Source organism: Sinorhizobium garamanticum, assembly GCF_029892065.1.
GTDB classification, from domain to species: domain Bacteria; phylum Pseudomonadota; class Alphaproteobacteria; order Rhizobiales; family Rhizobiaceae; genus Sinorhizobium; species Sinorhizobium garamanticum.
This window is the reverse complement of record NZ_CP120375.1, coordinates 57,672-115,342: the sequence shown is the minus strand read 5'-3', so window position 1 is coordinate 115,342 and position 57,671 is coordinate 57,672. Positions and strand designations below refer to the sequence as shown.

Below are 57,671 nucleotides of genomic sequence, written 5' to 3'. Positions count from 1 at the left end.
TCTTGCGACCAGCTTTATGGCTGCCAGGAAGTTGCGCGGGTCTTTATCATATCTGGTTGCGATGCCCCGGAACTGTTTGAGTTTGTTGAAGAAGCGCTCGATCAGATTGCGTTGGCGGTAGACCCATGCGCTGAAAGGGAAGCTTTCCTTGCGTTTTGCCGGAACATTGGCCCAGGCCCGTTTATCTTTGCCCAAGTCTCGCAAGGCATTGGTGTCGTAGGCGCGGTCAGCAAGGAGGATCGCGCCTTCGCGCACGTCCTGCAGCATCGGCTCTGCCATCCGATTGTCGTGGGCTTGCCCTGCTGTCAGATCAAGGCTGATCGGTCTGCCGTCGGCGTCGACGACCGCGTGGATTTTGGTCGTCAGACCGCCGCGGGAACGTCCCATGCAGCCATCGTCTCGATCCCCCTTTTTCCCGTGGCCGCATGCTGATGAACGCGGACACAGGAACTGTCGATCATGACGATGTTGCCGTCGAAGGCCTTTGCGATCTCACGCAAGACATGATCCCAAACATCCGCTTTCCTCCATCGCACGAAGCGGTTGTAGCAGGTGGTGTAAGGCCCATATCGCTCCGGTACGTCCGCCCAAGGCGAGCCTGTGCGGAACCGCCACAAAATGCCGTTGATCACCCGCCGGTCATCGACCCGCGGCACGCCGCGACTCTTGTTCGGCGTAGGGGCTGAATAATCGCCCACTCGAAATCGGTCAGGTCGAAACGATGGCGAGTCAATGAGGCCTCCAAATCAAAGCCTCATTGAATCATCATCTTAGCGATCAAGAAACCCAGTTTATGAGTTTGCGGCCTAGAACACCCGGTAGGGCAGGGGAATGCCCCTTCCAGCGCATATCCAGCCTGCGGTCGGAGAAAGCGTCCTCCTCGAACATGATCCGCTTGCGCTCGTAGGGCTGTCGTTATCTACTGCCCTTGCAAGATGCCACTGTCGATCCGTAGGTCTCGACCGCGGGGATAGTCGAGCACCAGTATCTTCCCGGTCGTGGGAGCAAAGCCGCGTTCAGGAGCTTCAGCACACACCCTCGCTTCGATCGCGTGTCCTGTCGACACGATATCCGGCTGCGAAAATCTAAGCTCGTGGCCTCCCGAGACATAGAGCTGTTCGGCAACAATATCGATGCCAGTGATCATTTCGGTGACGGGATGCTCCACCTGCAGGCGCGCGTTCATCTCGAGAACATAGAACTCTCCTTCATCAACGATGAATTCCACAGTGCCTGCGTTTCGATAGTTAGCGGCTCGAGCGATACCCACGGCAGTTTCACAGATTCTCTCGCGCAACCCCAGGGGAAGCGTTGACGCGGGCGCCTCCTCAATGACCTTCTGAAATCTGCGCTGGATCGAGCATTCCCGCTCGAACAAATGAATGATGTTCCTGAAGGAATCGCCAAGCACCTGCACTTCGATATGCCGCGGCTTTTCGATATATCGTTCGATGTAGAGCCGACCATCCCCGAAGTAGCGCTGCGCCTCACTGCGTGCCTGCGCAATGGTGGGTTCCAAGGTATCGAGGTCGCGGACGATCCGCATGCCCTTGCCGCCGCCGCCAGCCGATGCTTTTACCAGCAGGGGCGCTCCAATGGATCGCGCCCTCTGGATGAACGATCCCGGGTCATCTTCTTCGATCGCCGAAGGCACGACCGGAAATCCGTTCCGCTGAACAAAGTTGCGGGCCTTGTCGCCCATCAATTGGGTGCTCTCGGGAGTGGGCCCGACGAAGGCGAACCCAGACTCGACGACCGTCCTCGCGAACTGCGCATTTTCTGAAAGGAATCCATATCCTGGGTGTATCGCCCCGACGCTCGCCTCGCGGGCGGCAGCGATGATTTGTGCGGTATCAAGATAGGTCGCGACTGGCGTGCGACCGCTTACGGCAATCGCAATGTCGGCCATTGAGACGGCCGGCGCTTCGGCATCGAGATCGTGGTAGACAATTGCGGAGCGCAGTTTGAGCTCGCGCAGGGTCTTGATGACACGCACGGCAATCTCGCCTCTATTGGCGATCAGAACTGTATCGAAGGGTAATTTTCGCATTCACCTATTTTTCTCGTTAGAGCAGGGATCAGCATTCCCTTTTTTCGCGGGCGCCTGGTACTGCGCTCAATCTCCCGTATCAGTGGCCGCAAATCTCCCATGGATGAGTGGAGTCAAAATTGATCCTGCGTTGTCTAGCGTCCTCGTGGTCGTTGCTCTTATGGCCGAAATAGCGGGATCCCCAGCAAACCGGAGCCGGCCGGTGACGGTTGAGGACCTGCAGTGCCTCGTTAGCGTTCGCAACGAAACCCACTTGGAGGCGCCATATTGCGCTTGGCTGAATGCCTCAATGATGGGCAGGTGGACGGCAGAGACGGAGCGTGCCTGTTTCATGGATGGCATCTCGCATGCCCTTTTCACTTGAGCCTGTCTGCGTGACGTTCTCTCGATCGGTGTGACACACGAGGCATCGAAAGCGAGTCGAATGTCAGTTCCTCCACCGGCCTGCCGGGCCTATGCTGCGAGGCGATGATCGTCGATGACGCCGGCAAGGAGTTGCCTGCGGGAACCCTAGGCGAGATCGCAGTGCGCGGCCCGAATGTGTTCTGTGAATATTGGGGCGATCAACAAGCGAACCGCGAAGCACTGCGCGACGGCTGGTATCGCACTGGCGACATCGGGCAACGCGATGCCGACGGCCACTATTGGGTCCGCGATCGCAAAAAGAACCTCATTATTTCCGGCGGCGAAAACATCTATCCAGCCGAAGTCGAGCGTGTGCTCGGGGAGCACCCCGATGTCGAGGAATGCGCCGTTGTCGGTCGGGCAGACCCGCACTGGGGCGAAGTGCCGGTCGCCTATGTGGCCAGGCGGGCAGGGGCACGGATCGAAGCGGAAGCACTGGCAGCGCATGTGCAGTCGCAGGTCGCGCGCTTCAAGGTCCCGCGAGAGTTCATTTTCAAGAGCGAATTGCCGCGAACAGCGTTGGGCAAGATTCAGCACTCGATTTTGAGAGAGCTTGAAGCGCGATTGAGCGAGGAAGAAGGCAGCAAATGAAGATCGGGACGTCAAGGGAACCGGGCTTCCTTTCCGGTTGCCAGTGGACTGCCATTCAACATGCGCCAAACCGTGTGCTGAAGGATGAGCAACGGCAGTTCGCAAAAGCTTGCCGGACTGCTCGACCGCATCCAGGACGCGGGCGAGGGCTTCCAGCGGTGGAAAACGACGAGCAGGCTGTCGGAACAAAAGGCTTCCGGATCGATCGAGCAATGATTTGAGCCTTGGCCGAGAAGATGGTCTTCGACTCGCTAGGGATTTTGCCGCCAATGTAAATCTTCCGATCATCATCAGGGGTGACGACCTTGATGAGGCTGACCAGGTGCCCCGAGTCAAAGCCGACGCCCGCGATTATGTCACCAAACCCTTCGGGTCGAAAAGGCTCTTGTAGAGACAATGACCCTCAGTTCATGTTGAGTAGGGGAGATATTCGCTGGCCGCACGTCACGGTGCCGGGCCGAACGGCGTTTGAAGGTACAGGGCTGCAGCGGGATCGCAGTCCACGTTTTTCGAGGTAGGAACACAATGAAATCACCATGAAAATTTCTTGCTCGATTGTCGTCGCGGCGGCGACCGACGAAAGTGCAAGAGAGTTCGATTGCGCATGACGCTGATCCCGAGGCTATCGAAAGCGAAGCGGAAAACAAGTCGGCACTTCCGGCCGACAATCCAACAGAAGCTTCCAGCACACCTGATCACGATGCAGATGGCCCCGTTGATCAAGTGTCGAGGTTGGCGGGTAAGCCGACTCGCGATCCCAATCTCACGCAGGCAATCAGCCAACCGATTGACATTCAAGAGGCTAGAACCCCTGCGCCCAGTGAAACCAATCACTCGCGTGCCGACGCGAAGGCGTTGGGGCCGAAAAGCGAGAAAAGCAAAAAGCCCCAAGGAACACCGCGGATCAAGCCCCGAGAATGTCCGAAGAGAGCCCGCACCCGGGTATTGCGCGAAGCGCTGTCGCCACAAACGAAGCGCAAAGCGTACAACCCTCGTCTTCCGGGGATCCTTTCTTCAACGAAGTGGCAATCCTCGACGAGGAAATCAAAGAGCTGCGACGACGGCTGGCTCAAAAACTTGATCTGCAAAACGCGCAGCTAAAGAGATGCTTGAGCGTTTCGATGTGTCGTAAGCTCGACGTCAACTGGCGCTGGACACCACATCTCACAATTCGATAATTCCGAGGCTCGCTGCTTTTATCGCGGCGACCGTTCTGCTAGTGACATCTAGTTTTCGCAATACCTTCTTTATGTGGAAATTCACTGTGTTCTCGGAAATTCCCAGAATAACACCTATATCCCAAGATGATTTCCCTCTTGCTGCCCACAGAATACACTCTTGCTCTCTTAGAGAAAGGTTGAGAGCTTTCTCTATGCAGCGCGAATTCACGACCCGCGCGGCTCTCAGATGGAAATGTAACGCGGCAAGTTGCAAGTAGGTAATTGTTTTATTTTGCAGTTCTCGGCAGGAGGGTCGAGCAAAGCTCATGATGGCGAAGCCGACGCCGGGGCCGTGCAATGGAATACTGACGCCCGACTTTAAACCGAACGTTGCGGCATCGTCGAAAAAGCGCCGTTCCACTTCCGTCGTGCTTACGTCATTGTACGCCTCGCTCCATCGAAAGGCGCCCAACTCTTTTCGGCTCTTTTTGATGATGGGATCAATCCTGTCATAACCCATCTGGACATAATGTTCCTGCCATTCATCAGGATACCTCATTAGCGCCGGAGCCCGTCGGACCGACTTCAGAATCTGGTCGGCTGAATGAGAACTATAGGCAATCCACGGGCATTCATGCTGAAGGGCAAAAGCCGATAACAGGTCGAACAGTTGCTCGGATCGAGCAACACCATCAGTCTGCTCCAGAAATCGGCCGAGTTCGACGGAAAACGCCTCCTTGGCTGGTTCTTGGGAAGGCATCGACGGGACCAACCAGAGCTGATCGGACATTCTACCTCCTCGCTCTCGAACTTGAGAGAACGCAGTCATCCGCGGGCGTTCCGTAGCCTCTCCTCCGCAGCCAATTGTCATTGAAGCGCAAGCTGCGACTGCCAGAGACTGCGGCTTTGTGCATCGTCGCCCGTAGGCAGCGTCGCCAAACAGTAACGACGCGAATCGAGCAACCTGCGGTTCCTGTGAACCGCGTTCAAGGACTTTCAAAGGTCGTGCCAATCTTGCAAAAGAACACCAGAAATCGGTTCTGCATCTTAATCAATGACTTAATGGAGGTCGCAGCTAGAGTCAGGTCGACATCACGATGTTGCAGACTCGACAAACCCGCCACAAGGCAGCCATCAGATGTTGGTCCCGGATGGTGCAATCTTTTGGATAGATTCGCATGGACAAATTCTTACACGGAAGCCCCACGACGACCGAGGCGATCCGCCGGCCACCAATCCAAAACAGCTTAGTGTGCTGAAGTTCTGCAAAGTCTCTGAGAGGGGCGGTCATGGCAGACTGGTGATATTCGCGTCACCTGATTCCCTCACGAGGAACGGCACCACAACCAGGATCGAAGATAAGACCACCGCCGCAGCGAAAGACATTCTGCTTGCGAAGCCCGATGAACTGCGAGCGGTGATCCGCGCGGTGCTGCAGGAGGTTCTTGAGGAGAATGGACGAGGCCCTGGGGCGAAAGGGCGAGCGGACGCCAGAGCGGCTCGGCCATCCCCCTGATCAAGGAAAGCGATGGCGGCCGGCGAATCATTTGGACATATAACATCGAACATGCCTGCGCCAAGGGCGATGTCGAATACCGAACGAAAAAGAACAATCAAGTGGCCACGGTCAAACGCTACTATTACGACCGCCATGATCAATTGCGTCATCACCTCGCCGACTGCCTCTCAGCCACAACTTTTCTCGCCGCCTCAAGACCCTCAAGGCCTCACGCCCTGAAGATCGCTTCGCACAAGATCAACAAAGCTTACAGTCTGGTATTCACAATCTTCGTAAACGTCGAACTTCGCCTCCCCTCATCCAGGATCTGAGATCATGGTTTGGTCAGAGGCGAGAGCGCCTGTTTTGGCGGTCAAGCGGTTTGCCATGGTTTTTCGTCCCGGATCATGGCCTTGAGGATTGTGAGCAGTTTGCGCATGATTGCGACGACGGCGACGATCTTGGCCTTTCCGGCGGCGACTAGGCGATCGCGGAGTGTCTTGAGGGTAAGGGTTGTGGCGGATGGCGACGAGGGCGGCCATGAACAGCGCCGCTCTCACGGATCCGCGGCCGCCGCCGATAAAGCTCTTGTCGCGCCACTTGCCCGACTGACGGATGAAGGGTGCCACCCCTGCAAGCGCGGCGATCTGACGGCGGTCGAGGCTGCCGAGTTCGGGCAGTTCGGCGAGCAGGATTCTCGCCACCGCCGGTCCCATGCCGGGCATGGAGATGAGCAGCTTCTCGCTGACCTGCCACAGCGGCGACTTGCGGATGTGGCCGTCCATGTCGGCGTCGATTGCTTGCAACTCGCGGTTCAGCGCGGCAAGCAGCCGCCTGATGCTCTTGAGGGCCTGACGGCTGCTCGCCGTGCGCAGACGGTTCTGCTCGGCCATGATTATCTGGACGATGTGGCGCCGACGCGCGACGAGGTCGGCCAGCGCGCGGATCGTCGCGGCGGGCAACGACCGCAACTGCGGTCGCACGGCGTTGACGTAGGCCGCGATCACCGCCGCGCCGATCGGATCGGTCTTGGCACGCTTACCGAGCGTGTCGGCGAAGGCGCGCACGTGCGCCGAATTGACCACGACCACCGGCAGACCCGCCGCTGCTAGCGCCGCCACCGCCACCCGCTCGAGGCCGCCCGTGGCCTCCAGCGCGATCCGCTCCGGTGAAACCCGGGAGAGCCTTTCCCGCAGTTCGGCAATGCCGGTATCATCATTGCCAACCCGGAAGCGCTCGCCTCTTGGCAGCATATGCACGTCCAACCAGTCCTGCGAAACGTCGGCCCCTACGGAGGTCGCGTCCATTTTCCCCATCCTTGCCCCCAATCGGGCTTCGCTTGCGGCCCTGGCGACTGTTCGGCTTTCATGGAACGGCGGACGAAAGACGCCCAGCTCTGCCACTGGCTTCGTGTCCCAAGGGGGCTTCGGTCTCCCGTCGGCCACAGCATCCGCGAGCATAGCGGATCCGGCTAATGAGAAGTTACAAGTAGCTATCGTCGCCATTGCTAATCGTCATCAATCGTTTGGCAACATCGTCCCGCCGCTCGACACCTTCCGGCGCGAAATCACCGCGCCGTCAGCCCCGGCTGCATGGACCTGGATCGTTCTCTTCGCCAAATCCTGGCCGCTGATGCCAATCTTGTCCATGAACACTTCCCCCTTTCATGGTTCCAACGCAACCATTCTGGCACATCGATGCGGTCGAGTGGGGGCATCCACCCCATCGCCTACAAATCTTGCGCCGTTCTGTGCCACTCTACAAACTACCTGATCTGGCAGTGGACCGATTAGCGGAGTGGGCACACTTTATGCAGGACTCGCGACTTAAGCGGTTCAACCACGGAAGTATGATCCTGAAGTATGACTCAGGCAGGTGGAACGATAGTGCTGGTCAGTTAACCAAGCGAGAAATTGTATCGCCAATACGTCGAGTCTTTCTTATTCGGAGAGCATCATGTTTGTACGCAGTCTGCAAGATGTTGAAGTCAGCGACCACTTCGTTGAGTGGGGTAGTGGTACAAGCCATCGGCTACTGACAGAAAGAGACCGAATGGGCTTTTCCGTCTGTCACACAGTAGTACGTGCCGAGACCGTCTCTCTGCTTCAATACCGAAACCACCTGGAGGCATGCTATTGCATTGGAGGCTCGGGAGAGGTCGAGGACATGCACGGCAACGTTTTTCCAATTCGCAAAGGTGTCATATACGTGCTCGACAAGCATGACAGGCATTTTTTGCGTGGAGGTAGGAACGAGGACCTTGTTCTCGTCAGCATTTTCAACCCGCCGCTCAAGGGCACTGAGCGTCATGTTCTCTGTGGCGAGTCCGCCTCGAGTTATTGAAGACGAGGCCCGGGGACTTCGTTGGAACTCGCGCCAAAACTTAGGCCATGTGCCAATTTGAAAGCGGCTTCGTTGGTCAAGCATTTATCTGCAGCCTCATTGGGATAAGCAAAGTGAAACAAGAAGGCACTGAATATCTATTGAACTCGTCGCAGGAACGAATGTGCTTTCTGGATGCGATGGATCCGCGGCGGAAGGATCTCAACATATGCTGTGCAGTCGAATTGGCGGCTCACATGTCAACGCGACAACTGCAGGAACGGCTGACATCCATTTTGCGTCGCCACACGTTACTGAATACGCAACTTGTTCGCCGCAACGGGCACTATTCCTGGATCCATCAGACGGGCGCAGAGTGCCTGAAAGAGGCTGTTCTGCCCGAGATAAACTGCGCATCCATGCAGCAACTTACCACGTGCTATCAAGACTTTATAAGTCTGCCTTCCCATTTAGTTTCGCACTACCCTTGGCGGATGCAACTTGTTCAGTGCCAAGGTAAGACCTATTTGTTCTGTCTGTTTCACCATGTCATCTGCGATGGAGACCGGTCGTTACTTCTATTCCTAGAAAGTCTGTCCGATCAGATGAAGTTGGAAAACGGCCGAGCATCGTTTGTCGACCGGTTCTCTGCTACCCCCGCGACGGAAGGCGACTGGGAAGCTGTGGCACGTCTAGCAGAGGACATTGTTGATTTAGGTGATCTGCGCGGACGATTCCGCCTTGTAGGAGACATTCGACCAACCGTTAGCGAGCTCGACATCGCACCAGATGAGCAATTTTGGCACCGAGCCGAAACCGAAGCAGTTCTGTTAGGTGCGCTCCAATTCGCAACCGCAAATTTGCTAGACGATGAACAGATTATCGTAGCGATACCCCATGATTGTGTCCCGGACGGCTGCGCGGAATTCGGCTATTTCGGGAATCCTGGACTGGCTTTGGTGCCACCATCAACGGAATATGGCTCTTTGGACAATGTCGGTAAAGTTCCTGAATGGGCAAGAGCACAGGCGGCGCTAGCAGCTCGGATTGCTCGCGTTCCCTATCAAGATATTGCCGCCTCGACAGTATTCGCGGAATTGCGTCGGACTGAAAATCTGTTCGATATTCTCTTAGTGCGACGTAAGATCTTTAGTTTTTGCAGCGCGTCGGTAATGCGTGTGTTCGAACCAGCACCATCGCCCACCCCATATCTTTTGGTCATCAATTTTTGGTTCGATGCGTCGGACCGACTGATCTGCCGGTTGGAATCCGCCAATGGTCTGATAAACCAAAGTTCTATTGATTACTTGGCTCGGCGAATCAAAACGTACCTATTGCAAATGCCGCGATCGGAAGCCCGCCCGAAAGGTGTCGATGAGTTCGTTAAACCCAGCATCAATGCGCCGCCTTTTTTTCTAAACGCACTGCGTCAGCAAGCCAAAGACAACCCCGAACGTGAGGCAATCCTCGACGGCCAAGGCACCAGCTATTCTTATTCCTTTATCGTATGCATTGCTGACGAACTGGCAGAGCATATAAAAGCGCGAGTGGCTGTCAATCCAACGATCGCGTATGCCGGTCCGCGCGAGCCAAAGGAAATCGCGGCGCTCATTGGAGTGAACATGGCAGGTGGGTGTTTTCTTCGGATGGATGAAGGGGACAGCCATTTGCATCCAGAACAATTGGAGCAGACGAGTGTCAGCGCAATTCTAGTCACGGAAGAGGTTTTCCAAAGATCTAATTTGCCAAGAGGATTTGCGCCTTGCGAAACACCGGTCGCAGGTTTTCGTCTCCTAGTCGGGGCACAAGAGCAGCCACAGTCTGCGGCCCCACAGCTTGACGCATATGTAGTCATGACTTCGGGATCCACCGGAAATCCAAAAGCAATTCGGTTTCCTGCTGCACAGTTGGACCGATTAGTGAAATGGCATCTGGAGTGTCTACCTCAGGCACGTCGGATGGGCCAACTGTCGTCGCTTATGCACGATGTGGCATATCACGAGATCTATGCAACACTGGCCGGGGGGCGAACACTTGTGTTCGCAGAGTCGAAATTGAGGCGGAGCGCTACCGAGCTAGCGTCTTTCTTGAATAGAATGGAGTTGGATAGGATATACCTCCCAACCGTTTTGTTGGAAGGAGTGGCTAGGGCAGCATTGGAACAGAACCTTCCTTGTCGAGACCTGCGGATGGTGATTGTCGCAGGTGCGCCGTTGGAGATAAGTGAGAATATCAAGCGCTGGTTTGCTACTACGGGTGCGATGCTTCTCAATCATTACGGTATGTCAGAAACCCAAGACATAACGGCGCATTTGCTAGGAAGTCAGCCCAATGCGTGGCCAGCCCACCCGCCGGTCGGGCGACCGATCGCCGGAACCAAAGTCTCTGTACAGGGCTCCCGAAACGAGCCGCTTCCGGCGGGCATGGTTGGCAGTCTCGCGGTTCAGTTTCCGATTGACTCAACGGACGGATTCTCAGCTCCGATGGTGACGGGCGATGTCGGTTTTATACACGAGGACGGCAATATCTATTTGGTGGGGCGCAGCGATAGAATAGTTAAAGTGCGTGGCAACCGGATTTCCTTAGGTGCCGTAGAATCAGTACTCCGTCAGAGAGAAGACATTGCTGACGCTGCTGCGATCTCGCCGCGTTCGACGACCATTGGGCAAGAGCCCATAGCCTTTTTTTCGGCTGAGCCAAACTATCCGGCGCTCCGGCCAGAGGATTTAGTCGATTACATCATCTCCAAACTCGGGCGCCAATTTCGGTGCCGAGTCCTTAACTTGCCTGAGTTACCGCGACTAAAAAACGGGAAGATAGACTATCCCTCACTCGAACGTCGCGCTGCTGAGATAGAGATTGGTGACTTCTCTTCGTCCACCTTAGTCGGGGAAGCTACACTTCATAACATGAAGGTAGCCGGGGCGATTCGCAAGCTCGCACCCGACGCAAAGTTCACACCGAATAGTCGGTTCAGCGATATTGGTTTCGATTCTTTGGGGCTAATTGCGCTTGAGGTGGAGCTATCGGGAACTTTTCCAGGTCTGACAGTGGCTGACTTTTATCGCTTTCCTACGGTTGCCTCCTTGGAGAATCACTTTAAGAGCGCAAAGATCCCAGCGAACCATGATGCGCTTCCTCCTGCGCGGTTCGCGGGGCGTTACGAGCATGTCAGCGTTGTTGGAATGGCTTGTCGTTTCCCAGGGGCGGTCTCGACGGAGGCGTTGTGGGAGAACCTGGCGAGCGGGCACTGCCTAATCACAAGGGATGATGATTCCGCAGCCGAAAAGGAATTGGAGGAAGGACGCAACTTCTTTGTTCCAAGCTTCGGCCGACTTGAGAACGTGAATTCGTTTGATTACGAGTTCTTCGGGCTCTCTCCGGCAGAAGCCTATAGAATGGATCCGCAGATACGGATTTTCCTCGAGTTATGTTGGTCTGCGCTTGAGCATTCCGGTGATGCGAACTTTGGGAATGATACTCGCGTCGGGCTCTTCGCAGGTGCCGGTTTGAGCACATATTTAATTAATGAACTTGAGCCCTTGCGCAAGAGCACGACCAATGTCTGTTTTCGCGAGGACAACACGCTACAGGAACGTCTTGGCAACGACCGAAACTACTTGACCTCGACGGTTTCTTACCGTCTTGGCCTCACCGGCCCTAGCATCGTGATCCAGGCGGCGTGTGCCACCTCCCTTGCGGCAATTCATTATGCCAGAAAGGCGCTGCTAGACGATGAATGCGATATTGCACTGGCTGGCGGCATTTCGGTGATTTGGCCTCAGCCTATAGGTTACGACTATGTTGAAGGATCTGTCCGGAGCCCGCACGGTGTTTGTCGCCCCTTCGATGCTGCAGCAGATGGAACTGTGTTTAGTAACGGTGGGGGCCTCGTTGTACTTAAAAGGAATAAAGATTCTATAAGTGACGGCAATACAGTTTACGCAAACATTGTCGGCGGCGCCATCAACCACGATGGTGATCGTAGGATGAACTTTGCCGCGCCAAGCCCTATGGGGCAAGCTGAGGTAATCACTCAGGCATTGCGTAGCGCCAACTTGGGACCCGATGCGTTGGCTTTTGTCGAAGCGCACGGGACTGGTACGGTTGTTGGAGACGCTATTGAATGGAGTTCGATTGAGCAGAGTCTCAAGAAATCCAAACGGAATTCACCGTGCTTGGTCGGCTCTGTTAAGGGCAACCTCGGCCATCTTGATGAAGCCGCGGGCGTGGCTGGGTTCATCAAGGCTTGCTTGAGTTTGCATCACTCTGTCTTTCCAGGAACCTGCCATTTCCAAGAACTGAATCCGCGGTTATCCCCGAATGAAAACATGCAAGTGACGAGCCAATCGGAGCCGCTTGCTATTTCTAATTCGCTGTTTGGTGGTGTGAGCGCCTTCGGAATGGGGGGCACAAATTCCCATATAGTCTTGCAACGGGTAGAAGATCAAAGGAGACGCTGATATGTCACCGATAGGTCAAATCCTTCCGGTATCAGCAAAGTCGGCTCTGGCGTTTCAGGCCACAGCGGGTGCGCTGGTAGAGTTCCTTTCGTCTGGCGTAAATTTGAGGGAGGCTGACCTGGTTGAGACGTTGTCGCGTGGACGGCGCCATTTCAGCCCATCGCGAGGCGTAATCTGCCAAAATAGAAGTAGTTATAGTGTTCACTATGGCGAACCGATTAAGAGAGTTCCCTATGGAAAAAGTTCGGAAAATCTTGTCTGGACATTTCCGGGGCAGGGAATGCGATTTGATTGGGAAAGTATAGCCGATCTTAATGGTTTCAAAGTATTTCAGGATCGCTTCAACGACATTCTCGACGGATTACGGTTCCGCTTGGGCGATTGTCTTTTTACTGAGAAGATTGGCGCGTTCCTTGGGAAAGCGGACTATAGTCATTTGTGTTCTAACGAGCGCGGTACTATTCATGATCAGGCCTTGGTCTTTGCTGTCGAGCTTTCACTCAGCGCTTTGTGGCTGTCATTTGGATTTCAACCCGTAGCTCTAGTTGGGCATAGCGTCGGTGAGATCGCCGCAGCGGTGTCTGCTAGTGTACTGACTCTGGACGAGGCACTAGATCTAATCGTCGTCCGCTCGGTAGAAATGGAACGGGTGCCCGGAAAAGGCTTTATGTGCCAGGTGGACGCCGATGCAGAGTCATTGCAGGCTCCACTGCAAGAGTTCGGGCTAGAAGTTGCGTGCAAGAACTGCCCTGATCGAGCGGTCGTCGGAGGTCCGGACACTGCCTACGAAGTTCTGGAGAAGTATTGTGAGGAAAACGGATTGAGGCACCACCGCCTCGAGGTCGCGAATGCCTTTCACACTGAGATTATGGCACCGGCAGCGCGAGCGTTACGTGAATATGGTCCAACTCTGCAACCCAGAAGCCCGAAAATTCCAATATTCTCTACCTGCCCGACGCAGCAGTTCGAGCCATTCACATTAGAATACTGGGCCGAACAAATGCGATCCTGCGTCGACTTCAAATCAGCTTTGGAGCGCGTCTTGGATCGCGTGGCGGAACCGGTTTTTTTTGAACTTGGGCTAGGGCAAGTGCTTAGCACTTTTGCGCGGTCGACGGCCGCCTGCAAATGCCAAGATGAATTGGGTGTGATCTCGGGAATCAGCCGTACGGAGCATCCAGTCGCTGAAAAGATAGCTGATCTATTTGCGGCAGGTTATGCCATACCGTGGAACAAGCTCAACAAAACGGGGGCTGGTTCGCTGGTGCCGATGCCGACCTATCGGTTCAGCCGACATGAAATTGCCAGTAAGGTATTCGGCATGCAGGTCGCTGGACAAAGTGGGATCTCACTGCCTTTCTTCGGGGACGCTAGCATCAGCAAGAGCACGGTTTTCGAGATATCGGCGCAATACGTCGATTGGCTGAAGGGGCATCAGGTAAATGGTATATATGTGGTCCCCACGGCCGGAGTGCTGGCGATGATCTTTGATTTTCTTCCCAGCTCAGACCATACAACTACCATACGGTTAGATAACGTTGTTTTTGAAGCTCCCATCGTTCTGGACGCGGCAAAAAGTACCTGTCAAATTGGCATTCAGTTGGAGCGTGGAGAGCGACCCCAGGTGGCTCTTTATTCTCGGTCTACAGGGAGAAAGGCGGCTTGGAGGCGTAATGCTACGGCCGTGGTAGGTTTCTTCGCCGACCGCCCCGATGATCTTAAGCCTTTTGCTGGTGGTGGTGAGTCAGTCTCCTCGGAAGCGCTTTACGCGCACTTTGCGTCTCAGGGGATGGAATATGGACCCGAGTACAAGCGCATTGAAACTAGTTGGCGTGCCGAGAATGCACTTCATGCTAGGCTATGCCCGCTTCCAGACGCCACCGGACTAACCGGATTGATCACAGCACTGAATGCGATGCTGCAGGCGATGACTTATGTACAGAGCGCTCAAGAGCAGGCAACGACGCTTCTCGCGGCAAACATTGACTCAATCCGCTTGCTCGACTTGGGAGGTTCTGCGGGTCCCGGAACTGTCTCAGCATGTGACGACGGCAAATCGTATGTTGTATTGCGCGACGTAAGGGAAAGGCCGGTCTGCGTAATGAAAGGGGTTAAGCCCCCTAGCAGCACTACCTCTGCACCGAAAGGCACCGGCATTCCGGACGGGCGAATGGATAGGCCAGTGTTGACGAAGGTGGCGGAGGTGCTCGGTGTAGATTCGAAATCGCTGGATTTGAATGGTTCCTTAACCGATAATGGTTTAGACTCTTTTCAGCTGATCGAACTCCGTTTGGCGTTACAAGAATTGACCAATACACATATACCGCTGAGTTCGATCTCCGAGGGCCTCAGCCTTGACGAGATCGAACGGCGCTTCGCTGCGGTTGTGAGCGAGGCTAATTCCCGTGTTGTGACGACAGACTCTCCGGCTCCTGGCACGATCAAACAATCCCGCCCAAAGATCTTTTTCATTGAGGGAATTCTCGGTCAAGTTGGTGGAGAAGTTGGACTGCGTCAGTCTGTTAAGGACTACATGGACGTGATCGGGCTGAGTGCGCCCGAAAGCGGTAATGTTGATGACGTTGTGGCGGTCGCCCGCCAGATGGCTGACGCAATCGAACATGAACAAACGGATGGGCCTCTCAGACTTGTAGGTCATTCGTTCGGAGCAATGCTAGTATATTCCCTCGCGGTAGAGTTCGGACGCCGCGGTCGGGAAATAGAGCGGATTGTTGCCATCGATGGGCTGTTAGCACCGGCACTGTCTCCCTATCATACTGCTCGGTTGGATGACAACGATTTTGATCGGCTCGTACACATGAGCCGAGGTACGCCCGTGCCGCCACGGTCAAGGACATCGAGAGCACATGGCGCGGTGTTAGGCAAACTGAAGCGGGTCTTCGATCAAAATTGCCGCATCGCTGACACCGCTCAAATCTATGCACCAATCTATTCTCCTGTAACACTCGTCCTACCTACACAGGATAATGTCACCGGCATAACAAACGACCTGTTTTTGAAAAATTTGGGCGCGATTCAATCTGCGGCTGGAGTGAAAGATATGCTCGACGTTGATCTATTGTGGGTCAATGGTGACCACTTCTCAATGATTCGTCGTCCCGCTATCGATAAACTCGGCTGTGAGTTTCTGTCTCTCGAGTAAGGTCGTTCGATCCGCCGCCTTGATAACGCCTGCTCGGGTATCCTGAACCATCTGAGTTGGTGCATTATACCACCCATACACTTGATATTGCCGCGTCGTCCCATGTTTGGGGCTATTCATAAATTTTGCGGATCAATCCATTGAGCTTTTGCGCTTCTGTTGAGGTGACGAAGCCGCCATTCTCGTAAAAAAATGAGAGGATTTCCTATGGCGACTATTGATGCTCGAGCGGCGACCAAAGGTAAGCATCACTTCGAGCCAATCCGTTTCCTTCAGCAAATTGTTGCAATCGACAGTTGTGATCCGCCGGGCGGAGAAATCGAGATCGCTCGCTTAGTGCATAGAGAGTTGCTTGCGCTCGGTATCGAGTCCGAACTCGACGAGTTTCTTCCGGGGCGCGGGAATGTTTTAGGCCGAATCCGAGGAACAGGAGAGAAGGCTGCGCTCGTGCTCTCTTCTCACATGGACACCGTGCCAGTTGGGACTGTTCCGTGGCAGAGATGGCCCTTCTCCGGCGAGGTGGAGAACGGCCGTCTTTATGGCCGGGGCGCGAGCGACATGAAGAGCGCGCTTGCGGCAATGATTGCAGCGGCGGGCAAATTAGCTGCAGAGCCCAGTATTAAATTACGGGGTGACGTTATCTTAGCCTTTACCGCGGGGGAGAGTGCTAACCTCCTAGGAGCGCGCCGGTTCGCTGAACGGGGACTTAAGAAAGAGATAGGCGCGTTCCTTTGCGGAGAGCCGAGCGATCTCGACGTGGTGATCGTGGAAAAGGCAGCACTTTGGTTGAGGGCAACGGCGACGGGTAGGCTCGGCCACGTATCGGGCGAGGCCGGCGTGAATGCGATCGACTTGATCCATGAATTTCTGACCAGCCTGACCGCGTTGGACCTAGACTGCCCTGAACATGCTTTGCTCGATGCACCGACAGTGCGTGTGGGTCGAATACAGGGCGGCTCAGCCGTCAATGTGACCCCGGATCATTGTGCGGTTGATTTCGATATTCGGCTCCATCCGGGAGTTGATCACAAAGAGATCGTTGCGAAGGTGGAGAAATTGGCTCCCACTGGCGTTAACATCACAGTCCTGGACTTCAAACCTGCAGTGGAAAGCAAGCGAGAAGACGCTTTCGTCGAACTATGTGTCGACGTCTGTGCTCGACATCGGAATCAGACACCAGAGATCAAGGGAGTGTCCTACTACAGCGATGGCACAGTCCTTTTAGAGGGTCTTTCCGTACCGTTCGCGATCATTGGCCCCGGCTCCTTGGGGCTTAGCGGCCAACCGGACGAATTTGTGTCAATCGAGAACGTACTCAAGGCCGTCGACATCTATCAGGATGTCACTCGCGCGTGGCTGTCATAAGGATCTAAGATGCGCTCCTTACCCCGCATCGGCATTACGCCGGATGTGAATGATCTCGCCGCTCCCGAAACCGAATACGTCGTTCGGCGAAATTATGCCGACGCTGTGACGAATGCCGGAGGTCTTCCGTTTATCCTGCCTTATGGGGAGCAGGTTGATGAGTACCTGGAAGCAGTGGATGGACTGCTGGTTACAGGTGGCGTGTTCGACATCAACCCGGTCTTATATCGCCAGACGGCTCGAAAGCAATACGTGATGAAGCCCGCACGAACGGACTTTGAGCGCGCCTTGATTAAGGGTGCGCTATCGCGATCGATGCCGATCCTGGGGATCTGCAATGGAATGCAGCTTCTTGCTGTCTGCCTCGGGGGGGAATTGGTCCAAGATATTCCCACAGAAGTCGACGGTGCGCTCGAGCATAAGCCTGAGCAATCGGCATCACTGCCCCATCATGAAATCGAAATCCGTAGTGACTCGCTCCACTTCGCGACCTTGGACGGCGACATCCACCGAGTGAACAGCGTACATCATCAGTCGGTCCTGCCAAATGAGGCCTACCAGACACTCGCTCTATCGCCCGACGGTGTTGTCGAGGCAATTGAAGCAAAGAACCATAGTTTCGCGGTAGGCGTGCAATGGCACCCGGAATACGGCGTCGCTGATATCGATAAGATCATCTTCGCGGGGTTTATAGCAAAGGCCCTCGATTACTCGGAACGGAAGAAGTAGGTCATGACTCACACACCTGAAGAGCGGCTAACCGCGCTAACCCTGGCGTTGCCAAAGATTTCTAAGCCAGCGGGTAACCTTCTAGGATACAAAATTGACCGCGGACTGGTCTATGTATCTGGTCAATTGCCACTAGAGGATGGTGTCGCCAAATACTTCGGCCGAGTAGGTGATACTGTGTCCCAAGAAACGGCTTATGAAGCGGCAAAGTTAGCCGCCCTCAACGTCATTAGTCAGCTGTCGATGGCGACAAATCAAGACCTCTCACTCATTGACGAGCTTATTAAGGTTTGCGGCTTCGTAAGCTGCACAGCAGATTTCACAAACATCTCTGCTGTCATCAACGGCGCCTCAGACCTGTTCGTGGAAGTCTTTGGTGAGCGCGGCACGCACTCACGGTTCGCGATCGGCGTTGCCGCATTGCCGCGTGGCGTTCCGGTCGAAATAGAAGTTATCGCTCGTCTTCGGGATGTCCAATGAACCGCATTCTCGTCCTTGGAGCGGGCGTTGTCGGCATGACAACCGCCTACGCGCTAGCAAAAAGAGGACTCGACGTATCTGTCGTCGATGCTGGTTCAGGCCCTGCTGAGGCCGGCGCGAGCTTCGGCAACGGCGCTCAGTTAAGTTACTTTTATACCGATGCGATGGCCTCCCCCTCGCTGGCGATGAATATACACAAATACCTTCTCGGACTCGACCCGGCTTTCAGGGTGTCTCTGTCCCTCTCGCCGGCTTTCTTAGCCTGGGGGCTGAAGTTCCTCGCTAATTCGACTCAAAGGGCCTTCGAGCGAAATACCACCGAAATCTTAGAGCTTGCACTCCGCAGTCGCCCTGGGATTGCCGAGCTCTCATCGAAGCTAAATTTTGATTACTCGAAAAGCGGGAAAATTACGCTTTTCGCGAATGAAGATAGTCTTCGTAAGGCGCAAGACTTGAGTAAACTCAAAAACCGGTACGGCGCGGAACAGGTGGTTCTGACGCGGGAACAAGCATTGGAGAGAGAGCCGGCCTTAGCCCATTACGGCCACACATTTGTGGGCGCCATTTGGTCGCCGCATGACGACGCAGGCGACTCAAACCTCTTCAGTAAGAGCCTTCGAGTGCTACTTGAGCGCGACTACGGCGTGCAATTTTTGTTCAATACAAAGATTGAGGATGTGAAGCGCCGAGGCAATCAGTTGGGTGCGATCGCAACAGCGAAAGAGGAAATTCAGTGCTCGCGCGCTGTAATCTGTTTGGGTGCTTGTGCTCCTTCGATCGCAAAAGCGGCTGGCATCAAATTACCGATATGGCCGGTCCAAGGCTATTCTCTCACAGTACCGGCGTTAGATGCCGCGCCAAGAGCCAGCATCACGGACACCGCGCGGAAGACGGTATTTTGCCGCATAGGCGATCGGCTGCGTGTTGCAGGGCTTGCGGATATTGGCCCGTCAAATTCGCAATTTAAAGAGGAACGGTTCCGGACGCTGCTCGCGACTGCGCGGGGCATCTTCCCAAAAGCAGGAAATTACGAGGGCGATCTCAACCCATGGACGGGTTTTCGTCCAGTAACGCCGAACAGCAAACCGCTAGTGGGCGACACCAAGATCAAAGGCCTCTATCTCAATTGTGGCCATGGATCGCTCGGTTGGACACTTTCTATGGCGACGGCCGGCGCGGTCGCAGATCTTATCGCTTCCTCTTAGCGTCGAGATCCGCAAAACCGAAGAATGAAATCTTTCATTATTGTCTCGGTAGAACCTTGTTCTGAAGGGTAGTCTCGATGACTCTGGCCAACTGTTTGGCCGCGACCGATGGCTCCTGGTCGCTGAAACTTATCTTGAGACCTGTATGAGGAAGTACAGGAAGCCGATGATCACTCACGATTTCCATACCAGCGCGCAGTTCACCCTCCGGAACTACGGAAACAGCTAAGCCTGCGCGCACCACTTCGAGCACACCTTCGAGACTGCTACAGGTAACGACACGCCTTGATTGAAGACCGGCCCGTCGCAATGTTTCGAGTGCCGTCTTGTGGTAGTTGCATGTGCCGCCAACGACAGCAAGTGGGATGACCCCGTTCTTAGGAACCTGCCAAGCTGGCGCTGAAATCCATACCAGTTTGCTGGTTTGCAAAAGGCCATCCCGCTCTGTCTCGGGGTCTACACGAAGGAGGGCAAGTTCAATGTTGCGTGCCTTCAATTCGCGTAAAAGGTCTGCAGACATACCAGCTCTGATCTCGATACTGACGGTAGGCCGTCGTTCTACAAACTCTGCGAGAGCTCGCGTGAGGGGAGCGAAAAGATATGAATCATCGACCACCCCGACAACGACTGTTCCGCTACTTAGCTCCGGCCGAAAAGCACTCTCCATCTCATCAACGAGAGCGACTACCTTGCTCGCTCGTTCCAAAAGCTCGTCGCCGCTGTGAGTCAGACGGCAGTTTCGCGTTGTTCGAACAAAAAGCTGCTTTCCCAGATGTTCTTCGAGACGTGCGATCTGCTGGCTGACGGTGGACTGGGTCATATTGAGGCGCTGGGCAGCACCGGAAAAGCTACCTAGTGTGGCAACCGTAGAGAACGTTCTGAGAAGCGCAATGTCCATTTCCGCCGTCCATATATTCATGTTGTGCATGTATCGATAACAGAAATCGAGTTATCTTGGAAGAAGCGCTTTGATAGCGTTGGGCCTTCGAAGTCATTTGCGGAGCACAAAGATGGGTGTCGTTGATCTCAATGTATCGCTTGCGGGTAAAAAGGCTTTGATCACCGGGTCGACGACCGGAATGGGTCAGGACATCGCCAGGACGTTTGCAAAGGCCGGCGCACAAGTCGCAATCCATGGCTTGGGTGAGATGAACGTAGTCGACAAGTTCGTAACCGAGCTTGCCGCGCTTAGCGGCCAGAAGGCTTTTCATTTTGATCACGACTTATCAGATGCGCGCCAAGGAGGCGCACTTGTCGAAGCCGCTCTCGAGCAGCTTGGGCATGTCGACATCCTGATCAACAATGCCGGTGTCCAGTTTGTAAGCGGCGTTGAAGATTTTCCCGCAGAACAATGGGATCGCCTACTTGCGGTGAACCTTGGGGCTGCATTCCACGCGATCAAGGCTGTCTTCCCTGGAATGAAGCGTAAGGGATGGGGGCGGATCGTCAACACCGCGTCAACTCTCGCACTTGCTGGTGAAGTTGGCAAAACTGCCTATGTGGCTGCAAAACACGGGGTGCTCGGTTTGACCCGGACGGTAGCGCTCGAAGGTGCTGAGCTTGGCATTACCTGCAATGCGATCTGCCCCGGCTGGGTCTATACTCCGCTCGCGGCGGCCCAAGTTGAAGCAAAGGCGGCTGGTCTCGGCCTGTCGATAGAGCAAACCACTAAAGAGCACTTTCTCAACGAAATGCCGACCAAGCGTTTCGTCGATCCGACGGAAGTCGCTTCTGCGATGCTTTTCCTTTGCACCGAGAGCGCACGATCTATTACAGGTATTGCGTTGCCGGTTGACGGCGGCATTAGCGCTTAAGCGACCGCTGGAAACGCTTGCGACGTAGATCTGAAACTTCAAGTTTTTGGGAGCCACGAACATTGAAACGCTGAAAGCGGTTCGCGGTTCCTGGATGGGTGAATGTCCGGTTTTATACCGGTTTATTCGATGACGCGTCTTTGCGCTTCCTTGGCTGTTTGGGGCAGGCGTCGATCAACTCGCGGCGGATCACCTTGGTTGGGCGGATGTCCGGCATGGTTGTCGAGTTCAAGGAGGAGGTCAAATCAGGCGGTCTGCTGACGAATCGAGCGCCGGCAAAGTGGGCAGGACGGTGCTCACTTTCAAACATCAAAATGTGTTATCTCATGGGGAACGTGCATGCCACGGTGGAGGTGGTGAGCGTGATGTTCTACGTTCAGACGCGTCAAACCACTGCGTTGCTGGATGGGATCAGAGGAGCAGCTGAGTCAACGCCGTGAGGAGAGTTAAAGAGACAAAGATCAACCGCGAACCGCCCAGAGTCCGCATTTCCTCCCCGCCCCAAGGGCTATTTCTGCCGCCGTAACCGTCGGGTCCGGCAGCATATTTTTTCTGGAGCGCCCTATTTCACACAAATACCATTTATGCATTTTGTAAATGAACAAATAAGAAGCGTTAATTTGTATGTATGCGACCTGCGGGCCATAGTTCGGTTCATGGACAGCACCGTTTGAGGGGCGGTGGTGAGCGAGTGTAGGTAGAGGTCTGTCGTCTCACCTTCTGGGGCTCATTAGCAGAGCCGCCTCTGATCAATTGAGGATTCAAAATGGGTACTTTCATCACTTGCGCGGTAACTGGCGGCGCAGACACCGTTTCGCGTCATCCAAGGATACCTGTCACTCCCAAAGAGATTGCCGATGCTGCCATCTCAGCTGCGAAAGCAGGGGCTGCCATCGTCCACCTCCACGCTCGTGATCCGAAGACCGGCCAACAGAGCAGGGATCCGGAACTGTTTACCGAGATTGTCTCGCTGATACGGGACAGCGACACGGACGTAATCATCAACGTCAGCTGCGGAATGGCTGGCGATTTGATATTAACTGATACACCAGAAACCCAGCCGGCCGGGGCAGGAACGGATCTCCTCGGCCCGCGAGGGCGGCTTCAACATTTGGATCGACTCTGCCGCGATCCACGGCTCAAGCCCGAAATCTGCACTCTCGATTGTGGCTCCATGAATTTCGGCGACGGCGATCTCGTCTATCTCGCCCCTGCGACTTACCTGCGACCAATGGCACAGCACATTCGGTCACTCGGGATCAAGCCGGAATTGGAAGTGTTCGAGTTGGGCCACTTGGCGTTTGTACAGAAAATGTCTGCGGAAGGTCTCCTAGACGGTGCGCCCCTCATCCAATTCTGCCTCGGGATCCCAGGAGGAGCGCCCGCCGAGCCGTTCATTCTTGATGCATTCAAGCAGCTGGCTCCGACTGGTTCTGTCTGGAGCGCTTTTGCGATCGGGCGGGATGAGTTGCGCTTCGTTTCGCTTGCTGCGGGCCAAGGCGGCAACGTTCGCGTGGGCCTTGAAGATAACCTTTACCTGGAAAAGGGAGTCTTCGCTGACAATGACACGCTTGTGGAGCGCGCAGTCGGTCTCATTCGTGGCATGGGCGGCAGCGTGATGAATGCTGCGGATACCAGGCAGAAACTCGGACTTGATCGCGCCCACTAGGTCGAGGCGCCTGGGATTGCGGCGCTCGGGTCTGACTCAGAGCGCTGCTGTGGACTTCTAGTATTCATTCGGAAATTGAATTCATCCATTCAATAAACTTTCTTCCCGGGTAAATGATGGGTGCTAATGTGAAAGATATACGACGGCATCGCATGCTGAAGCTAAACTCGGGCGGCGCTTAAGGAAAGCCGATGAACCAATTGCAGATCAATAACGGAAAGCAGAGCTCCGAACAGGAGGCTGTCCTCCGAGCGGACAAGATCGAAAAGAGGTTCGCGGATGTTCATGTCTTACGAGGGATCTCCCTCGAGGCGCGACGTGGCGATGTCATCAGCTTGATCGGTGCTTCAGGATCAGGAAAATCCACCTTCCTCCGGTGTCTGAACTTTCTTGAAGTTCCAACGAGCGGGTCAGTGCTCATTCGGGGCGAGACTTTTCAAGCATCCGACGCCCTAAGTCGTTCCAGCGCCAGCAAGCATAAGCTGCGCCGTCTGCGGCGCGAGGTAGGGATGGTCTTCCAATCCTTCAACCTCTGGCCTCACATGACGGCAGCAGAGAATGTGATGGAAGGTCCGGTTCGGGTCCTGAAGGAGCCCCCTAAGGCCGCACGGGCTCGCGCGCTGGACCTGCTAGCCCGCGTCGGCCTGTTGGAACGCGCGGACTACCGGCCGTCGCAACTTTCCGGCGGACAGCAGCAGCGAGTTGCGATTGCACGCGCTCTCGCGATGAACCCGGACGTCCTCCTTTTCGACGAGCCGACATCGGCGCTAGACCCCGAGTTAGTCGGTGAGGTTCTTGCGGTCATGACTGATCTCGCAAAAGAAGGGAGAACAATGTTGATCGTCACGCATGAGATCGGGTTTGCGCGTGACGTCTCGAGCAAAATGATATTCCTGCGGAAGGGTCTCGTGGAAGAAGAAGGCCCCCCTCGCAGTCTCATCGAATCTCCGAAGTCAGAGGACCTTAAAATGTTCCTGGCACGAATGCGGCACTAATATCAATCAGTCTACATAACAACTTGAGAGGAACGGCTTATGAAAATCCAAAAGCTTCTGATACTGGTCGGAATGGCGGCAAGCCTTGCGATGGCAACACAGGTTGCGAGCGCCAAGGATACGCTGAAGGTCGGCATGGATCCGCTCTACGAACCATTCTCGTTCCAAACGCCTGACGGGAAACTGACTGGCTTTGACTACGAGGTTTCGAGCGCGTTGTGCGAGGCCATCGACGTTACTTGCGATATCCAAGCGATCCCATACGACGGATCTATCCCGGCACTGCAGTCAGGGAAGATCGACGTGTTGATCAACACCTACTCAATGACAAAGGAGCGCATGGAAAAGTTCACCATGGTAGGGCCATATATTCGGCCAACTTTCCGTCTGATAGTCCCAGCTAATTCTAAGATCGATGGTAGTGAGGCATCTCTAAAAGGCAAAACCATCGGCCTTGAAAAAGGCGCGGCTCCGACGATCCGCTATGCCAACGACAAATTCGCAAAATTTGCGACGATCCAGCTGTATGACCAGATCAACGAGGCCATTCTAGAGCTCGGTACAGGTCGAGTTGATGCTGTATTCGGCGACGAGAACCAGCTTTTTTACGCGTATGTGAAGAAGCAACCTGGCCAATATAAAATGTCTGGCGAAAGTGTTCGCAACCCGGATTACTTCGGTCAGGGTCAAGGCTTCATCCTGCGCAAAGGCGACGAAAAATTGGCTGAGAGGCTCAAAACTGCTCTCGACACGATCGTTAAGAGCGGGAAGCACGATCAGATTTCTCAAAAGTACTTCGGCAAAAACATTCTCGGAAACTAATCGTACAGCATAACTCAAATTGAGGTCGACATGGGTACGCAGCTTTCAGAACATTGCTTTAAGAGCGTTGTTTGTATAGGCGCTGGAAATATCGGAGCTGGATGGGCCGCGCACTTCATGAGAGCAGGGCTGGACGTCATAGTTTACGACCCGGTAGCCGAGCGAAAGGAGTGGCTTGACGGTTATCTGATGAGGGCCATGCCTGCGTTGGAGCAGCTAGGGCTATCACCGGACGCAGGCTTAGAACGGGTAAGATTCACTACGAACTTGGAGGATGCGCTTAGCGGTGCCAAGTTTATCCAAGAGAGCTCGCCGGAGGTCCTTAACCAGAAGAAAGACCTCTTCCAGAAAATGACCGACATTGCACCGCGTGATGCGATTATCGCATCGAGCTCAGCGGGCTTCCTAGCAAAAGACTTGAGATCGATGGCTAAGGGCCCAGAGCGGATTATCATCGGTCACCCGTTCAATCCACCATACCTTATACCCTTGGTCGAGATCGCGGGAGGTGAGGAAGCGTCAAACGCAGCGAACACTGCGGCAGCCTTCTACAATTCAACCGGATGCGAAGTTGTCGAACTTAAGCGCGAGATCGAAGGTTACATTGGGAACCGTATCCAGGCGGCAGTTCTCAAGGAAATATTCTATATTTATTCGCAGGGCGTGGCTGATTTGGACACAATAGACCGGGCGATCGCAACTGGGCCAGCGATTAGGTGGGCCGTGATGGGCCCTTCGAGTGTGTTTTATCTGGGGACACAACGTCCGGACATGTATGAGGGTTTCGTCAAAGGGTTGGTAGACGAAATCAAAGGCGGCTTCGTCGCGGACTCAGAGTTCGATATAGATGAACCGTTGATTGCGGCCTATGCAAGGGAAGTACAGCAGAAAATCGGATCGAATGGCCAAACTCCTCTTCTCGATCGTAGAAACGCAGGCGTCATTGCGCTTCGTAAGGCCCTCGAACTTATAGCGGAGAAGCGCGAGCACGGCTCAACCGGGATTAGCTGAGACATCAAGCACGTGACGAAGGTAGCTCCTCGTGAACACTACGGCAGACTATCTACCATATTTGACCCAAGGGATTATCCCATCTGTTGCTTTGGGAGCTTCTTCGTTCATAGCGGCAGCCGCGATCGGATTGATGCTGGCACTCATCCGTGACCACTCATCGGCGCTCGTCAAGCTTCTTATATCTATCTACATCAGCGTATTCCGCGCTCTCCCGGAATTGCTGACTATCCTACTCACGTACTACGGTTCGATTGCGTTCACTCGTTCGGTCGGCATCCCAGATCTGAGCCCATTCGCTGCAGCGCTACTTGCCTTCGGAGTACAGATTGGCTCTTACGCCTGTCAAATCTTCTCGGACGCGTATCGAGCGGTTCCCCGCGGCTTACTAGAAGCGGCGCACGCTGTGGGAATGCCGGGACATCTCATCAATACTCGGATCGCGATTCCACTGATGCTCCGTTTGGCTGCCCCTAGTCTCGGAAGTTTGCTGTTGGTGGTGATCAAGTTAACGGCAATCGCTTCTGCTATCGGTGTAACCGAACTAACTCGTCGGGCGCAGATCGTTGTGGGTGCGACCCAGGATCCGCTAGCTGCCTTTGGTTACGCGGCGGCTATTTACTTGGCAATCGCTGCGATTCTGACCATCTTCCAACGTCGGCTCGAGACTGCGAAGCAACTGTGATGTTTGATCTTCTTTTACATTCTGAACTCTGGCTCGCGGTCTCGCGCGGGATACCAGTGACCATCGCGCTCACGATGCTTTCCATGATCTTCGGACTGGCCTTAGGCACCGGTGTGGCGGTACTCGTCAACAGCGATAAGCTCGTGTTGAAATGGGCTGGCGAAGCATTCACGTTCTCGTTTCGGGCAATCCCGCTTCTGACACTGCTCTACTTCTTATATTACGGCTTGCCGAAAGTCGACTTCATCCGACACGGGCCACTTTGGGAGGTATTCTTCAGGTATTCGTTCGCAATCGCCGTCCTTGGGTTTAGCCTGAACAACGCAGCATATCTGGCAGAAGTCATCCGAGGCGGGATCAAGTCAGTAACACGAGGCCAAGTCGAGGCATGTATGGCTGTGGGAATGAGTGAAGGGACGGCTCTTCAGCGCGTGGTGCTTCCGATTGCATTCCGCAACTCGGTCATGACGATTGGGAACGAGCTGGTATTCACCCTCAAAGCCACTTCGCTCGCAAGTGCAATTGCCGTCTCCGACGTTTTGAACAACGCGAGAACTTACGGGAGGATTTTCTCTGACAATATCTCCCCCTATGTCGCCGCCGCTGTTTTCTACCTGATCATGGTCGGCATTATCGATATAGGGCTCGCTGCGATCAGAAAACGAGCAGCTATGTAAGTCGCCAATAGGGAAGTCCTCGCCGAACTAGCGTCAAGCCATCGCGGCGTGTTCTGCGAGCCGGTCCGGATGGATTGCGTTTGCCACGCGTCCGGCGATGAGCGTGCCTGATGAGAAACTAGATTGGAGTGATGACATGCAAAAGGTATTCAGCAGCCCTGCTTTAGCTCTCGACGGGCTACTGTACGACGGGATGTTTATCGCGGCTGGTGGCTTCGGCCTCTGCGGCATTCCGGAACTCTTGATCGATGCTATCCGTGAGGCGGGTACAAAGGACCTGACGATTGCCTCGAACAATTGCGGCGTCGACGATTTCGGGCTTGGCGTGCTTTTGAAGACGAAACAGATCCGGAAGATGATCTCGTCCTATGTCGGCGAGAATGCCGAGTTCATGCGGCAGTATCTGAGCGGCGAACTGGAGCTCGAGTTCAACCCGCAGGGGACGCTCGCCGAACGCATGCGGGCAGGGGGCGCGGGGATCGCCGGCTTCTACACCAAGACTGGCGCCGGCACGGTGGTTGCCGAGGGTAAGGAGGTGAAGACTTTAAATGGCGAGACCTATGTGCTCGAGACCGGCATCGTCGCTGACCTTTCGATCGTCAAGGCCTGGAAGGCAGATACGACAGGCAACCTCGTCTTCCGCAAGACGGCCCGCAACTTCAATCCGCCGGCCGCCACCTGCGGCAAGATTTGCGTGGCAGAGGTCGAGGAGATCGTGCCGGCCGGCAGCCTCGATCCTGATTACATCCACGTGCCGGGGATCTATGTGCATCGCCTGATCCAAGGTCAGCACGAGAAACGCATCGAACAGCGCACGACGCGCGCGGCGGCTTAAGGGAGCGGGAGGAGGGAGGCATGGCGTGGGACAGAAACCAGATGGCAGCGCGGGCTGCCCGCGAACTTCAAGACGGCACTTACGTCAATCTCGGCATCGGCATTCCGACGCTTGTGGCCAACTACATTCCCGAGGGCGTGCATGTGACGCTGCAGTCGGAGAACGGTCTGCTCGGCATCGGCCCCTTCCCAACCGAAGACAATATTGACGCCGACCTGATCAATGCTGGCAAGCAGACGGTGACGGCACTGCCGCATTCGGCCTTCTTCGACTCGGCGCAAAGCTTCGCGATGATCCGCGGCGGCAAGATCGCCATGGCCATCCTCGGCGCCATGGAAGTGGCCGAGAACGGTGACCTCGCCAACTGGATGATCCCCGGCAAGCTGGTCAAGGGCATGGGCGGCGCCATGGACCTGGTCGCCGGCGTCAAGCGTGTGGTCGTCGTCATGGACCACACCAATAAGGCGGGCGAATCCAAGGTGCTGAAGGCCTGCACGCTGCCGCTGACCGGCAAAAGCGTAGTCGACCGGATCATCACCAACCTTGGCGTTCTCGATGTCGTCGATGGCGGCCTGAAGCTGGTCGAACTTGCCGAAGGCGTCACCGACGCCGAGATCCGCAGCGCCACCGAGGCGACAATCGTCAACTAAGCCCGGCCGTCTTTTCCGAAAAACTGGAGCCGGTAGTCTGCCGGCTTCGCAGGACAATAGAGGAGATTACCTTGAGCATCCCATCGATCGTCATCGCCAGCGCCGCGCGCACCCCCGTCGGATCCTTCAACGGCGCGTTCGCAAATACGCCCGCGCACGATTTGGGCGCAACAGCTATCAAGGCGGTGCTCGAACGGGCGGGCGTCGAGGCGGGAGAAGTGGACGAGGTGATCCTCGGCCAGGTCCTGCAGGCGGGCGAGGGCCAGAACCCGGCGCGTCAGGCGGCGATGCAGGCCGGCATTCCGCAGGAAAGGACCGCCTGGGGAATGAACCAGCTCTGCGGCTCGGGCCTGCGTGCAGTGTCACTCGGCATGCAGCAGATTGTCACCGGCGATGCGAAGATCATCGTCGCTGGCGGCCAGGAGAGCATGTCCATGGCGCCGCACTGCGCGCACTTACGCAGCGGCACTAAGATGGGCGACATGAAGATGATCGACACGATGATCAAGGATGGCCTGACCGACGCCTTCCACGGTTATCACATGGGCATCACCGCAGAGAACATTGCCCGCCAGTTTCAGCTGACCCGCGAAGAGCAGGACCAGTTCGCCCTCGCCTCGCAGAACAAGGCGGAAGCGGCGCAGAAGGCCGGCCGCTTTGCCGACGAGATCATTCCCTTCATCGTCAAGACCCGCAAGGGTGATGTCGTCGTCGATCAGGACGAATATATCCGCCACGGCGCCACGCTCGACAGCATGACCAAGCTTCGGCCCGCCTTCGACAAGGAGGGCACGGTCACGGCTGGCAACGCCTCCGGCATTAACGACGGTGCAGCCGCCACGCTGTTGATGACGGAGCAGGAAGCGGCACGCCGCGGCATCGCACCGCTCGCCCGCATTGTCTCCTGGGCAACCGCTGGTGTCGATCCGAAGATCATGGGCACGGGTCCGATCCCGGCCTCGCGCAATGCGCTGGAGAAAGCCGGCTGGAAAATTGGCGATCTCGATATCGTGGAAGCGAATGAAGCCTTCGCTGCCCAGGCCTGCGCGGTCAACAAGGACCTTGGCTGGGATCCGTCCATCGTCAACGTCAATGGTGGCGCGATTGCCATCGGCCATCCGATCGGCGCCTCCGGCGCCCGCGTGCTCAACACGCTGCTCTACGAGATGAAGCGCCGCTCGGCCAGAAAAGGTCTTACTACCCTCTGTATCGGCGGCGGCATGGGCATCGCGATGTGTGTCGAAGCATTGTGAGGGAAGGGCAGTGCCATGACGGGCGCCGAGTATCGTCTCTGCGATGATCGTATCCGCCAGGCAGACACCGACATTGTTTTGAATATTACCGCAGGGATGGGCGGCGATCTCATCTTCGGTAGTGTGGAGCAGCCGTTCCCAGTCGGGCCGAACTGTGACGTCGTTGGGGCTTCGGAAAGGTTTGCGCACGTTCTTGAATGCGCTCCCGAAATTTGCACGCTTGACAACGGAACAATGAACTTCAACTTCGGCGACTCTGTGATGGCGAATCCGCCAGCGACGCTTCGCGCGATGGCGAAAATGATGACCGACTTCGGCGTTCGCCCCGAAATCGAAGTTTTCGATACCGGACACTTGTGGTTTGCCAAGCAGTTTGTTGAGGAAGGCCTCATTGAAAATCCCGTCCTCGTTCAGCTTTGCATGGGCATCCCGTGGGGCGCGCCGAACGACCTCAGCACCTTCATGGCAATGGTAAACACGATTCCGTCGAACTGGACCTTTTCCGCGTTCGCTATCGGCCGTGATGCGTTGGCATACCCCGCGGCCGCTGTCCTGGCTGGCGGCAATGTGCGTGTCGGCCTTGAAGATAATCTCTACGTTGGAAAGGGCGAATTTGCGACCAACACCGAGTTGGTCGAGCGGGCTGCCAACATCGTCGAAAACATGGGTGCCAGGATCATCGGTCCGGAGGAAGTTCGCCGTAAACTCAAGCTTACGAAGCGGTAATGGGCATCAAACCTCACTTCGGCAGGGCCTCGCGACCTGCTGAAGTGAATGTCCGGAATGATCACACATCTAACTGAGAAAGAGAAACTTCAATGGCTCAAATTACAAAGGCGGCCAGCATTGGCGGCGGTGTCATCGGTGGCGGATGGATCGCCCGCTTCATTTTGGCCGGCATCGACGTCAATGTTTACGATCGCCACCCCGAGGCTAAACGCCTCGTTGGCGAGGTAATAGCAAATGCGGAATACGCCTATACGCTTCTGACAAACGCGCCGCTTCCTAAGAGGGGAGCATTGAACTTTTGCTCCTCTCTTGAGGAGGCTGTTAAGGGCGCCGACTGGATCCAGGAAAGCGTACCTGAGCGACTGGACCTCAAGCGCAGTGTGATCACCCAGATCGATCTCGCCGCCGATCCAGAAGCGTTGATCGGATCTTCGACCTCTGGGCTCATGGCGACTGATCTTCAGAAAGACATGAAGCATCCGGAGCGGATGTTCGTCGCACACCCGTTCAACCCAGTCTACTTGCTGCCGCTTGTTGAGCTCGTTGGCGGTAACCAAACGAAGCGGGCAGCGCTTGACGATGCCAAAGCTCGGTTGACCACCATCGGCATGACCGGGTTGATAATCAACAAAGAGATTGATGCTTTCGTGGCCAACCGGCTCATGGAGGCTTTGTGGCGTGAAGCCCTTTGGTTGATCAAGGATGACATCTGCGACACCGAAACACTAGACAACGTCATTCGATACTCGTTCGGCCTGCGCTGGGCGCAAATGGGCCTGTTCGAGACCTACCGCCTTGCTGGTGGTGAGGCTGGCATGCGCGACTTCCTTTCCAAGTATGGTCCCTGCCTCGCGTGGCCGTGGACCAAACTAACGAATGTCGTTGATCTCGACGCTGAGCTCATCGAGAAGATCGCGAGCCAGTCCGACGCCCAGTCCGGGCAGCGCGGTATTCGAGACCTCGAGCGAATCCGCGACCAGAACCTGGTCGGAATTTTGCAGGCACTGAAAGTAGGAGATGAGGGGCGCGGCTGGGGTGCCGGAAAACTTTTGGCTGACTTCGAAGCCCACCTTTGGAAGATCGCTCCGAAAGCCGACGGCATTTCACGCAGCTAGCCTTTGCGACTTCTTGACGTGAAAGTATCAGCTGCCTGGATCGATTACAACGGCCACATGACGGAATACCGGTACACCCAGTGCTTCGCTGACGCTACCGAGGTATTGCTCCATCAATGCGGAGCCGACATCGACTACATCAAGGGTGGCCATAGCTATTACACCGTCGAAAGTCATGTCCGGCTCCTTGCTGAGGCAAAGCTGGGCGATGCCTTGTATGTCACGGCTCAACTGCTCCCATCCGACGGTAAAAGGATTCATAGCTTCCTGTTGTTGGTCAGAGCGTCCGACGACACGCTCTTGTCCACCTACGAGAGCGTGATGCTTCATGTCTCACTGAAGGAAAAACGGGCAGTCCCGCCGCCGCCCAGCATCATCGAAAAGCTTACGCCGCTTCTTGAGGCACATTCCTCTCTGCCGATGCCTGAAGCAGCGGGGACGCTCGATCGGGGAGAAGCCGGGCCGCGTCTAGCGGCACCGGCAATTGGAAGGTCAAATTGCGAAAAGATCTGACACGACTTATGTCGCCCAAATCCGTCCCCATCCTGGGTGGCCGGTCGGCTGATTTCGTCGCGGAAAATTGCCGGGAAATCGGCTTCCAAGGCCCGCTATTTCGGGTCCATCCCGAAAAAGCGGCCGCAGGCGTAGAGGGGTTTCTGGCAGTCTTGATGCTTTGCCGATTGTACCCGACTGCGCGTTTTAGGGCATCAATCGCGAAGCAACCATCGAGACGGTTCGGCACTTGCGCGAAATCTGCGCCCGTGGGCCAGTTTGCCTGGCGTCCGGGTTTCGAAGACTTGAATGTTGGCGAGAATGCCGAATTCATGCGCCAGTACTTGAGCGGGGGACTGGAGCTGGAGTTCAATCCGCAGGGGACGCTTGCCGAGCGGAAGGGGGCAGGGGGGCCGGTATTGCCGGCTCTACACCAAGACCACCGTTGCCGAGGGCAAGAAGTGAAGACTTTCAATGGCGAGACCTATGTGCTCGAAACCGATTGTCGCGGATCTTTGGATCGTCAAAGCCTGGAACGCTGACACTTCGGGCAATCTCGCCTTCCGCAAGACCGCACGCAATGCAACCCGCCGGCCGCTACCTGCGGCAAGATCTGTGTGGGGGAAGTCGAGGAGACCGTGCCTGTCGGCAGCCTCCACCAGATCCATCTGCCCGGTCTATACGTGCATCGGCTGATCCAGGGTGGGCATTGCCGATAGCTAGCAGATTAAAGCACCATTTTACATCTACTGGCCATCTTTGTCACACCCGCGACAAACCTTGTTAAGCCAATCTCTTACGTTGCATCTAGCTAAATATCTGAAGCGCAATCGCAAAATATTATTTCAACGCGATCAGCCACTTTGGCGCGCGTTTTGAAACTCTTCGATGCGACGCGGCGGGGACTGCCGATCCGCATTCGTATTGCGACTAAGACGCGCCGGCGCCTGCCTCGGCAGGGTGGTCGAGACAGGCGCCGCCGGGAAGAAGCCATCCTCGAGGATGAAGAATAAGACAAGGAAAAATGCCAAAAATGTCGAATGCCGCCGCTGTCCCCGCCGCTCCCCCGACCCGACCAGGCAGCCCTTGCCACTCCCTCGTCAGGTGCCCCGTGCGGCTGCTGCGCGCTCGGGCCGGCCAGTTGCACTGTCTCAGCCTGCACGACGTGCACAGGTTCGGGTTCGAGACTCTATGGAGGTTCGCCCCGCAGTCTTCAGTTTCCGCGGTTGCAGCGCCCGCAGCCGTTAAAGCTATCCGACATGGCGCGGGCGTGATGGACGCGGTTCGACGAAGGAATTCAGTCAGGCCCTGGGGAGACGGGTGCCTAGCTGTGAGCTTTCAGTAGGTTGTCCATCCGGCCCAGACCGGGAAAGCTGAGGTTGTCGAAGCTTCAGTGATTCTCGGAGGACCGGATGAACATCCACAAGAATGCGCGGCTGACGCCGCGCGCTCGAGAGCGAATTGTCAGGCAGGTCGAGAGCGGGCAGACGCCGGAGGCCGTGGCCAAAGCCGCAGGCGTCTGCCTGCGGACCATTCGGAAGTGGATAGACCGATATCGTCGCGAAGGATTGACAGGATTGCATGATCGCTCCTCCCGGCCCCATCGACTGCGCCGGCCGACGCCTGCGGCGATAATCGAAACGATCGAACGGCTGCGCCGCCAGCGCTGGACGGGCAAACAGATCGCCGCTGAGGCCGGCGTCTCGCCAGCGACGGTGAGCCGTATTCTGCGCCGGTTGGGCTTGAATAAGCTGAGCGCGTTGGAGCCGGAGCCCGTGCGCCGCTATGAACGGGAGCATCCCGGCGAACTCATCCATCTTGATATCAAGAAGCTCGGCCGGATCGGCTCTGTCGGACACCGCATTACCGGACGACAAACTGGCATGGTCAACCGTCACACCGGCATCGGCTGGGAGTGCGTCCATGTCTGCATCGACGATGCCTCGCGCGTCGCTTTCGTCCAAGTTATGCCCGACCAGCGCAAGAACAGCGCTGTCGCCTTCCTTGCGGCCGCCGTTGCTTATTACGCCAGTCTCGGCGTCAAAGTGCAGCGCGTGATGACCGACAACGGTTCCTGCTACCGGTCAAAGACTTTCCGGGCAGCCTGCAAGCGTCTCGGCCTGCGCCAGATCTTCACCAGGCCCTATACTCCCAGGACCAACGGGAAAGCCGAGCGCTTCATTCAGACAAGCTTGCGCGAATGGGCCTATGCTCGCGCCTACAACACCTCAGACGAACGCACCGCCGAACTGCCGCGATGGCTTCACCGCTACAATTGGCATAGACCGCATGGCAGTATCGGCTCAAAATCACCCATCAGCCGACTCGGTCTGACCGGGAACAACCTGTTGAGGCTCCACAGCTAACTCACCGACGAAGGGCAATTTGTAATTTGGAGCAGGTAGCGCTGATGAAGCCACGGGTCCTGATCTATTCGCAAGACGTTGAGTTCTATTTAGTCTTCAGCCACATCTTAGCGGTAGACGGCTTCGCGGTTGCTCTGGCCGGCGGCGTGGAGGAGGCGCTTGCATTGGCCGACGAGCGGGAGCTGCAGGCCGTGGTGCTGGACTGTCAGCCGGCGAGCGCGGCAGGTTCAAGCATCTGTGCCCGGCTCAAGCGGGAAGGTCAAAACAGGCCCAAGCTTGTCGTTGCGCTGATCGCCCCCGGGGCCGAAAGCCACCACTTTCATCTCTGGAAGGCCGGCATCGACGAGAGCTTTGTGCGTCCGATGGCGCCAGCCAAACTGCTCGACTACCTGCGAGCGAAGCTGGCGCCGGTGCAGCCGGAATTTAACGGCATTGAAAACGGCAGATCACTCTGCTGTGGCGACCTTGAGATGAGGCTCGATGCGCAGCGGGTTCGCCACAATGGCGATGAGATTCATCTCGGACCGATCGAGTTCAACCTTCTGCGGCATTTTCTTAAAAACCCCGGCAAGGTCTTTAGCCGAGACGAGCTGATCGGCGCGGCCTGGCCGGAGAATATCCATATCGGTGAACGCACCGTTGACGTGCATATTTGCCGTCTCAGGAAGACACTTAGACCGGCCACGCCCATCATCCGCACCATCAGGTCGGCCGGCTACTCGCTTGAGACGTCGGACGGCTTAACTGGCGGCGACGCAGCTATTGATAATTTCTTTGTACTGCGGCGAGATAGCGGGTGCGGATGAGGCGTCGCTGCGTAGCTCGGACTGGCACGATGATCAAGACAATCAACGGGGGCTGTTCTGGTGCTCCCCGGCGGCGTCACAAAAGGCCAGGGGCCGATGAGAGACCTGTCGAAAGCGCCCTGATGAACGACCTGGCCATGGAGTTGCGTTCCCCAACCAACAAACTTGGAACACTCTTCCGAAAAGAATCTTAGATTACCAATGCCTCACAACGAGGGGAAAAGTACCCACGCGGATCGCCTCCTAACAATCGTCTGTGAGAAACAAAGCTACGCCCCATGGCAATTGGCAACCGCCGTCGAGCTGCCGTTGCGTCACAGGACGAGATGCCCAGTTGCGTGGTAGACGAAGAGCACAAAGCTGTCTTTACGTCCTGCAATTCCTCCATGCGCGAGCAAAGCCTGTGCACGCCTCGTGGGTCACTTGTAGGCAGTCGCAGTCTGAGTTGGCAGACTTGTTCGCAAAGGGCACGCCGCCATTCCGATATCCGGCTACGTCGTTTGTGCAAGGGTGAGGGTTGATCCGTTCGCTTTAGGTCGATCATCTCCCCGGTCCTGGAAATGACCATCGACGCGACGCGAGGCTCGGTCTTTGAACTCTTGGCGAGCAGTGGTCTCACGTCAGGAAAATATTTTCCGAATGATTGACCTCGATTCCGATTGCCGTAACCTTTGAAGGCAGAGGGCGGCAAACGCCAAAAAAACAACAGAAACTGGGAGCGAGATCGTGGGAGCGAAGGAACTTGGCGCGGAGAAGGTGCGTCATTCGCAAGTCATCCTCGATGTGCCGGACCACACGGCTGGTGCAACGGTCGGATGTCTGACGCCCAAGGACGTCGGCAGGGTCCAAATCGTCCTTTCCGGCATCGAGAAGAGCTACCGGTCGCTTCGCGTCGTGGGGCCAATCGACCTTGAGGTCCGGGAGTCCGAATTCTTGACCCTTCTCGGACCCTCTGGTTCCGGGAAGACGACAACCTTGATGATGATAGCGGGCCTCCAAACGCCGTCGTCCGGAACGATCGAGATCGACGGGCAGGAACCTGACGAAAGTCCCACCTTACCGCCGCAACCTGATGTTCCAGGACTATGCCTTGTTCCCCCATATGACGGTCGGACAGAACATCGCGTTTCCGCTAAAGCAGCGCCGTGTGTCGAAATCAGCCATCGCGGAACAAGTTCGCGAGGTAGCGGACCGGCCAAACCAACGCTACTGAATTCTAACAAACCGACAACGTCTGACGAGTTTGGTGCTCGGCAATGCGGTGCATTGGGCTGACGACACCCCACGACCATACAAGGAGAAGAGCAATGCCCCGGAACATGAACCGCGAGTTTTTATTACTTGCGCTGTAACCGGTGCTGGTGACACCGCATCGAAGTCCCGACATGTGCCACGTTCGCCGAATGAAATTGCAGACGCCTCTATCGAAGCTCGCCAAGGCAGGTGCTGCAGTCGTCCATATCCATGTTCGTGATCCGGAGACGGGGGCCCGTCTCGCCGAAACGATCTCTACAAGGAAGTCACTGTCGCACTCGACTGCGCATTTAAGACCCGGGACGCGCGCGTGGAGCGTGAACAGGCGCTCGCGATCATCGATCTTCTTGAGTCTAACAGCTTCACGCCGATAGGGCATGACGGCGGGCCCCTATCGTCTCAAGATCGGGCACTGCACGCTACCGACAACAATGGCGTGCATGTCGTCAGCCATTATGTCTCGCTGACGCCATGCCGGCGGCTGCTCAAGGACTACACCCGTATCTGCGAGAGCTATTACGATGCGATGTGCCGGCCACGGCCAGAGCGCTTGGAGGCGATCGACATGGGCCGACGTGGCATCCACAACGAAGCGGCCGAGCTGTTGAGAGAGCGTCTCTCGATAAAGGTCCGTATCGACCAAGGACACGGCGCGTCGCCTGTTCACGGTGATCTACGCGCTCATCGCACGCAATCCCGAACATCGGATTCTGTCGAGTTGAACAGCTATGCGACCACTGCCCGCAAGCCGGTTGGTGGCCAGCGCCCTATCATCAATCTTTAGGCGGCGTAGAGCCGCCTCAGAGAACTTCCGAGCGTCGCAGCAGCCGTGAATGTCCGTAGCAAAGTACGTCCACGACCACCTTCCACTCATTCGAAGCCTAGATGTATTTATAACGGAAAAGTGCTAATTTTTAGGTTTTAACCTTGCTAGCTTCGATCAGGCTACTGCACACCTCGGAGCGAAAATGAGTTTCCCTGCTTTCAAATCGTTGCCCGGACGTACCGTCCTCGTGACAGGGTCGACTATCGGTATGGGTCAGAACATTGCACGGGCGTTCGCGCGATCTGGTGCACGCGTGGCGATACACGGGTTGGGTGAACCAGCTGAATTGAAAAGTTTTGTAGACGAGCTAACTACCATCAGCGGGCAATCGAGTGTTCACTTCGATCACGATCGTTCAAATGCCCGGCAAGGCGCGCAACTCGTCGAAGCTGCGATATCGCAGTTCGGCGGTATCGACATTCTCATCAACAATGCCGGCGTTCAATTCGTGAGCGACATCGAAGACTTCCCTGCGGACCAGTGGGATCGTTTGCTCTCCGTCAACCTCGGCGCCGCGTTCCACGCCACCAAGGCCGCACTGCCCGGTATGAAGAAAAATGGTTGGGGCCGCGTGATCAACACCGCTTCGACCTCGGCCCTGGAGGGCGCGGTGCGGAAAGCGGCTTACGTGGCCGCGAAACATGGAATTTTCGGGCTGACGCGTACCGTCGCCTTGGAATGCGCGGAGCACGGTGTTACCTGCAACGCCATTTGCCCCGGCTGGGTATACACCCCATTGGCTGCGGCACAGTTCGCTGCGAAGGCGGCTGCACTTGGGCTATCCGAAGAGGAAACGGTGAAGCAGCATTTCCTCAACGAAATGCCTACAAAGCGCTTCGTGCATCCCGACGAGGTGGCTGCAACAATGCTCTTTCTGTGCTCGGATATGGCGTGCTCCATCACGGGCATCGCACTCCCGGTCGATGGCGGACTCCTTGCCTGAGTCTTCGTTCAGGTCGGCTTCGATCGCTGCGGCGTCGATGCATGCTCAACAACAATGATCCGCAAATGAGATGAGGAGGACACCGATATGGTGATCAATACCATGAAAGCGGTCGTGCATCCTTGGCAATGCGATGCCATGGGCCACATGAATGTTCGATATTACACGGCGATATTCGACGATGCATCCGGCCACCTCCTGAGCGCGATTGCGCCAACTTGCGAGCAGTCACCGACCTCGGAGATTGGCTGGGCCGATGTGCGCCATGTCGTGGATTTCAAAGAGGAAGCTAAGTGGGGCCAACTACTCAACGTCACTTCATCAGTTACGAAGGTTGGCCGCTCGTCACTGTCGTTTCGACACGTCATGAGCGGGGCGGCGGGTGAAATCCATGCGACAATGGAGATCGTGACCGTCATGTTCGATCTTAAGCTCAGGAAGCCGGTAGTTTTGCCCGACGACTTCCGGCAGGCTGCCGAGCGCTTGGTGGTCTCGAACGCCAGCGCAACTTCATAGGTCTAGGGTAAGCGATGGGGTGGACGCCCCCACTCGACGGCATCGATGTGCCAGAATGGTTGCGTTGGAACCATGAAAGAGGGAAGCGTCCATGGAAAAGATTAGCATGATCGGCCTGGATTTGGCGAAGAGAACGATCCAGGTGCATGCAGCCGGAGCTGACGGCACGGTGATTTCGCGCCGAAAGGTGTCGAGTGGCAAACTACTGCAATTCCTGACGAACATCGAACCTTGCACGGTTGCGATGGAAGCTTGCGCTGGCAGCCATCATTGGGGTCGTGAGATTGCGAAGCTTGGGCACCAGGTCAAATTAATCGCACCGGTCTATGTGAAGCCTTTCGTCAAACGGCAGAAGAATGATGCTGCCGACGCGGAGGCGATCTGCGAAGCGGCCCTTCGTCCGGCGATGCGTTTCGTAGCCGTTAAGAGTGCCGCAAAGCAGGCCTCTGCGACGGTGTTCAAAGTTCGTGACTTGCTGGTTCGGCAGAAGACTCAGATCATCAACGCCTTGCGCGGTCACCTGGCCGAGTTCGGATTGGTCGCGCCGTCCCGCGCATGTCGGCACCCTGATTGCTGCCGTCGAAGATCCACGCGGCGCATTGCCGGAGAAGCACGATCGCCATGCCTGGCGTTGATCTCCACGTTGCGCTCACTCGTCGACAAGGTGCGAGAGCTGGATCAGGAGATTGCTCGCAGAGCGCGACGGGACGATGTTGCCAAACGATTGATGACCATACCTGGAGTGGGCCCCGTCATCGCGACGGCTCTTGAGGCGCTTGCTCCGCCAGCAGAGACCTTCACGCGCGGCAGAGATTTCTCCGCCTGGATGGGACTGACGCCGCGCCAGCATTCGACCGGAGGAAAAGCCCGGCTCGGCAAGACCTCAAAGATGGGACAGCGCGACCTTCGAAGATTGCTCATCATTGGGGCGTCGGCGGTTGTGCGATGGGCATCGCGACATGGAGCTCCGGAAGGGTCATGGCTATCACGCATGATCGGCAGAAAGCCGCCGATGCTGATCACGGTCGCGCTCGCCAATCGAATAGCCCGTGTCGCCTGGGCTCTAATGGCCAAGGGTGGTCGCTACGAGGTGGCGGCAGCATGAGCTCAGCTTTGGCGGAAAGGTTGCACTGACCGCCATCGCGAATGTGAGCAGGTCGAATGAAGGATATGGACAAACGGTCATCGAGACGGGGTCAGGAAAACCAGCCCACCGGACGGCACTTCGAGTGCGAGTAAGCGTGTTGGACCTGATCCGCAGACTCCCATATAGGCCCGCGGCCTTTGAACGTCGCAATCAGAGGCCGGACACACGTCAGCACCCGACCACATTGTTTATGCCGACAGAAGATTTTGCTTGCATTCGTGGGGGCAATGGTATGGACCCCGCCCTCGCGGCGAGGTGGAATCTCGAACGTCAACTGCGATGAAGGAGGATGTCATGCAGGTCGGATAGGTCTCGATTTGGCGAAGTATGTCTTCGAGGTTCACGGCGTCGACAAGCACGGGAATGTCGTTGTGCGAAAGAGGCTGCGTCGCGATGCGGTGGCCCGCTTCTTCGCCAATTTGCCGGCGTGTCTGGTCGGCATGGAGGCTTCGAACGGGGCGCATTATTGGGCTCGCGTGCTCACCGCGCTTGGCCATCAGGTGCGGCTGATCAGCCCTCAGTTCGTGACCCCATACGTCAAGTCGAACAAGAACGACCGCAACGATGCAGAAGCCATCTGTGAAGCGGCCGGCCGGCCGTCCATGCGCTTCGTGCCGCCGAAATCCGTTGAACAGTTGGCCGTGCAGGCCGTCCATCGCGTTCGCCGTCGCCTGGTATCGGATCGGGTCAAGCTGGTGAACCAGGTGCGCGGCCTTCTTGCCGAGCACGGCATCGTCATCCCGAGGGACATCACCCAGTTGCGACGTGGCCTCGCCGAGATCATGGCAGGCTGCGATGACGGCCTCAGCGAGCTGGTGCGTTCTCTCATGAGGGATCTGCGGGAGGAATTGGCAGAGCTGGATCGGCGAATTGCATCCTATGATCGCCGGATACGGGAAATCTTCCGCACCAGCGAGCCGCACCAACGCCTCGGCAAGATCGAAGGCATCGGGCCGATAACGGCGACGGCATTGATTGCAGCTGTCGGTGACAGAACCTGCTTCAAGAACGGCCGCCAGTTCGCGGCCTGGCTGGGCCTTGTGCCGAAGCAGCGATCGAGTGGAGGACGGATCCGACTGTTCGGCATCAGCAAACGCGGCGACCGGTATTTGCGCACGCTGATGATCCACGGCGCTCGCGCCGCTCTGGGTCGCGCCGGCGGCAAACAGGATCCGCGGAGCCTCTGGCTCGGCAAGTTGCGGCAACGGCGGCACCCCAATGTCGCGGCGGTCGCGCTCGCCAACACGAATGCGAGGATCGTCTGGTCGATGCTCTCGGGTAATGCCGCCTATCAACCGGACCTATCGGTGAAGGCAGCCTGACGGTCCCGTCGAGAGCGAGAAGGAGGTCCCACCCCGGCAATTGCAGCAAAATGGCAGGAGATGGCGAAACGGTCACCCCGTCGCTTCCCGAACCTGGTGTGTGGACCGGCACGGCTTCGGCCGATGTCTGGGGGCCGATGTCTGGGGGCCGTTGAGGTGGAAGCGGGCGAAACCCCATCGAGGCTCGCGGCGCTGAACATCGAGCCGCATGAAGAAGCCGGATATACGTCAGCAGTTGTGACCATCAACCGGATTCAGCCAACCTGTTGCAATCGGGCGGGGTCCATATACGCTCCACACATCACAAGTTGTCGCTTGGCACGTAAATGTGAGAATGCAGCTGTTTCAGCCGGATGTGGCATTTAAAGATGAGAATCCGACGGGCGGGGTTCTCATGTGTGGAGCGGCCGGTTGTTGCAAGAGAGAAAATCTGTGATGCCGCTCTGGTCGGGTGCAAGCCATGTGTCCGGCCTTCGCGAGGCGGCGCATATGGCCGCAGGCCCTGATGAAGTCCGCGGATCGGGTTCCAATCAAATTAGCGCGCTCGATGCGCCTTGAGAATCTCGCACTGATCCAATCCCCGGTTCGACCGGTTTGCCATCACATCTCATCACCCTCGCTGCCTACCGTCCAGCTTGCTCCTCAGCATTGCCGAACGGCAGATTCCGTTATGCTGCGCCAGCACCCGCGACATAGGTTTGATTGCGTGCCAGCAGGGCCCAGGCGATGCGCGCCGTCTTGTTGGCCAGTGCCACCGAGACCAGCCGAGCCGGCTTATGCGTAAGGAGCTTGGCGGTCCAACTCTTGCTGGCATTGTCCTGGCGCGCCCGACGGATGACCGCCGTGGCTCCGATGACCAGCAAGCGCCGAATATAGCTATCGCCGCGTTTGCTTATGCCGACAAGTTTCTCCTTGCCGCCACTGCTATGCGAGCGCGGCGTTAGACCAAGCCACGCTGCGAAGTAGCGGCCCGAGGAAAATAGCGTCACATCGGGTATTGCCGCCACGATGGCGCTCGCCGTGATCGGCCCGATACCGGGGATGACAGCCAACCGCCGGCTTGCCGCACTGTTCCGATGCCAGGTCAAGATCTGCTCTTCGATCTTTTCGATTTCGCTCGCCACGACGCGCATTTGAGTGATCAATCCATGCAGCGCCCTGCGCGCCAATGTGGGCAGATTGTCTTGCGGCGCATGAAAAGCTTCGATCGCCGCTTTCACGCCGGCGGTCCCTTGCGCGGCGATGATGCCGAATTCAGCGAGGTGTCCGCGTAGGGCGTTGATCAACATGGTGCGCTGGCGGACCAAGAGGTCGCGGGTTTTGTGCAGCATCAGCACGCCCTGCTGTTCCATGCTCTTGACCGCGACGAAGCGCATCGTTGGCCGTGTCACGGCCTCGCAGATCGCCTCGGCGTCGGCCGCATCGGTCTTGCCGCGCTTGACATAGGCTTTCACGTAGGCTGGCGGCATCAGGCGAACCGTGTGACCGAGCTTGCTCAATTCACGGCCCCAATGATGAGCCGTCGCACACGCCTCGATGCCGATCAGGCAGGGATGAAGGCTCGCGAAGAATTTCATCACCTCGCCGCGGCGCAATGGCTTACGGACGACTACCTTGCCGCATGCGTCGATGCCGTGAACCTGGAAGATGTTTTTGGCAAGGTCGAGTCCGATTGTAACAATCTCGTTCATGGAGTGGCTCCTTTCCCATGTTTCTCACAACAGCGATGCTAGACGCCGTCGGGAGGCCGCTCCACCCCATCAAATTAATTGCAACTGCGAAGATGCCACCGAACGGTGCTGTCGGCTGTCGCGGCGATCGACGCAGACATTAAGAAGATGGCCAGGGTCTCAGGCGCATGCCGCCGGCTGATGCCATTCCCGGCGTTGGCCAGCTCACTGCACTCGCCTTCACGGCCGCCGTCGATGATCCTGGGCGCTTCCGCCGGTCTCGCGACATCGGCGCCTATCTCGGCTGGTGCCGCGTCGTTATCAATCGGGCGAGGTCGATTATACCGGCAGCATCTCAAAACCCGGCGACCGGCGGATGCGAACTCTGCTTTACGAGGCGGCAAACGTCATGCTGACGCGCTACAAGGGCCCGCTGAAATTGAAGGATTGGGCGTTGGCGCTCGCCGAGAGGTCGACGATGCGAAAGGCCCGGATTGCGCTTGCCTCGCGGCGGGCCATCATCATGCATGCGACGCTGCGGCACGGCACCGAGTTCAAAGCCGCGTAGCCGCCGATCGCCCAGACAGGAGACCGAAACGAGCTCCCGAGCGGAGCGACGCCCAGGCAGGGAATGGATGACGGCGCCGATTCTGTAGCATGCGGTCCAGCCAGATCGGCCGACTGCGCTTTCAACCAAGCCGCTCCATACCCCAGCTTACCCCATCAAGTGCCACACGAGCACGCAGAGAACCCAGGCACCCGAAAGCGTCGACAACGCTCATAACCGAGCCGCCGCCCTTGACCCATTAGAGAACACTATCGGTTGAAAGCGGCCGTAAAGGCTTAGAGCCAAAGGCGAACCTCAGAGTGGCTCACAGCGTTTCCTTGCGGCTGAAGACCTCGGTCAAAAAGTCGATGAACACTCCGATCTTCTGAGGACATAACGTCGCTGGGCATAGAAGGCGAAGAGAGGAATCGCTCAGCGGTCCGACCCGGACGGCGACGTCGAAGTGCTCCCCGATTAGGCGACCAATCGATTGCCAAGGTCCATCGATATGTCAAGCTGTGGGTATCGCCGCTTAAACTCAGGGAGGACGGGTGCCAAGCATTCGTTGCCGAAGGCCGTCACGCAGGAGACGCGCAGTCGGCCACGGTGCGTTTCGTGGCGATCGCGTACCGCGCTCCGCATCACGTCGAGTTCTTCCAACAGGCCCGAGCTCTTCTGCACAAACTCTGTGCCGGCCTCAGTCAGGTTGAGCTGCCTGGTGGTCCGATTGAAAAGACGCACACCAAGATCAGCCTGTAGTTCAGCAACAATGCGGCTCACCCGAGGAAGCGGATATGCGCAGGTCTCATCCATCTGCCATTCTTTCGAGAGGGCAAATCAATGTTTCTCACTTTGCGCCCATTAACACGAAAAGTGGATTGATGCATCAATGTGGCGATGATCGGTTCTGAGGAGAAAGTCATGGCTACCAACCCAAGCTGGTTACTTCAAAGTTACCCTTCGGCAATGCCGACAGCGGAGAACTGGGCTCTGGAAGAACGCCCAATTCCCGAGGCCGCGGACGGCGAGCTCTTGGTAAAGACCTTATGGCTCTCCGTGGACCCCTATATGCGAGGACGTATCAGCCCAGCGAAGAACTATGCTGCTGGTTTCAAGCTCGGTGACCTCATGCGCGGCGGTGGTATCGGCGAGGTCATGATATCTGAGTCTCCAGACTTCAAACCAGGCGACATCGTGATGAGCGACCATTTTGGATGGCAGCCGTTCAGCGTCGTTCCAGCCGCATCGGCGGAGCCAGTAACGACTACGGACGCTCCGATGCAGTCTGCGCTAAGCTATCTCGGTATGCCGGGTCTCACCGCCTACTTTGCCCTGCTCAAGACCGGAAGACCAAGGGTAGGCGAGACGGTGTTGATCTCTGCGGCCGCAGGAGCGGTGGGACAGATCGCGGGACAGATCGCACGGATAAAAGGGTTCGACCCAGTCGCTGTCGCAGGCTCGGACGAGAAGTTGGAATGGTGCAAGGAACTCGGATATCGGACAGGTGTCAATCACCGAACCTCGGCTGATCTGGTGGCGGATGTCGCCACTGCGTGCCCCAGCGGGGTGGATGTCTTCGTCGACAATACCGCTGGGCCAATCCACGACGCGGCGATGCTCAACCTCAACACGTTTGGCAGAGTGGTGGTGGTTGGCACCATCGCCCTGGCTGACCGGTTTGACCAGCCTGACATCGGTTTAAGGCATCTCAGGAGAACGCTAATCACCCGCGCTAGGATTGAGGGATTTCTGCTGGACGACCACGAGCGCGAATATGAGACGGCAATTGCCGCTCTGCTCTCCTGGTACAAACAGGGACTGCTCCAGACGAGGGAGGATGTCGCAGAGGGGATCGAAGCCGTGCCCCACGCTTTCGTCCGGATGTTAAAGGGAGAAAATTTCGGAAAGCAGTTGGTCAAGCTATGACTCGAAGCTTCCAACTTACCTGAACCAAAATTGGCTGCTCAGGGTCGAAGGAAGCCGTTCTTCTCGAGCCCTGTGCACGGCTTGTTGCGGGGATGTTCACGTTCTGGGCTAAAAGATGGTGTTGTCTTCTCTATTCGGCGTGGTGAGGTCAAGCACCTTCTGACTGTCCGTATCCTATGGTTGATGTCTTCGCAGTATCGCGCTTCTCTCCGGGATCGGCCTGTGTGGCCCTCCCATGATGGGACCAGAAGAATGGGGCGGAACAATCTAATCGGCGACCTGATCGCGATGAGCGACCGCAACAGACAACCACGCGAACTTACCCCATCCGTCGTCCTGCGAAGGACATCTTTCCACCGGCGGCGGAATCTTCTTGTCTCCTCTGGTTCTCGTTACCCTGGTTGCTGATTACGCAGCGACAGGCAAGCTCTCCCGCGTCCAGCAAAATTCGGTTCCGTCACTCCACATGCGATGCATGATCACCGCAAGCCGTCGGGCCAAGGCTACAACCGCCTTTTGCCTGCCGCGGCGTTTGGCGATATTCATCGCCCAGGCTTTTAGCCACGACCATTTCTTAACATTTGCCAGCAGGACTTGCGCTGCTTCGTAAAGCAGGGATCGCATCATCGCGTCACCACAACAGGATACTCGCCCGACCCGTTTGCTTTCACCAGACTCGTTCAGTCTCGGCGTCAGGCCGAGCACAGAACCGACCGCTTTTGAATGTGCAAACCGCTCAGGAATATCGATGGTTGCCGTATAGGTGAGTGCGACAACGGGGCCGACGCCGGGGATCGTCGTCAACCGGCGACAGACTTCATCCTCACGGACCAAATCCAAGACCTTCTTGTGCAGCCTGGTGAACTCTTCACGCAGCAGTTTGCGTGCAGTCAACAAAGGCTGCATGATTTCGCGAAGATCAGGCCTGCCTCCGACGAGCTCATTGATCCGCTCCTCGAATTTGACCTTGCCGACCAATCCGACTTTCAGGCCGAAGTTGCGCAACAATCCGCGAATGTCATTCTCGATGGCGATGGCCTTTTCTTGCAAGAGTTTGCGCGCGGTCAGCAATGCCCGGTGCTTCTGGCTCGTCAGTGTCTTCACGTGCACAGGCCGATAGAGATTGACGCGCATCATCTGGGCTATGCCACGCGCATCGTTGCGGTCCGTCTTGTTCGGTTGGGCTTTCAAAAATGCCTTGGCGTGCGTGGTCTCGATGCAGATCACGGGCAATCCTGCCTTCGCAAGTCCTTCATAAAGCCATTGCGACAGTGGTCCGGCTTCAAGACCGATCCGCTCAATCTGCCACTCCGGATCCTTGATCACCAAGATCAAATCCTCAGGGTGGGTAGCAACCTTCGTCTCCCTGCAAATCTTGCCTGTTTCATCAACAATGCAAACGGCGTCTCCTTCACCGACACATCCAGTGCACAATAGTTTTTCATGCTGCGCTTCTCCCGTTGATGCTTGAGACTGTTGAGAGACATAACCTCGTTTTACCATCAGCCAGAAGCGCAGCACGACAATCGACAATGATCAACGATGAGGCGCAAAGCCGAATATCCCATCTAATCGCTCGGCATTGATCAAGCTCTTTTTGACATGCTCAACCACGTCCGACCGAGCATCGTTCGACCGGACGAGTGCCAAAACGTGGATGTGCGAACCGCTGTTTCGTGTTGCGTTGTTGATGACGTTTGCCGCGAGCACGGTTGTCTGCGCGGTCGATGCCTGATCGCCGCATGAAGGGTTTTCGCCGGAGGGATCCTCCAATGTAACGGACGCAGTATGGACGTGGTACACGTTCACCTGCCAACACCATCTGCGGAATGACCCGACCTACGTCCCGGCAGGGACGTTTCAACGCATCCGATAAGGCGGACTCAATTCAGAATGCCTGGTGAACTCAGGCAGTCATGCCGGCGGATCGGTCAAAAAACTCGCCGGTTGTCAGCATTCTGTGCATTATCACGGATAGCTTGCGCGCCACAGCAACTGCTGCTCGTTTGAAGCCGACCTTCTCTCTGAGCTTCATCCCCCAGGCACGAAGTGAACTGTCAGCATGGGCTCGGGTCAGGATCACCGTAGCGGCCTCATAAAGGAGGCCACGCAGATGACTATCTCCCCGCCGAGAGATGTGGCCGTCATAGTCAACTTCCCCGGACTGATACCGCCTTGTTGTCAGTCCTAGCCATGCTCCCACAGACCGGGACGATGACCCGGACAAGCGAGTGCCGCGGGTCGGTGATTGCGATCTGACCATCGGCTGCGGCCAGACGTGGACGGGGGTCGCGCCAACGGCCATCCTTGCTATAGGGCTCGGTCACCTTACCCTTGCGCGTGATCTCGCCCTTGACCGCGTCCAGCACGTGAAGATCGCCGTCCTCGGTCAGGATGTAGGCATTGCGCGGCGTTGCAGGATCGAGCAGGAAATCGACCCTCCGGGTCGGAAGCTCGATCCTTTAGCTTCGCAATTTCCGAAGCCAGTTTCTCGTTCGTGCTGAGATCATTCATCGCGACCTTCGCCCCGGATCTTGCGAGCCTGGTTGCGGTGGCAAGACCGATACCGGAGGCTGCTCCAATCACGAGAGCTCTTTTATTCTACAAATCGAAGTTGATCATACTACTGGCCTGTTTGGAAATGAGTTCTAACACAAGATGTTTGCGTCATGGCTGCGTGAAATGCCGTCGGCTTTCGGAGCGATCTTCCAAAGGTGGGCTTCGAAGTCAGCCAAAAGTTTTCCGGCACCCCAGCCGCGCCCCTCATCTCCTACTTTCAGTGCCTGCAAAATTCCGACCAGGTTCTGGTCGCGGATTCGCTCGAGGTCTCGAATACCGCGCTGCCCGGACTGGGCGTCGGACTGGCTCGCGATCTTCTCGATGAGCTCAGCGTCGAGATCAACGACATTCGTTAGTTTGGTCCACGGCCACGCGAGGCAGGGACCATACTTGGAAAGGAAGTCGCGCATGCCAGCCTCACCACCAGCAAGGCGGTAGGTCTCGAACAGGCCCATTTGCGCCCAGCGCAGGCCGAACGAGTATCGAATGACGTTGTCTAGTGTTTCGGTGTCGCAGATGTCATCCTTGATCAACCAAAGGGCTTCACGCCACAAAGCCTCCATGAGCCGGTTGGCCACGAAAGCATCAATCTCTTTGTTGATTATCAACCCGGTCATGCCGATGGTGGTCAACCGAGCTTTGGCATCGTCAAGCGCTGCCCGCTTCGTTTGGTTACCGCCAACGAGCTCAACAAGCGGCAGCAAGTAGACTGGGTTGAACGGGTGTGCGACGAACATCCGCTCCGGATGCTTCATGTCTTTCTGAAGATCAGTCGCCATGAGCCCAGAGGTCGAAGATCCGATCAACGCTTCTGGATCGGCGGCGAGATCGATCTGGGTGATCACACTGCGCTTGAGGTCCAGTCGCTCAGGTACGCTTTCCTGGATCCAGTCGGCGCCCTTAACAGCCTCCTCAAGAGAGGAGCAAAAGTTCAATGCTCCCCTCTTAGGAAGCGGCGCGTTTGTCAGAAGCGTATAGGCGTATTCCGCATTTGCTATTACCTCGCCAACGAGGCGTTTAGCCTCGGGGCGGCGAACGTAAACATTGACGTCGACGCCGGCCAAAATGAAGCGGGCGATCCATCCGCCACCGATGACACCGCCGCCAATGCTGGCCGCCTTTGTAATTTGAGCCATTGAAGTTTCTCTTTCTCAGTTAGATGTGTGATCATTCCGGACATTCACTTCAGCAGGTCGCGAGGCCCTGCCGAAGTGAGGTTTGATGCCCATTACCGCTTCGTAAGCTTGAGTTTACGGCGAACTTCCTCCGGACCGATGATCCTGGCACCCATGTTTTCGACTATGTTGGCAGCCCGCTCGACCACCAGCGACGCTCCACCCAAGAACACTGCACTTTGCGGCGCCAACATGCGCTTGAGACGCTCCCGCCTAATCTCTCGTTTGCTATAGTAATTCAAAACCTTGACTCCCATGATGGTGGCGACGGCATGGCGCAGCTCAAGCTCCGGGTACGCGCTTCCAAGCTCCCAGGGCGGCTCCGTGTTACCGAAGGCGCTGATCGGCTGAAGGGGCGTTAACAACATCTTCCATTCTCCACCTATTCGGAGAGCCGCGTCTACTCACCTTCTCGACGCCGTTTAGCCGTCACACCGATAAAGCTCCATTACGGTCCAAGTTTCCTCGGCGGAAGAGACGAATTCTCCTTGTGCGAAATAATCGATGGAACTTGGAAAATACCATGTCAGCTGAGGATATCAACTTAGCAAGCACCGATTTACGCATACCTTATATTAATTTAATGCGTCCGTAATTATTGCAATCAGAAATTCACTTGTATTTGATATCGGCTCATAAAAAAATATTCAAAATATTAGATTTAGTAGGCCATCAAAGGTTCAGCATAGAGTTTCGACGTGGTTTTCATTATACGCTTCCTCATCAAGTGTTTGGAAACATTGGGAGTTGGTTTCCTGGCGGCGGGTGACACGGGCGCCCTTTACGTCACATCGCGCCAACAACGCGTCCTCAAGGTCAGAGGCTTTTTAATCTGATGGGGAGCGCCTGGGACAACCTGTTCGGCTGGCACGCCGGCCATAATCAGCCGGCGGATACGAAGGGCGGTTACATTACACGCCTTTACAGCTTCGGTCAGCGTCAGCCATTGGGGGACAGGCTTCGCAGCACCTTTCCAATGATAGTAGGTTTGCTCTGATATGCCGGCGCTCTTGATAGCGTCCTTGAGGGTGTTTGCTTCGCTGACTTGCGTCTCGATCAGCCTGAGCTTCTCGCTCTCCTCTTGCTCGCTATACCCCCTGCGTTTGGCGGCCGGCGGCTTTGATTGAGCTGGTTCGGAAGCCGCCTTCTGAGGGCGTGGCGACCTCCGCTTCTTAGCCGTTGGCGCTTTCACTTCTGCGTCCGCCGCTACCGCCGCAGCAACTGGTCCCGCATTACTCTCGTCAGCCATCAGCAATTCCCTCCTTTAGTCATCGCCTGTTTTCGGCTGAGTGCTCCACAGAGTCAACACAACCATCAGAGTCCTGCTTTACGGATGGTTGATGTTTGGCTTGTGCCTGGAGCCTGACGATGGACGGTGAAAGGCTCGCAGCTCTCACCTGAAATAAACGGCTCCCTGCTTACCACTATCCTCAATTTAACGAACGTGGTGACCCCAGCAAGTTTCGCGCAGGTTCGGCGCGAGCGCGAACGGTGTCGCGTATGATGCCGCAGGGCACCTTCATCTAGAGAGCACGCCCGCCGTACGGCCATGCCGCGGAAGTCCAGGACAGCAAACGTTGGCTAGACCCGTAGGTCAAGATGGCAGGACATGAATCCAGTGCCGTGACCTAGCACCTCTCGGTAGCCGACCTGCTAACACACCACCTAATTTTCGTTTCGAGGGGCGCCGCAGAGCTGCCGGCGAACGACGTCCTGCAGCATCTCCCGGTCCAGCGTCAGTTTATGCATATTAACTGCACGCTCCACGGTCCTACCGCCTATGTGACACCAATAGAAAGGCGGACTCAGATTGTCCAAATTGGTCCACCAATGTCGCGATATTAGAGGAAGAAACCCAAGCAGTTTGTATACTTGATCCGTTGGAGTTTGCGGCTTTAGCTCCGAGAATTAACTTAGTACATGAGGCGCTGAAAGAAATCGCCGCACGAAACACCCAAATTCCAGGCGGAGGGGCGCGCCACCCGAATACATCTCAAAAGCTAATCTGAACCGCGCCCATTAGCTTGGCGAGAGCAGTGTCAAATTTCTACAGGAAAACACCATGACCAAAGTGGCAATTGTGACAGGATCGGCAACGGGCATGGGTGCGGCTTGTGCCATCGACCTCGCGGCGCGGGGCTGGAACGTCGCGATAAACTATACTCGAAGCAAGAAGGAAGCCTACGAGACTTATGCCAAAGTCAAAGCGCAAGGCGTTGAAGCTATCGTTGTGCAGGCCGACGTGGGGCAGGATGCAGATTGCCGCAAACTGGCCGCCGAGACCCTGAGCGCATGGGGGCGCATCGATGGGCTTATCAATAACGCTGCCACCACAAAGTTTCAAAAAGCCGGCGACCTTGAAGACGTCGCACCGGAGGATTTCGACCGCATATTTCGCGTGAACACAACCGGCGCTTTCATGATGAGCCGTGCTGTGTTTCCGGCCGTGAAGAGACTATGGGAGGAAAGCAAAGAACGCAGCGCGATCGTAAACGTGTCCACCAATGCCACCCTTACCGGCAACGGCAGCTCACTGCCCTATGTGCTGTCAAAGGGCGCCTTAAACACTCTTACCGTGATGCTTGCACGCTGGCTCAGCCCTGCCGTTCGTGAACACCATTTGCCCCGGTTTCATCCAAACCCGTTGGATGCTAAATGGCATCGCGAAATTGAATACAACAGGATGAAAGAAGACGAGGAACAGCGTACGCCTCTACGCCAGGCAGGCACACCGGAACAGATGTCCGAGGCTGCGCTGTTCTTCCTGACGGAAGCATCAAACATTAACGGTCAGATCATTGTTGTTGATGCCGGTGACCATCTTGGACTGTTACCGCGGTAGCGCCGCCCTCGACCAATGGGTCGCCGATCCAGCCGGCACCGAATTGGATTCTCTGGCCAAGAGCCGCGACATCGACGCCGTCAAAGCGGTCACCCCCATCCCTGGAGCACAAGTCCGGTCGAAGGCCAGGTCAACCGCCTCAAGACACTCAAGCGTCACATATACGAATGTACGGACGGGGCGGCGGGCCGCATACCGGCTGCTGCGAGCCCCTTGTTGGCAGCCGAATACTCCAGGCGGAGATGGCGGGGCCGGAAGCACTACTCTGCACCAAAAGTGCGGAAGGGCCTCAAATTGCCGCTGTCTTTCTAAGGAAGCGCGGGTCCGCTCGGCCGACCCGTAGGGCCGGTGGCGTGTTCCCTATGCAAATGCGGAAGACTCTCGACGCACCGTGCAAACTTGTGCGCGCCGCAGGTGATCGGCTGATAACGCGCCGGGCTATCGTTCGAGACGCAGCTATCCAGGGGTGCGATGACCGCGTCGTGGTCGGCATCAACGAAGAACGGAAGCGAATAGCGTTCCCGTCCGGAAATGTTCACCACCCGATGCACGTTGGCGAGGTAGCGATCGTTGGTTAGTTTCTGCACGAGGTCGCCGATGTTGATGACGAAGGTGCCGGGGATGGGATTAGCCTCGACCCATACGCCGTCGCGGCTCATCACTTGAAGTCCATCGACGCTGTCCTGTGCGAGAATAGTAAGGTTGCCACGGTCGGTATGCGCGCCCATGCCGATGACCTTCTCGTCGACTGCTCCACTCTGAGGCGGATAGTGTAGCAAGCGCTGGATGGAGATTGGGCTCTTCATCTGTGGTTGGAAGAAATCGGCTGACAGATCAAGGCTGAGTGCGATGCCACCCAATATCTTGATCGAAAGCTCCTTCATCGCCTCGTGATACGAGAAAACGGTCACCCGAAATCCGGGTAAGCTGGTCGGCCACTGATTAGGCCCGAAGAAGGGACTCTCGAGAGTCTGCCGCTCGGGACCAATATCGAAGCACTCCTTCAAGTCGTTGGTTTTGTCCGGATCGCTGTTCTCGCCGAAAAATGGGATATATCCCCGCAATGCCACGCCTGAATTGCTGATATGCAACCTCATCTTCTCCTCGGCTGGCAAATCGAAGAATGCTCGAGTGTGGGCAAAGGTCTCGTCTATCAACCGCGCAGGCACACCGTGGTTCCTGATGTACACGAATCCGGCATTGGCCAGCGCCCATCGAATTTCCTTCGCCACCCTTCCCACGTCGCTTCCGTCCACAAGGGGGGCGAGGTCGAGGAGTGGAACTTTATCGAAGGACTGTCGCATTGCCTGAAGGCTTTCGTCGAGCTGGGCGAGGTTCGATTCAATCATGGTGCATCATCCATAGAGAGTGTGTGCCAGTGTCATATTGCGCGACGCGGTTTGCCCCGACGGGAACTTTAGGGACCAAAGACGTCCTCCCGCCGCCGCAGTGAAGAGCCGCTGCGCCCGGATAGACTGAGGCAGTCGGAAGAGATTGCTCGTTGGAGTACTCCCCTGAGTCCAAACTCGTCCAATTTGCGTCAAAATCTAGATCGGAAGCCGTTTAGCTGAGTGTAGCAAGATTGTGGGAATTAAACAAGGAGCTGACGGAACAATAATGTGCCATGTTCGTTAAGATATGTATAGGTTTTTGTTTGTCTAGTTAAGGATATTACATTTGCTTTACCAGAAGAAGAACGCAATTTAACAAATATGAACTTGAAAGTAATTCTAGAAGGTTCAATCTGTTCGGAGAATTTTTGGTCACTTGGAGGAGCTCTTTTGGAATTCCGGTCGTATGAGCTTAATCCAATAGTAGCTCAGGCAAATAGGCGAAGCATGTTGACTGACTGGCAACGAAACTCTTGCCGTCAAAACTCCATGGTTGCGCGACGCTCGAAAAGTCGTCCCGATACCGACGTGGTCACGCTCGCCGTCGCGGTGACGAAACTGACGGGGGGCTGTCCAGACCGGCCGCCAAGACCTTCTGATTGAAACGAATGCGTGAGGCGACAGTGAACATCGAATCCCAAAAACTTTCGCAGTCGATCGACGGCCTTTTCAACCCCTGTTCCGTCGCGCTGGTCGGCGCGTCGTCGACCACGACCAAATGGGGCTTTGCGTATGCCCGCCAATTGCTCGCGGGTGCCTCGCGGCGTCGCATTCATCTGATAAATCAACGCGGCGAGACAATTCTCGGCCAGCAGTCCTACACGTCCCTGCGCTCGCTTCCCGAGACGCCGGAACTTGCCGTGATCTGCGTACCGGCCCCGCATGTTCGACAGGCGATCAACGAGGCGCTGGCGATCGGAACCCGTTACCTCGTCTGCATCACTGCGGGCTTTGGCGAGATCGGCGAAGAAGGCCGCCGCCAGCAGAACGAACTCCGGGACCGCATTCGGTCAGCCGGTGCGCGTCTGGTAGGCCCGAATTGCGTGGGCCTTTACGACGCTGCCGCCAATCTTGAGTGTACCGCCTTCTGGAAGCTGGCACCTGGCGACATCGGGATCATCTCGCAAAGTGGAAGCGTCGTCGTGGACCTGGGCGCTCGCCTTCCACGGGAAAACCTCGGCATTTCTCGGGCCGTGTCCCTCGGGAACCAGGCCGATCTCACGGTCGAGGAATTCGTCGAAGCCTTTGCGCTCGATCCGAACACGCGCGTCATCGTCGCCTATGTTGAGGAGTTTCGCGATGGCCGCCGCATGTTTGAGGCGATCGAGCGTGCCCGACAATTGGGCAAGGAGGTAGTGCTTGTTGCCCCTCGTGCCGGCGAAGCGGTGAGGCGTAGTGTCACCTCCCACACCGGCTCCATGATCTCTAACGAAGACGTTCTCGCAAGTCTTTGCGCAGACCTAGATGTTGTTCGCGTACGCGGTATGGGCGATCTGTTCCTGGCGCTGCGCTGCTTGAGCGCCCCTGTACGGGCACTTGGTCGGCGCGTTGCCGTGATAGCGGACGGCGGGGGTTTCGCCACGCTTGGAACGGACTCAGTCGTAGAGGAGGGACTTGAGGTTCCGGCCTTTTCGCCAGCACTTCGCGCCAAGCTTACAGAAATAATGCTTCCGGGTTCTGGGGCTAGCAATCCAATCGATTACGTCGGGGCTCTTGATTTGGCCAGCTTCAAGCCGGTTATCAGCGCCATTGCTTCGTCCGGGGAGGTTGATGCGATTCTGCTTAACGGCGCGTACAACGATGCGGCCGGCGCGGCCCCTGAATCAGAAGCCGCCGTCGCGACTGATATCCGCGAGACATGCCAGAAACATGGGATTGGGTTGTCTGTGGCAACCATGATCACAACTGAGCCGGCAATGGTAGCGTTCGCGGCCGACCGGGTGCCCGTTTGCGATTTTCCTGCGGAGGCGGCGCGGCTTCTCGCTCTGGGGCGCATTCGCAAGGCAAAGCGGCAATTACCGAAGATCGAAACGACGGCGGCCTACCTTGGGGAAACCCACTACATTTCAAGTCGGGACGCGCTTGCCGCCGGTGGAATAGCGTTCACGCGCGCTATCCACGCCCGCGACTCGGACGAGGCCGCGATCGCGGCCAACAAGATAGGCTACCCCGTGGTGCTCAAGGCCCTTGGGATCCTGCACAAGAGCGATTCAGGGGCAGTCGTTCTGGAGATCAATGACGAGGCGACGTTGCGGGCGAAGGTCGAAACACTCACCGGTCAGCTCAATCCGACCGGCTTCAGCGTCGAGGAGATGATTGTCGAGCGCGACGGCGTGGAGTTGTTGATCGGGGGTCTCCGCGATCCGGCGTTCGGACCTACTGTCGTGGTCGCCGCTGGCGGCACCAAGACCGAGATCTGGCGCGACCGAGTCGTGGCGCTTGCTCCGGTCAGTGAAGGAGCCGCCCGGCGCATGCTGAGCTCCTTGCGCATTGCACCGCTCTTCGCCGGTTTCCGCGGTCGCCCGCCGCTCGATCTGTCTGACGTGACGAAAGCGGTCGCGGCGATCTCGCGGTTCATATCGGATCACCACAACGTGCTGGAAGCCGAGATCAACCCGCTCATCGTCGGGCCCACTCGCTGCATCGCAGTCGATGCGAGGATTGTAGCCGCTCGATAGGCGAACGCGGAGGCACACGTGCATGGTTTCTGGACAAAACACGGCTGGTCGCAATGGTGTCGTGCCGCAGAGGCATCTTCCGCTTGCCTTCCAAGGCGATAGCCCACCCTTGCTCGAAATTCCGCCGGAACGAACGTTCTGTGGCGACGGCCCGGATCAAGCTCGGTCCGGCCAACGGTGCCGCGCCTGCTGCAGTGTTTGGCCTCGTCCGGACGGCTGAGCGCCTTCGTTCTCGATGAGCCCACCGACGCATTCCACGGAGAATGTGGCACAGATGCTTGCCAAGGCGCTCCCGCCCCATGTTTGCGCTAAGTCGCCGATAAGAGATTTGATCTCACGCGGGCCGACCACGCTGTTTTACAGTCGATAGTGGATTCGTTCGGTTGGAGCGGCTTGGGCCCTGCCAACTAGTCGCAGCGCCGTGCTCAATAAAGTTCCGATTTCATTGATAGGAGTAAATGCAATGCCGCTCGCTATGAATCGCGAAGTCTTTATAACATGCGCGGTTACCGGTAGCTCCGATACCGCCGGAACGACTCGAAATGTACCCCGCTCGCCAAAAGAGATCGCGGCTGCCGCTATTGAAGCAGCAAAGGCTGGTGCTGCCGTCGCGCACATCCATGTTCGCGATCCCGAAACCGGTGCACCCTCGCGGCGCAACGATCTTTACAAAGAAGTCACCGACCGTGTTCGGCAGGCCAGCACCGACGTTGTGCTGAATATAACGGCCGGGATGGGAGCAGACGTGGTTGTCGGCAGCGTGGAACAACCACTTCCACTTGCCCCATCAACCGACCTTTGCGGCGCCACCGAACGCTTCAGCCATATCGCCGAATGCCTTCCCGAGATCTGCACTCTCGATTGCGGCACCATGAACTTCAACGTCGGCGACTTCGTCATGACCAACACGCCGGCAACACTGCGGGCCATGGCTAAGATGACGGCCGATCATGGTGTTCGGCCCGAAATTGAGGTCTTCGACACTGGGCACCTTTGGTTTGCCAAGCAACTGGTCGAAGAGGGTTTGATCGAGGATCCCGTCCTGGTCCAGCTCTGCATGGGAATTCGCTGGGGAGCGCCCAATGATTTGAATACTTTTTTAGCAATGGCCAACAGCGTTCCTGCGAATTGGACGTTCTCTGCCTTTTCTGTCGGCCGCGATGCAATCGCGTATCCAGCAGCGGCGGTGCTTGTCGGTGGCAATGTCCGTGTTGGCCTCGAAGACAATCTGTACGTGAGCAAGGGCCAGTTTGCTACAAACGGCCAGCTAGTCGAACGGGCTGTGAATGTCGTCGAGAACATGGGAGCGAGAGTGGTTGGACCGGAAGAGGTTCGGGAGAAACTGAAGCTCACGAAGCGGTAAGCAAAGAGTTACCGAGAGCGCCGAGAGGGTGTTTATCGCCGGCTAGCGTCGCCTTAACTGGCAATAAACGCAGTTCGGACATCGGTGTGTTTCAGACTACGTCCGGCATGGTTATCAGGCCCCAACGCTCGCGATGTTGGGCAGCGGTGCGAAAGTCGCAGG

General features: G+C 56.6%; 40 protein-coding genes and 15 pseudogenes (1 of these 55 only partly in view). 39 read left to right on the top strand and 16 right to left on the bottom strand.

Going from position 1 to position 57,671, the window contains the following annotated elements; all coding sequences use genetic code 11:
- Together PZN02_RS29750 and PZN02_RS29745 are read right to left on the bottom strand one after the other, a co-directional pair.
- Positions 1-733: pseudogene (locus PZN02_RS29750) on the bottom strand (IS5 family transposase); it reaches 24 nt to the left of the window's first position.
- A 186-nt stretch (positions 734-919) separates the two neighbouring features.
- A complete protein-coding gene (locus tag PZN02_RS29745; RefSeq protein WP_280663619.1) occupies positions 920-2,050 on the bottom strand; it encodes an acetyl-CoA carboxylase biotin carboxylase subunit in 1,131 nt (376 codons plus the stop codon).
- 429 nt (positions 2,051-2,479) lie between these two features.
- On the opposite strand from PZN02_RS29745, the pseudogene PZN02_RS29740 reads away from it, so the two are divergent.
- The 3 genes and pseudogenes from PZN02_RS29740 to PZN02_RS29730 form a co-directional block, all read left to right on the top strand.
- A pseudogene (locus tag PZN02_RS29740) lies at positions 2,480-3,046 on the top strand (class I adenylate-forming enzyme family protein); the annotation flags it as partial.
- A gap of 84 nt (positions 3,047-3,130) precedes the next feature.
- The gene (locus PZN02_RS29735) at positions 3,131-3,262 is read left to right on the top strand and encodes a hypothetical protein (RefSeq protein ID WP_280663618.1); all 132 of its coding nucleotides are present in this window, start codon (positions 3,131-3,133) and stop codon (positions 3,260-3,262) included.
- 366 nt (positions 3,263-3,628) lie between these two features.
- Positions 3,629-4,147, top strand: a complete 519-nt coding sequence (locus tag PZN02_RS29730) for a hypothetical protein (protein ID WP_280663617.1) — start codon at positions 3,629-3,631, stop codon at positions 4,145-4,147.
- 63 nt (positions 4,148-4,210) lie between these two features.
- Here PZN02_RS29730 and PZN02_RS29725 read toward each other — a convergent pair whose 3' ends face one another.
- Positions 4,211-4,996, bottom strand: a complete 786-nt coding sequence (locus PZN02_RS29725) for a LuxR family transcriptional regulator (protein WP_280663616.1) — start codon at positions 4,994-4,996, stop codon at positions 4,211-4,213.
- Between the two features lie 513 nt (positions 4,997-5,509).
- Here PZN02_RS29725 and PZN02_RS29720 point away from each other — a divergent pair.
- A pseudogene (locus tag PZN02_RS29720) lies at positions 5,510-5,714 on the top strand (transposase); the annotation flags it as partial.
- Between the two features lie 307 nt (positions 5,715-6,021).
- Here the strand turns inward: PZN02_RS29720 and PZN02_RS29710 are convergent.
- Complete coding sequence (locus PZN02_RS29710; protein ID WP_280663615.1) at positions 6,022-7,011, bottom strand: IS110 family RNA-guided transposase; 990 nt, start codon at positions 7,009-7,011, stop codon at positions 6,022-6,024.
- A 210-nt stretch (positions 7,012-7,221) separates the two neighbouring features.
- Positions 7,222-7,353: a hypothetical protein gene (locus PZN02_RS29705; protein ID WP_280663614.1), complete on the bottom strand. Its 132-nt coding sequence runs from the start codon at positions 7,351-7,353 to the stop codon at positions 7,222-7,224.
- 307 nt (positions 7,354-7,660) lie between these two features.
- Between PZN02_RS29705 and PZN02_RS29700 the strand changes: the two genes are divergently transcribed.
- From PZN02_RS29700 to PZN02_RS29670, 7 genes are all read left to right on the top strand, one after another.
- Positions 7,661-8,047 carry an ectoine synthase gene (locus tag PZN02_RS29700; protein WP_280663613.1) on the top strand — a complete coding sequence of 129 codons (387 nt, stop codon included), beginning with the start codon at positions 7,661-7,663 and terminating at the stop codon, positions 8,045-8,047.
- A gap of 47 nt (positions 8,048-8,094) precedes the next feature.
- A complete protein-coding gene (locus PZN02_RS29695; RefSeq protein WP_280663612.1) occupies positions 8,095-12,489 on the top strand; it encodes a beta-ketoacyl synthase N-terminal-like domain-containing protein in 4,395 nt (1,464 codons plus the stop codon).
- Between the two features lies 1 nt (position 12,490).
- Positions 12,491-15,652, top strand: coding sequence for an acyltransferase domain-containing protein (locus PZN02_RS29690; RefSeq protein WP_280663611.1), 3,162 nt, complete (start codon positions 12,491-12,493; stop codon positions 15,650-15,652).
- A gap of 207 nt (positions 15,653-15,859) precedes the next feature.
- Positions 15,860-17,017: a M20 family metallopeptidase gene (locus PZN02_RS29685; RefSeq protein ID WP_280663610.1), complete on the top strand. Its 1,158-nt coding sequence runs from the start codon at positions 15,860-15,862 to the stop codon at positions 17,015-17,017.
- Between the two features lie 9 nt (positions 17,018-17,026).
- On the top strand, positions 17,027-17,746 hold the full coding sequence (locus PZN02_RS29680) for a gamma-glutamyl-gamma-aminobutyrate hydrolase family protein (protein WP_280663609.1): 720 nt from the start codon (positions 17,027-17,029) through the stop codon (positions 17,744-17,746).
- Between the two features lie 3 nt (positions 17,747-17,749).
- On the top strand, positions 17,750-18,226 hold the full coding sequence (locus PZN02_RS29675) for a RidA family protein (RefSeq protein ID WP_280663608.1): 477 nt from the start codon (positions 17,750-17,752) through the stop codon (positions 18,224-18,226).
- Positions 18,223-19,431 (top strand): FAD-dependent oxidoreductase, encoded by a 1,209-nt coding sequence (locus PZN02_RS29670; protein WP_280663607.1) that lies wholly within the window; start codon positions 18,223-18,225, stop codon positions 19,429-19,431. Before PZN02_RS29675 ends, PZN02_RS29670 begins: the two co-directional genes overlap by 4 nt.
- A 37-nt stretch (positions 19,432-19,468) precedes the next feature.
- Here PZN02_RS29670 and PZN02_RS29665 read toward each other — a convergent pair whose 3' ends face one another.
- On the bottom strand, positions 19,469-20,329 hold the full coding sequence (locus PZN02_RS29665; RefSeq protein ID WP_280663606.1) for a LysR family transcriptional regulator: 861 nt from the start codon (positions 20,327-20,329) through the stop codon (positions 19,469-19,471).
- A gap of 112 nt (positions 20,330-20,441) precedes the next feature.
- On the opposite strand from PZN02_RS29665, the gene PZN02_RS29660 reads away from it, so the two are divergent.
- The 23 genes and pseudogenes from PZN02_RS29660 (at position 20,442) to PZN02_RS29550 (ending at position 41,358) form a co-directional block, all read left to right on the top strand.
- On the top strand, positions 20,442-21,245 hold the full coding sequence (locus PZN02_RS29660; RefSeq protein ID WP_280663605.1) for a 3-hydroxybutyrate dehydrogenase: 804 nt from the start codon (positions 20,442-20,444) through the stop codon (positions 21,243-21,245).
- Between the two features lie 98 nt (positions 21,246-21,343).
- Complete coding sequence (locus PZN02_RS29655; RefSeq protein WP_280663604.1) at positions 21,344-21,685, top strand: hotdog family protein; 342 nt, start codon at positions 21,344-21,346, stop codon at positions 21,683-21,685.
- Between the two features lie 326 nt (positions 21,686-22,011).
- Positions 22,012-22,914 carry a beta-keto acid cleavage family enzyme gene (locus PZN02_RS29650; protein ID WP_280663603.1) on the top strand — a complete coding sequence of 301 codons (903 nt, stop codon included), beginning with the start codon at positions 22,012-22,014 and terminating at the stop codon, positions 22,912-22,914.
- A gap of 191 nt (positions 22,915-23,105) precedes the next feature.
- On the top strand, positions 23,106-23,909 hold the full coding sequence (locus tag PZN02_RS29645) for an amino acid ABC transporter ATP-binding protein (protein ID WP_280663601.1): 804 nt from the start codon (positions 23,106-23,108) through the stop codon (positions 23,907-23,909).
- Positions 23,910-23,948: 39 nt separating this feature from the next.
- A complete protein-coding gene (locus PZN02_RS29640) occupies positions 23,949-24,731 on the top strand; it encodes a transporter substrate-binding domain-containing protein (RefSeq protein WP_280663600.1) in 783 nt (260 codons plus the stop codon).
- A gap of 30 nt (positions 24,732-24,761) precedes the next feature.
- On the top strand, positions 24,762-25,742 hold the full coding sequence (locus PZN02_RS29635) for a 3-hydroxyacyl-CoA dehydrogenase NAD-binding domain-containing protein (protein ID WP_280663599.1): 981 nt from the start codon (positions 24,762-24,764) through the stop codon (positions 25,740-25,742).
- 31 nt (positions 25,743-25,773) lie between these two features.
- Positions 25,774-26,427 carry an ABC transporter permease subunit gene (locus PZN02_RS29630; protein ID WP_280663598.1) on the top strand — a complete coding sequence of 218 codons (654 nt, stop codon included), beginning with the start codon at positions 25,774-25,776 and terminating at the stop codon, positions 26,425-26,427.
- Positions 26,427-27,104, top strand: a complete 678-nt coding sequence (locus PZN02_RS29625) for an ABC transporter permease subunit (protein WP_280663597.1) — start codon at positions 26,427-26,429, stop codon at positions 27,102-27,104. Before PZN02_RS29630 ends, PZN02_RS29625 begins: the two co-directional genes overlap by 1 nt.
- A gap of 136 nt (positions 27,105-27,240) precedes the next feature.
- The gene (locus PZN02_RS29620; RefSeq protein ID WP_280663596.1) at positions 27,241-27,939 is read left to right on the top strand and encodes a CoA transferase subunit A; all 699 of its coding nucleotides are present in this window, start codon (positions 27,241-27,243) and stop codon (positions 27,937-27,939) included.
- Positions 27,940-27,959: 20 nt separating this feature from the next.
- The gene (locus tag PZN02_RS29615; RefSeq protein ID WP_280663595.1) at positions 27,960-28,589 is read left to right on the top strand and encodes a 3-oxoacid CoA-transferase subunit B; all 630 of its coding nucleotides are present in this window, start codon (positions 27,960-27,962) and stop codon (positions 28,587-28,589) included.
- Between the two features lie 71 nt (positions 28,590-28,660).
- On the top strand, positions 28,661-29,842 hold the full coding sequence (locus PZN02_RS29610) for an acetyl-CoA C-acetyltransferase (RefSeq protein ID WP_280663594.1): 1,182 nt from the start codon (positions 28,661-28,663) through the stop codon (positions 29,840-29,842).
- Positions 29,843-29,872: 30 nt separating this feature from the next.
- Positions 29,873-30,568, top strand: a pseudogene (gene bcoG, locus PZN02_RS29605) (3-dehydrocarnitine:acetyl-CoA trimethylamine transferase BcoG); the annotation flags it as partial.
- Positions 30,569-30,660: 92 nt separating this feature from the next.
- A pseudogene (locus tag PZN02_RS29600) lies at positions 30,661-32,199 on the top strand (carnitine 3-dehydrogenase).
- Between the two features lie 290 nt (positions 32,200-32,489).
- Positions 32,490-32,897, top strand: a pseudogene (locus tag PZN02_RS29595) (CoA transferase subunit A); the annotation flags it as partial.
- 693 nt (positions 32,898-33,590) lie between these two features.
- The gene (locus PZN02_RS29590; RefSeq protein WP_280663592.1) at positions 33,591-34,544 is read left to right on the top strand and encodes an IS481 family transposase; all 954 of its coding nucleotides are present in this window, start codon (positions 33,591-33,593) and stop codon (positions 34,542-34,544) included.
- Positions 34,545-34,588: 44 nt separating this feature from the next.
- Positions 34,589-35,350, top strand: coding sequence for a response regulator transcription factor (locus tag PZN02_RS29585; RefSeq protein ID WP_280663591.1), 762 nt, complete (start codon positions 34,589-34,591; stop codon positions 35,348-35,350).
- Positions 35,351-36,076: 726 nt separating this feature from the next.
- Positions 36,077-36,625 (top strand): ATP-binding cassette domain-containing protein, encoded by a 549-nt coding sequence (locus tag PZN02_RS29580; protein WP_342394746.1) that lies wholly within the window; start codon positions 36,077-36,079, stop codon positions 36,623-36,625.
- Between the two features lie 32 nt (positions 36,626-36,657).
- Positions 36,658-36,875 (top strand): annotated as a pseudogene (locus tag PZN02_RS29575) (3-keto-5-aminohexanoate cleavage protein); the annotation flags it as partial.
- Positions 36,876-37,326, top strand: a pseudogene (locus PZN02_RS29570) (UPF0262 family protein); the annotation flags it as partial. It abuts the pseudogene before it with no gap.
- A 246-nt stretch (positions 37,327-37,572) separates the two neighbouring features.
- Positions 37,573-38,373: a 3-hydroxybutyrate dehydrogenase gene (locus tag PZN02_RS29565; RefSeq protein WP_280663590.1), complete on the top strand. Its 801-nt coding sequence runs from the start codon at positions 37,573-37,575 to the stop codon at positions 38,371-38,373.
- Positions 38,374-38,460: 87 nt separating this feature from the next.
- A complete protein-coding gene (locus PZN02_RS29560) occupies positions 38,461-38,889 on the top strand; it encodes an acyl-CoA thioesterase (RefSeq protein ID WP_280663589.1) in 429 nt (142 codons plus the stop codon).
- 91 nt (positions 38,890-38,980) lie between these two features.
- Positions 38,981-39,994 carry an IS110 family RNA-guided transposase gene (locus PZN02_RS29555; RefSeq protein ID WP_280663588.1) on the top strand — a complete coding sequence of 338 codons (1,014 nt, stop codon included), beginning with the start codon at positions 38,981-38,983 and terminating at the stop codon, positions 39,992-39,994.
- A 302-nt stretch (positions 39,995-40,296) separates the two neighbouring features.
- Complete coding sequence (locus PZN02_RS29550; protein ID WP_280663763.1) at positions 40,297-41,358, top strand: IS110 family RNA-guided transposase; 1,062 nt, start codon at positions 40,297-40,299, stop codon at positions 41,356-41,358.
- A gap of 668 nt (positions 41,359-42,026) precedes the next feature.
- Here PZN02_RS29550 and PZN02_RS29545 read toward each other — a convergent pair.
- The gene (locus PZN02_RS29545; RefSeq protein ID WP_280663587.1) at positions 42,027-43,049 is read right to left on the bottom strand and encodes an IS110 family RNA-guided transposase; all 1,023 of its coding nucleotides are present in this window, start codon (positions 43,047-43,049) and stop codon (positions 42,027-42,029) included.
- Between the two features lie 105 nt (positions 43,050-43,154).
- Between PZN02_RS29545 and PZN02_RS29540 the strand changes: the two are divergent.
- Positions 43,155-43,596, top strand: a pseudogene (locus PZN02_RS29540) (transposase); the annotation flags it as partial.
- 453 nt (positions 43,597-44,049) lie between these two features.
- On the opposite strand, the gene PZN02_RS29535 reads toward PZN02_RS29540, so the two are convergent.
- Entirely contained in the window at positions 44,050-44,388 is a 339-nt protein-coding gene (locus PZN02_RS29535; RefSeq protein ID WP_280663586.1) for a LysR family transcriptional regulator, read from the bottom strand.
- A gap of 108 nt (positions 44,389-44,496) precedes the next feature.
- Here PZN02_RS29535 and PZN02_RS29530 point away from each other — a divergent pair, with 108 nt between their 5' ends.
- Positions 44,497-45,501 carry an NADP-dependent oxidoreductase gene (locus tag PZN02_RS29530; protein ID WP_280663585.1) on the top strand — a complete coding sequence of 335 codons (1,005 nt, stop codon included), beginning with the start codon at positions 44,497-44,499 and terminating at the stop codon, positions 45,499-45,501.
- Positions 45,502-45,909: 408 nt separating this feature from the next.
- On the opposite strand, the pseudogene PZN02_RS29525 reads toward PZN02_RS29530, so the two are convergent.
- The 7 genes and pseudogenes from PZN02_RS29525 to PZN02_RS29495 all read right to left on the bottom strand — a co-directional run bounded on the left by PZN02_RS29525 (position 45,910) and on the right by PZN02_RS29495 (position 50,484).
- Positions 45,910-46,946, bottom strand: a pseudogene (locus PZN02_RS29525) (IS110 family RNA-guided transposase).
- Between the two features lie 461 nt (positions 46,947-47,407).
- Positions 47,408-47,716 (bottom strand): annotated as a pseudogene (locus PZN02_RS29520) (transposase); the annotation flags it as partial.
- A pseudogene (locus tag PZN02_RS29515) lies at positions 47,715-47,960 on the bottom strand (hypothetical protein); the annotation flags it as partial. The pseudogenes PZN02_RS29520 and PZN02_RS29515, both read right to left, overlap by 2 nt.
- A 58-nt stretch (positions 47,961-48,018) precedes the next feature.
- Positions 48,019-48,087, bottom strand: a pseudogene (locus PZN02_RS29510) (hypothetical protein); the annotation flags it as partial.
- Positions 48,088-48,188: 101 nt separating this feature from the next.
- Positions 48,189-49,196: pseudogene (locus PZN02_RS29505) on the bottom strand (3-hydroxyacyl-CoA dehydrogenase NAD-binding domain-containing protein); the annotation flags it as partial.
- A gap of 92 nt (positions 49,197-49,288) precedes the next feature.
- Positions 49,289-49,384: pseudogene (locus PZN02_RS29500) on the bottom strand (3-keto-5-aminohexanoate cleavage protein); the annotation flags it as partial.
- 632 nt (positions 49,385-50,016) lie between these two features.
- Positions 50,017-50,484 (bottom strand): hypothetical protein, encoded by a 468-nt coding sequence (locus PZN02_RS29495; protein ID WP_280663584.1) that lies wholly within the window; start codon positions 50,482-50,484, stop codon positions 50,017-50,019.
- An 813-nt stretch (positions 50,485-51,297) separates the two neighbouring features.
- On the opposite strand from PZN02_RS29495, the gene PZN02_RS29490 reads away from it, so the two are divergent.
- A complete protein-coding gene (locus PZN02_RS29490; RefSeq protein WP_280663583.1) occupies positions 51,298-52,077 on the top strand; it encodes an SDR family NAD(P)-dependent oxidoreductase in 780 nt (259 codons plus the stop codon).
- Positions 52,078-52,385: 308 nt separating this feature from the next.
- Here PZN02_RS29490 and PZN02_RS29485 read toward each other — a convergent pair whose 3' ends face one another.
- Positions 52,386-53,426 carry an isopenicillin N synthase family dioxygenase gene (locus PZN02_RS29485; protein WP_280663582.1) on the bottom strand — a complete coding sequence of 347 codons (1,041 nt, stop codon included), beginning with the start codon at positions 53,424-53,426 and terminating at the stop codon, positions 52,386-52,388.
- Positions 53,427-54,091: 665 nt separating this feature from the next.
- On the opposite strand from PZN02_RS29485, the gene PZN02_RS29480 reads away from it, so the two are divergent.
- Together PZN02_RS29480 and bcoG (PZN02_RS29475) are read left to right on the top strand one after the other, a co-directional pair.
- Positions 54,092-56,146 (top strand): acetate--CoA ligase family protein, encoded by a 2,055-nt coding sequence (locus tag PZN02_RS29480; RefSeq protein WP_280663581.1) that lies wholly within the window; start codon positions 54,092-54,094, stop codon positions 56,144-56,146.
- A gap of 463 nt (positions 56,147-56,609) precedes the next feature.
- On the top strand, positions 56,610-57,509 hold the full coding sequence (gene bcoG, locus PZN02_RS29475; RefSeq protein WP_280663580.1) for a 3-dehydrocarnitine:acetyl-CoA trimethylamine transferase BcoG: 900 nt from the start codon (positions 56,610-56,612) through the stop codon (positions 57,507-57,509).
- Positions 57,510-57,671 lie beyond the last annotated feature (162 nt).

Excerpts from the sequence above, each read along its gene's own strand:
- PZN02_RS29745 (WP_280663619.1), bottom strand. The coding sequence starts at position 2,050 with ATGCGAAAATTACCCTTCGATACAGTTCTGATCGCCAATAGAGGCGAG.
- PZN02_RS29735 (WP_280663618.1), top strand. The coding sequence starts at position 3,131 with ATGAGCAACGGCAGTTCGCAAAAGCTTGCCGGACTGCTCGACCGCATC.
- PZN02_RS29725 (WP_280663616.1), bottom strand. The coding sequence starts at position 4,996 with ATGTCCGATCAGCTCTGGTTGGTCCCGTCGATGCCTTCCCAAGAACCA.
- PZN02_RS29710 (WP_280663615.1), bottom strand. The coding sequence starts at position 7,011 with ATGGACGCGACCTCCGTAGGGGCCGACGTTTCGCAGGACTGGTTGGAC.
- PZN02_RS29705 (WP_280663614.1), bottom strand. The coding sequence starts at position 7,353 with ATGGACAAGATTGGCATCAGCGGCCAGGATTTGGCGAAGAGAACGATC.
- PZN02_RS29700 (WP_280663613.1), top strand. The coding sequence starts at position 7,661 with ATGTTTGTACGCAGTCTGCAAGATGTTGAAGTCAGCGACCACTTCGTT.
- PZN02_RS29695 (WP_280663612.1), top strand. The coding sequence starts at position 8,095 with ATGTGCCAATTTGAAAGCGGCTTCGTTGGTCAAGCATTTATCTGCAGC.
- PZN02_RS29690 (WP_280663611.1), top strand. The coding sequence starts at position 12,491 with ATGTCACCGATAGGTCAAATCCTTCCGGTATCAGCAAAGTCGGCTCTG.
- PZN02_RS29685 (WP_280663610.1), top strand. The coding sequence starts at position 15,860 with ATGGCGACTATTGATGCTCGAGCGGCGACCAAAGGTAAGCATCACTTC.
- PZN02_RS29680 (WP_280663609.1), top strand. The coding sequence starts at position 17,027 with ATGCGCTCCTTACCCCGCATCGGCATTACGCCGGATGTGAATGATCTC.
- PZN02_RS29675 (WP_280663608.1), top strand. The coding sequence starts at position 17,750 with ATGACTCACACACCTGAAGAGCGGCTAACCGCGCTAACCCTGGCGTTG.
- PZN02_RS29670 (WP_280663607.1), top strand. The coding sequence starts at position 18,223 with ATGAACCGCATTCTCGTCCTTGGAGCGGGCGTTGTCGGCATGACAACC.
- PZN02_RS29665 (WP_280663606.1), bottom strand. The coding sequence starts at position 20,329 with ATGGACATTGCGCTTCTCAGAACGTTCTCTACGGTTGCCACACTAGGT.
- PZN02_RS29660 (WP_280663605.1), top strand. The coding sequence starts at position 20,442 with ATGGGTGTCGTTGATCTCAATGTATCGCTTGCGGGTAAAAAGGCTTTG.
- PZN02_RS29650 (WP_280663603.1), top strand. The coding sequence starts at position 22,012 with ATGGGTACTTTCATCACTTGCGCGGTAACTGGCGGCGCAGACACCGTT.
- PZN02_RS29645 (WP_280663601.1), top strand. The coding sequence starts at position 23,106 with ATGAACCAATTGCAGATCAATAACGGAAAGCAGAGCTCCGAACAGGAG.
- PZN02_RS29640 (WP_280663600.1), top strand. The coding sequence starts at position 23,949 with ATGAAAATCCAAAAGCTTCTGATACTGGTCGGAATGGCGGCAAGCCTT.
- PZN02_RS29635 (WP_280663599.1), top strand. The coding sequence starts at position 24,762 with ATGGGTACGCAGCTTTCAGAACATTGCTTTAAGAGCGTTGTTTGTATA.
- PZN02_RS29625 (WP_280663597.1), top strand. The coding sequence starts at position 26,427 with ATGTTTGATCTTCTTTTACATTCTGAACTCTGGCTCGCGGTCTCGCGC.
- PZN02_RS29620 (WP_280663596.1), top strand. The coding sequence starts at position 27,241 with ATGCAAAAGGTATTCAGCAGCCCTGCTTTAGCTCTCGACGGGCTACTG.
- PZN02_RS29615 (WP_280663595.1), top strand. The coding sequence starts at position 27,960 with ATGGCGTGGGACAGAAACCAGATGGCAGCGCGGGCTGCCCGCGAACTT.
- PZN02_RS29590 (WP_280663592.1), top strand. The coding sequence starts at position 33,591 with ATGAACATCCACAAGAATGCGCGGCTGACGCCGCGCGCTCGAGAGCGA.
- PZN02_RS29585 (WP_280663591.1), top strand. The coding sequence starts at position 34,589 with ATGAAGCCACGGGTCCTGATCTATTCGCAAGACGTTGAGTTCTATTTA.
- PZN02_RS29565 (WP_280663590.1), top strand. The coding sequence starts at position 37,573 with ATGAGTTTCCCTGCTTTCAAATCGTTGCCCGGACGTACCGTCCTCGTG.
- PZN02_RS29560 (WP_280663589.1), top strand. The coding sequence starts at position 38,461 with ATGGTGATCAATACCATGAAAGCGGTCGTGCATCCTTGGCAATGCGAT.
- PZN02_RS29555 (WP_280663588.1), top strand. The coding sequence starts at position 38,981 with ATGGAAAAGATTAGCATGATCGGCCTGGATTTGGCGAAGAGAACGATC.
- PZN02_RS29545 (WP_280663587.1), bottom strand. The coding sequence starts at position 43,049 with ATGAACGAGATTGTTACAATCGGACTCGACCTTGCCAAAAACATCTTC.
- PZN02_RS29535 (WP_280663586.1), bottom strand. The coding sequence starts at position 44,388 with ATGGATGAGACCTGCGCATATCCGCTTCCTCGGGTGAGCCGCATTGTT.
- PZN02_RS29530 (WP_280663585.1), top strand. The coding sequence starts at position 44,497 with ATGGCTACCAACCCAAGCTGGTTACTTCAAAGTTACCCTTCGGCAATG.
- PZN02_RS29495 (WP_280663584.1), bottom strand. The coding sequence starts at position 50,484 with ATGGCTGACGAGAGTAATGCGGGACCAGTTGCTGCGGCGGTAGCGGCG.
- PZN02_RS29490 (WP_280663583.1), top strand. The coding sequence starts at position 51,298 with ATGACCAAAGTGGCAATTGTGACAGGATCGGCAACGGGCATGGGTGCG.
- PZN02_RS29485 (WP_280663582.1), bottom strand. The coding sequence starts at position 53,426 with ATGATTGAATCGAACCTCGCCCAGCTCGACGAAAGCCTTCAGGCAATG.
- bcoG (WP_280663580.1), top strand. The coding sequence starts at position 56,610 with ATGCCGCTCGCTATGAATCGCGAAGTCTTTATAACATGCGCGGTTACC.